The organism is Vibrio sp. 10N.222.55.A1 (assembly GCF_041473835.1).
Taxonomy (GTDB): domain Bacteria; phylum Pseudomonadota; class Gammaproteobacteria; order Enterobacterales; family Vibrionaceae; genus Vibrio; species Vibrio crassostreae_C.
The window spans coordinates 1-49,711 of record NZ_JBFRSX010000021.1 but is presented as its reverse complement, the minus strand read 5'-3'; the positions used below and the strand labels follow the sequence as shown (position 1 = coordinate 49,711).

The 49,711-nt window shown below is 43.6% G+C and carries 41 protein-coding genes and 1 pseudogene; 7 read left to right on the top strand and 35 right to left on the bottom strand.

The genetic code is table 11. From position 1 onward, the window contains the following. Window positions 1–236: 236 nt before the first annotated feature. From AB4493_RS06525 to AB4493_RS06510, 4 genes are all read right to left on the bottom strand, one after another. Window positions 237–845: a sugar O-acetyltransferase gene (locus tag AB4493_RS06525; protein ID WP_032545924.1), complete on the bottom strand. Its 609-nt coding sequence runs from the start codon at window positions 843–845 to the stop codon at window positions 237–239. A gap of 96 nt (window positions 846–941) precedes the next feature. After that, complete coding sequence (locus AB4493_RS06520; RefSeq protein WP_102428718.1) at window positions 942–1,316, bottom strand: VOC family protein; 375 nt, start codon at window positions 1,314–1,316, stop codon at window positions 942–944. 65 nt (window positions 1,317–1,381) lie between these two features. Next, entirely contained in the window at window positions 1,382–2,107 is a 726-nt protein-coding gene (locus tag AB4493_RS06515; protein WP_372154693.1) for a pseudouridine synthase, read from the bottom strand. After that, on the bottom strand, window positions 2,080–2,241 hold the full coding sequence (locus AB4493_RS06510; RefSeq protein ID WP_012604036.1) for a hypothetical protein: 162 nt from the start codon (window positions 2,239–2,241) through the stop codon (window positions 2,080–2,082). The genes AB4493_RS06515 and AB4493_RS06510 overlap by 28 nt, the downstream gene beginning before the upstream one ends. Window positions 2,242–2,449: 208 nt before the next feature. Between AB4493_RS06510 and AB4493_RS06505 the strand changes: the two genes are divergently transcribed. Next, a complete protein-coding gene (locus AB4493_RS06505) occupies window positions 2,450–2,851 on the top strand; it encodes a YkgJ family cysteine cluster protein (RefSeq protein WP_004733901.1) in 402 nt (133 codons plus the stop codon). 53 nt (window positions 2,852–2,904) lie between these two features. Here the strand turns inward: AB4493_RS06505 and AB4493_RS06500 are convergent, their stop codons facing one another. From AB4493_RS06500 to AB4493_RS06455, 10 genes are all read right to left on the bottom strand, one after another. After that, entirely contained in the window at window positions 2,905–3,306 is a 402-nt protein-coding gene (locus AB4493_RS06500) for an NUDIX domain-containing protein (RefSeq protein WP_029406108.1), read from the bottom strand. Between the two features lie 228 nt (window positions 3,307–3,534). Beyond that, the gene (locus tag AB4493_RS06495; protein WP_017057365.1) at window positions 3,535–3,915 is read right to left on the bottom strand and encodes an STAS/SEC14 domain-containing protein; all 381 of its coding nucleotides are present in this window, start codon (window positions 3,913–3,915) and stop codon (window positions 3,535–3,537) included. A 112-nt stretch (window positions 3,916–4,027) separates the two neighbouring features. Continuing rightward, the gene (locus tag AB4493_RS06490; RefSeq protein ID WP_372055888.1) at window positions 4,028–4,531 is read right to left on the bottom strand and encodes an HAD family hydrolase; all 504 of its coding nucleotides are present in this window, start codon (window positions 4,529–4,531) and stop codon (window positions 4,028–4,030) included. A gap of 130 nt (window positions 4,532–4,661) precedes the next feature. Beyond that, a complete protein-coding gene (locus AB4493_RS06485) occupies window positions 4,662–5,126 on the bottom strand; it encodes an ASCH domain-containing protein (RefSeq protein ID WP_017059207.1) in 465 nt (154 codons plus the stop codon). A gap of 262 nt (window positions 5,127–5,388) precedes the next feature. Beyond that, a complete protein-coding gene (gene glpQ / locus AB4493_RS06480; protein WP_136974931.1) occupies window positions 5,389–6,444 on the bottom strand; it encodes a glycerophosphodiester phosphodiesterase in 1,056 nt (351 codons plus the stop codon). Window positions 6,445–6,521: 77 nt separating this feature from the next. Further along, a complete protein-coding gene (gene glpT, locus AB4493_RS06475) occupies window positions 6,522–7,895 on the bottom strand; it encodes a glycerol-3-phosphate transporter (RefSeq protein WP_029235174.1) in 1,374 nt (457 codons plus the stop codon). Between the two features lie 541 nt (window positions 7,896–8,436). Next, window positions 8,437–8,691, bottom strand: a complete 255-nt coding sequence (locus AB4493_RS06470; protein WP_017059204.1) for a DUF3297 family protein — start codon at window positions 8,689–8,691, stop codon at window positions 8,437–8,439. A gap of 241 nt (window positions 8,692–8,932) precedes the next feature. Further along, window positions 8,933–9,367 (bottom strand): GNAT family N-acetyltransferase, encoded by a 435-nt coding sequence (locus tag AB4493_RS06465; protein ID WP_372154692.1) that lies wholly within the window; start codon window positions 9,365–9,367, stop codon window positions 8,933–8,935. A gap of 66 nt (window positions 9,368–9,433) precedes the next feature. After that, window positions 9,434–9,568, bottom strand: coding sequence for a hypothetical protein (locus tag AB4493_RS06460; protein ID WP_017059202.1), 135 nt, complete (start codon window positions 9,566–9,568; stop codon window positions 9,434–9,436). Window positions 9,569–9,591: 23 nt separating this feature from the next. After that, the gene (locus AB4493_RS06455; protein ID WP_372154691.1) at window positions 9,592–10,722 is read right to left on the bottom strand and encodes a PcfJ domain-containing protein; all 1,131 of its coding nucleotides are present in this window, start codon (window positions 10,720–10,722) and stop codon (window positions 9,592–9,594) included. Window positions 10,723–10,957: 235 nt separating this feature from the next. Here AB4493_RS06455 and AB4493_RS06450 point away from each other — a divergent pair, with 235 nt between their 5' ends. The 3 genes from AB4493_RS06450 to AB4493_RS06440 all read left to right on the top strand — a co-directional run bounded on the left by AB4493_RS06450 (window position 10,958) and on the right by AB4493_RS06440 (window position 13,985). After that, window positions 10,958–11,380 carry a universal stress protein gene (locus AB4493_RS06450; RefSeq protein WP_017063967.1) on the top strand — a complete coding sequence of 141 codons (423 nt, stop codon included), beginning with the start codon at window positions 10,958–10,960 and terminating at the stop codon, window positions 11,378–11,380. Window positions 11,381–11,673: 293 nt separating this feature from the next. After that, window positions 11,674–13,245 carry a cryptochrome/photolyase family protein gene (locus AB4493_RS06445; RefSeq protein WP_102321009.1) on the top strand — a complete coding sequence of 524 codons (1,572 nt, stop codon included), beginning with the start codon at window positions 11,674–11,676 and terminating at the stop codon, window positions 13,243–13,245. Then, window positions 13,245–13,985 (top strand): SDR family oxidoreductase, encoded by a 741-nt coding sequence (locus tag AB4493_RS06440; RefSeq protein ID WP_102398434.1) that lies wholly within the window; start codon window positions 13,245–13,247, stop codon window positions 13,983–13,985. The genes AB4493_RS06445 and AB4493_RS06440 overlap by 1 nt, the downstream gene beginning before the upstream one ends. A gap of 147 nt (window positions 13,986–14,132) precedes the next feature. Here the strand turns inward: AB4493_RS06440 and AB4493_RS06435 are convergent, their stop codons facing one another. The 7 genes and pseudogenes from AB4493_RS06435 to AB4493_RS06405 form a co-directional block, all read right to left on the bottom strand. Further along, window positions 14,133–15,017 carry a PA4780 family RIO1-like protein kinase gene (locus tag AB4493_RS06435; RefSeq protein ID WP_029235559.1) on the bottom strand — a complete coding sequence of 295 codons (885 nt, stop codon included), beginning with the start codon at window positions 15,015–15,017 and terminating at the stop codon, window positions 14,133–14,135. Between the two features lie 160 nt (window positions 15,018–15,177). Then, complete coding sequence (locus AB4493_RS06430; RefSeq protein ID WP_081324519.1) at window positions 15,178–15,312, bottom strand: DUF2256 domain-containing protein; 135 nt, start codon at window positions 15,310–15,312, stop codon at window positions 15,178–15,180. Window positions 15,313–15,637: 325 nt separating this feature from the next. After that, on the bottom strand, window positions 15,638–19,354 hold the full coding sequence (locus AB4493_RS06425; RefSeq protein WP_372154690.1) for an AAA family ATPase: 3,717 nt from the start codon (window positions 19,352–19,354) through the stop codon (window positions 15,638–15,640). A gap of 5 nt (window positions 19,355–19,359) precedes the next feature. After that, a complete protein-coding gene (gene sbcD / locus AB4493_RS06420) occupies window positions 19,360–20,613 on the bottom strand; it encodes an exonuclease subunit SbcD (protein ID WP_372122211.1) in 1,254 nt (417 codons plus the stop codon). 213 nt (window positions 20,614–20,826) lie between these two features. Continuing rightward, window positions 20,827–20,984: pseudogene (locus AB4493_RS06415) on the bottom strand (porin family protein); the annotation flags it as partial. A gap of 13 nt (window positions 20,985–20,997) precedes the next feature. Then, window positions 20,998–21,594, bottom strand: a complete 597-nt coding sequence (locus AB4493_RS06410) for a LysE/ArgO family amino acid transporter (protein WP_372154689.1) — start codon at window positions 21,592–21,594, stop codon at window positions 20,998–21,000. 14 nt (window positions 21,595–21,608) lie between these two features. Further along, on the bottom strand, window positions 21,609–22,133 hold the full coding sequence (locus AB4493_RS06405; protein ID WP_372154688.1) for a GNAT family N-acetyltransferase: 525 nt from the start codon (window positions 22,131–22,133) through the stop codon (window positions 21,609–21,611). A 459-nt stretch (window positions 22,134–22,592) separates the two neighbouring features. Between AB4493_RS06405 and AB4493_RS06400 the strand changes: the two genes are divergently transcribed. Continuing rightward, window positions 22,593–23,336, top strand: a complete 744-nt coding sequence (locus AB4493_RS06400; RefSeq protein ID WP_102321012.1) for a class I SAM-dependent methyltransferase — start codon at window positions 22,593–22,595, stop codon at window positions 23,334–23,336. 129 nt (window positions 23,337–23,465) lie between these two features. On the opposite strand, the gene AB4493_RS06395 is transcribed toward AB4493_RS06400, so the two are convergent. The 4 genes from AB4493_RS06395 to AB4493_RS06380 form a co-directional block, all read right to left on the bottom strand. Continuing rightward, window positions 23,466–25,511 carry a TonB-dependent receptor domain-containing protein gene (locus AB4493_RS06395; protein WP_372154687.1) on the bottom strand — a complete coding sequence of 682 codons (2,046 nt, stop codon included), beginning with the start codon at window positions 25,509–25,511 and terminating at the stop codon, window positions 23,466–23,468. A gap of 181 nt (window positions 25,512–25,692) precedes the next feature. Further along, window positions 25,693–26,613 carry a LysR family transcriptional regulator gene (locus AB4493_RS06390; protein WP_372154686.1) on the bottom strand — a complete coding sequence of 307 codons (921 nt, stop codon included), beginning with the start codon at window positions 26,611–26,613 and terminating at the stop codon, window positions 25,693–25,695. Between the two features lie 225 nt (window positions 26,614–26,838). Next, window positions 26,839–29,028: an immunoglobulin-like domain-containing protein gene (locus tag AB4493_RS06385; RefSeq protein ID WP_372154685.1), complete on the bottom strand. Its 2,190-nt coding sequence runs from the start codon at window positions 29,026–29,028 to the stop codon at window positions 26,839–26,841. A 487-nt stretch (window positions 29,029–29,515) separates the two neighbouring features. Continuing rightward, a complete protein-coding gene (locus AB4493_RS06380; RefSeq protein ID WP_372154684.1) occupies window positions 29,516–30,514 on the bottom strand; it encodes a DHH family phosphoesterase in 999 nt (332 codons plus the stop codon). Between the two features lie 239 nt (window positions 30,515–30,753). Between AB4493_RS06380 and AB4493_RS06375 the strand changes: the two genes are divergently transcribed. Further along, on the top strand, window positions 30,754–30,993 hold the full coding sequence (locus AB4493_RS06375; protein ID WP_004733935.1) for a PAS factor family protein: 240 nt from the start codon (window positions 30,754–30,756) through the stop codon (window positions 30,991–30,993). A gap of 145 nt (window positions 30,994–31,138) precedes the next feature. On the opposite strand, the gene AB4493_RS06370 is transcribed toward AB4493_RS06375, so the two are convergent. The 4 genes from AB4493_RS06370 to AB4493_RS06355 all read right to left on the bottom strand — a co-directional run bounded on the left by AB4493_RS06370 (window position 31,139) and on the right by AB4493_RS06355 (window position 36,020). Further along, window positions 31,139–32,863, bottom strand: a complete 1,725-nt coding sequence (locus AB4493_RS06370) for a methyl-accepting chemotaxis protein (protein ID WP_372102310.1) — start codon at window positions 32,861–32,863, stop codon at window positions 31,139–31,141. A 618-nt stretch (window positions 32,864–33,481) separates the two neighbouring features. Then, entirely contained in the window at window positions 33,482–33,898 is a 417-nt protein-coding gene (locus tag AB4493_RS06365; protein WP_017059185.1) for a MarR family winged helix-turn-helix transcriptional regulator, read from the bottom strand. Further along, entirely contained in the window at window positions 33,876–34,871 is a 996-nt protein-coding gene (gene dmeF / locus AB4493_RS06360; protein WP_017059184.1) for a CDF family Co(II)/Ni(II) efflux transporter DmeF, read from the bottom strand. The genes AB4493_RS06365 and dmeF overlap by 23 nt, the downstream gene beginning before the upstream one ends. Before the next feature lie 276 nt (window positions 34,872–35,147). Next, a complete protein-coding gene (locus AB4493_RS06355) occupies window positions 35,148–36,020 on the bottom strand; it encodes a LysR family transcriptional regulator (RefSeq protein ID WP_017068305.1) in 873 nt (290 codons plus the stop codon). Window positions 36,021–36,234: 214 nt separating this feature from the next. On the opposite strand from AB4493_RS06355, the gene AB4493_RS06350 reads away from it, so the two are divergent. After that, window positions 36,235–37,494, top strand: coding sequence for an adenylosuccinate synthase (locus tag AB4493_RS06350; protein ID WP_017059182.1), 1,260 nt, complete (start codon window positions 36,235–36,237; stop codon window positions 37,492–37,494). Window positions 37,495–37,839: 345 nt separating this feature from the next. On the opposite strand, the gene AB4493_RS06345 is transcribed toward AB4493_RS06350, so the two are convergent. From AB4493_RS06345 to AB4493_RS06320, 6 genes are all read right to left on the bottom strand, one after another. Then, complete coding sequence (locus AB4493_RS06345; protein WP_372154683.1) at window positions 37,840–41,286, bottom strand: SNF2-related protein; 3,447 nt, start codon at window positions 41,284–41,286, stop codon at window positions 37,840–37,842. Beyond that, window positions 41,277–42,728: an EH signature domain-containing protein gene (locus tag AB4493_RS06340; protein WP_102393903.1), complete on the bottom strand. Its 1,452-nt coding sequence runs from the start codon at window positions 42,726–42,728 to the stop codon at window positions 41,277–41,279. The genes AB4493_RS06345 and AB4493_RS06340 overlap by 10 nt, the downstream gene beginning before the upstream one ends. After that, entirely contained in the window at window positions 42,728–43,459 is a 732-nt protein-coding gene (locus AB4493_RS06335) for an OmpA family protein (RefSeq protein WP_017083526.1), read from the bottom strand. The genes AB4493_RS06340 and AB4493_RS06335 overlap by 1 nt, the downstream gene beginning before the upstream one ends. Continuing rightward, window positions 43,459–45,573, bottom strand: coding sequence for an anti-phage ZorAB system protein ZorA (gene zorA, locus AB4493_RS06330; protein ID WP_372154682.1), 2,115 nt, complete (start codon window positions 45,571–45,573; stop codon window positions 43,459–43,461). Before zorA ends, AB4493_RS06335 begins: the two co-directional genes overlap by 1 nt. A 324-nt stretch (window positions 45,574–45,897) precedes the next feature. Continuing rightward, window positions 45,898–47,274, bottom strand: coding sequence for an McrC family protein (locus AB4493_RS06325; RefSeq protein WP_372154681.1), 1,377 nt, complete (start codon window positions 47,272–47,274; stop codon window positions 45,898–45,900). Between the two features lie 5 nt (window positions 47,275–47,279). Further along, window positions 47,280–49,364 carry an McrB family protein gene (locus AB4493_RS06320; RefSeq protein ID WP_372154680.1) on the bottom strand — a complete coding sequence of 695 codons (2,085 nt, stop codon included), beginning with the start codon at window positions 49,362–49,364 and terminating at the stop codon, window positions 47,280–47,282. Between the last annotated feature and the right edge of the window lie 347 nt (window positions 49,365–49,711).

The following is a 49,711-nucleotide window of genomic DNA, read 5'->3' as shown; positions in this document are numbered from 1 at the left end:
GTTCATAAAGGGTGTTGTAGCGTTTTAAGTCATCGGGTTTCATGGGGTTACTCCTGTGAACGACCATCAGGGTGATGGTGTTACAAGAGTATGGTTTGCACTCGTTTTACTCTGCCGCGTAGCGGCTTCGTTCAACAATGGCTTATGTCACAGCTAATTTCAGCTATGTGGAAAATGTAGAGTTTTTCTGTATAGCATAACGAGATGGGAAGCCATCACGCTACTACGGGGAATACTTACTTTAACTCATCGGGAATGCGACGATCTTTGTGGTAATACTCTCGGTCACGTTCGTTGATTTCGCGTACCACTTTGCATGGGTTGCCGACTGCGACGACATTAGCTGGGATGTCTTTGGTGACGATGCTGCCTGCGCCTATGACTGAGTTTTCACCAATGGTGACACCGGGAAGTACGACGGTGTGTGCGCCAAGCCATACGTTGTTGCCAATACGAACAGGAACATTGAACTGCGCTGCTTTTAGCCTGAGTTCCGGGCTGATGGGATGTGTGCCAGTGGCGATGGTCACGTTCGGCGCAATCATCACGTTGTCGCCGATGAATACGTCTGTGTCGTCGACCAGAGTTAAATTGAAGTTCACGTATACGTTGTTGCCTAGGTGCGTGTGACGCCCCCAGTTCGCATGTAATGGTGGTTCAATGTAGCAGCCCTCACCGACTTCGGCGAACAACTGCTTCATGATCTGCTGTCGTTTATCACCTTCGCTCGGGCGAGTGTGATTAAAATCGTATAGCACTTCTAAGCATTGAGTTTGCTCTGCAACCAAATCAACGTCGTCACAGTAGTAAACGTCTTGGCTGTGCATTTTAGCCTTTATATCCATGTTTGAACCTATTTGATCATTGCCTTATGTCGGCATAAATAAAGAAACAGATGGATAATTTGAAGTTTTCACTGGCCTTAATGCAAGTTGGATGAATTAACGCGGCCTAATGTTTTCAGCCACACGCCACAGCACACCACTTGGGTCAGTGATACAAAACTCAAGCATTCCCCATGGCTGTTCAACAACCTCGGAAACGGTAACTTCAAATTCCGACACTACATTAGAGTTTTGGATGTGTTGATACCAACTTTTTACGTCTTCAACCAGCAAGTGCATCATGTAATTGTGACAGTGCGCAGGTTCATAAAAGTTTTGCAGAAGGAACGCACAACTGCCGTGTCGTAGATAGGCGATATCGTGAAATTCAGACTTCACTTCAAAGCCGATTGACTGGTAAAAACGCTTGGATAAATCGAAGTCTTTCGCGGGTACAAAAGACTTAGTTTCTGAGACTTTGAGGTTTTCCATCCTACATCCTTATAGTGTTGATATTCTGCTCCTGACCCGCTTAACGCTTTAAGTAGTTACGGCGTTTATTCAGAGTCTTGCTGAAATGAGTCGACTTCGGCTTTAGTTAGATAACGCCACTGGCCTGCTTCAACATCTAAACGAACATCACCAATCTGTTCACGGTGTAGGCCAACAACTCGGTTTCCTACTGCAGCAAACATTCGTTTCACTTGATGAAACTTGCCTTCTGTAATGGTCAACAGCACTTCTTTATTGGTAATCACTTCAAGCTCTGCCGGACGCGTCGGTTTTTGCTCGCCCTGCAATTGAATGCCCGCTTTAAACTTATCAGCGACATCGTCTTTGATATCTCGTGACAATGTCACGCGGTACACCTTCTTACATGACTTGGTTGGCAACGTGATGTTGAATGACCATCGCCCATCATCGGTAATTAAGACTAAACCTGTGGTGTCGGCATCTAAGCGCCCTGCGATGTGCAGTTCTGATGCTTTGTCTATCTCGATGTAGTTGAACAGTGAAGGATAAACTTCATCGACATTAGAACAGATAGTACCCGCAGGCTTGTGCATTAAGAGGTATCGAAATTCACGCAATTTAAGCGGCATGCCATTAAACAAGATGGCGTTGGTTTCATGAACCTGAGTCGATTCATCGGTGACTGTTTCACTGTTTACGTTCACCTCGCCATTATGGATGTGTTCAATCGCTTCAGGCTTGGTTAGGTCAGTACTTTTACATAGGTATTTATCAAGGCGCATTAATCGTCGGCACCACATTTTGCGCATGGCTTATAAGTACGTTCGCCTTGAGCAATCACCACATAGTCTCGAACGCAGTTATCACATAGCGCCAACTTTGGGTATGCGTCTTTCTGTTTCTTTGCGTTGATGTCGCCTTCGGTGGTGTATACGGTTCTCATTTTTATGCCTTGTTTTAATAACTTGCTAGGCGCAAATTGTATCACTGTTTACAGCCTTGTTTGGAGTGGTGGTGCATAGATAAATTGATTTTAAGCGCCGTCATTCCATGTTCTCGCCCCGTAACGGCTTAACCATGAACAACAAAGTCAACGTGCCACGCCTATCAGTGGTAAAATGATAAAAGCTCACCAACCAATGAAGTCACTAATGAAAAATTGTAATCAATGCGGGAAATGCTGTATCAAATACGGAGATGGTGACCTTGCCGCAACGCAAGAAGAGATTGATTTGTGGGAGTTGTTCAACCCAGACATCTTTGAATATGTTCGAGGAAGCGAGATCTGGTTCGACCCTGAATCTGGCGAACGTTTAACTCGCTGCCCTTTTCTGGAGCTGGTTCCGACGAAAGACACCAAAGCTCAAGCCAAGTACACATGTAGCATTTACTTAGACCGACCAGAAGATTGCCGACACTACCCAAGCCTAATTAATGAGATGGTACGAGATGAGTGTGAAATGATTGAGGTGGTGGATTTACAAGACACGAAGAAAGCTCAAAGGAAACTCGACCTGTTGATGAAAGACAGCCGCCCTTCAAGCTATTCGTAAGCGATGATCTTTTGAAGATCAATCTTCAGTATTAGCTAGTAGCCGCTAAAACCTTAAGCCAAATACTGGTTCGCTTCTAACCAATCAAGCGCAACCAGTGCCGCCAATGAGCATACCGCTCTGTCGTTGCCATCAACAAACTTAAGCTCTTCGATTTCGGCATCTGGAGACAGTTCGCCAGTATAATCAGCAAGATAACAAGTCAATTGCACTGATACGCCTTCCGCCTTGCCATCAGCTTGGCCTGTAAACGTCTCGACGTATTTGATGGAATCAGTCACTAAATCAACTGAGATCTCTTCTTTGATTTCACGAACCAGTGCTTGCTCATCGCTTTCGCCAGCTTCACGCTTACCACCCGGTAGATAGAACAGTTCTTTGCCTTTTGATCTGACCATCAACAGCTTGCCGTCTTTGATGAATATCCAAGCCAGCTTATCAATTACCTTATTCATGTCGTTAGACCTTATTTCTGTTTTAGTTCTCGTTCTTACTGAATCTAGCCACACCATTAGTCGCGACCAAACAAAGCCTGCGTATGTTACACGCTGCAATGAATATACTCTATTGAATCGAATAGGAAATACATAGCCAAAACAAAAAATGACAGCCTTTAAGCACAATGCTCGTTAACCGTCATTAGCGTTGTTTACGGATTGCTCTCTAGCTGTCCGTAGATAGAATCAATCAACTAGCCACTTAAGCGCAGAGTCGTGGTCTTCGAATGACTTTATCTCACCAGACACAAACCAACTCCCTACTTTTGAAGCGAATTCTTGCCAGCTTTTATCACCATAAATCGCGATTTTGTCTATCTTCGAATTGAGCTCTAATCCCAGTTTGAAATCATCCCAAGCAGCACGTAACTCCCAACCCGTTAAGGTGGAGATGTCGACCAGCATCTTGAGTTTCGATGAATCGAGTTCTTCTAGCGTGGTATTTAGAATTGGCATCATTGCTTGATAGTCATCGTGTGTGAGTTTGCCTTTCGCTTTGAACACAACGATGGTTTCACCGCTAACACGTTCAATTCCAACCGATATTCCATGACGTTCGATACTCATAACCTAGCCCTCATAGTGGAAACTAAAGTTAGCTTAGAAGATTAAACAGCAAAGAGATGAGAGGCTTGCGTCAAAACAGACAAGCGCTTTATCTGAACTTAATATCAGAGAGTTAATCGCGCTTTTCCAACAGTTCGCTTAGGGATTGAACTTGCATGACATTCGGATGCTGTGACTTAAGCTCAACTCCTTCCGTGTTCAACCACACCGCTTGCAAACCCGCTTCAAGTGCTGGGTAAATGTCTTTTTCTAAGGTGTCGCCAACCATGGTGATGTCTTGTGGTGCAACACCGAGCTTAGAAATAATGGCAGGATAGAACCCCGGCTCGAACTTAGAAAAGCCAATGCTCGCCTTACAAAAGTAACCCAAGATATATTGAGATAGGCCAACGCGTTCAAAGGCACGAATGATGTCGTCTTTACTGGAATCACCAGCATTGGTGGCAACATAAACTTGATGATTTTTGAAGAGTTCAGCCAGTAATGCACGAGCACCGCTCACTTCTTGTACGGTTTCCCAGTCACACATCTTCCCTTGTGCGTCTGGGAAGTCGACCATCAGCGTATTGCCCCAGTCGAATAAGACTATTTCTGTTAATTCGATTAGCTTTGTCATCTTGCCTCCTGCATACGATGAATTATCTAATGTTTAAGCGAGCCTATAAAAACTTCTCGGACGGTTAGGCTCATTATGGACAACCTTGTTACTGTTTATGGAGCACGATCTTCTAAACACAAAATACCCTTTATTGATAAACCACTTTGAAACGCTCCAACATAAGTAACATGTCTTCACTTGGTGAGATCTTGAGCTCTTCACATTCACGAGAGAAGAAGTTCCAGTGAGCTTCTTTCCACCATTCGAGTGTTTTGTCACCCTCGCCTTCGGCAGCAGCAAACTCCGCCGTCACTTCGTTATATTTGCACTGTGAGACTGAAGTGATCTCTACAATGCAAACTGGCTTGCCATCCCAGTCAGTGACGACTTGCAAGTGACCAACTACTGGTCTCGTCTCGCCTTCATGGCTGTACCAATATTCAAGGCTGCAAGACGCTTGTTTTTCACCCTTGAGAATTAACTGGGCGCAGAGGTTGGCGTTGTATTCATCAGCACAGTAATAGTCGGCACTAAAAGAGGTGTATTGCGAAGCAACGTCTGCTGGTAATGTGTTGAGGTAGCTATCAAGATAAGCTTTGCTTCTTTCTTCCATGATCTTTCCAAATTCAATATCAGGTTGAGCCGATAAACACTTATAGATTAAGCATCTGGCTGCATTGGGAGTAACCTATCAAGTCAGGTTATAGCTGTAAACCGAGTGAATATCAAAATGTGGGCTGAGAAAGAAGAATATAGGTAGGATTTCGAGGCCAGTACAAGGAGATCCAAAAAGTGAAAGAAGAGCCAAAAGCACCTTTAGTCGGTGCTTTTGGCTCTTAGTATCTCGTTACTAATAGCTCGTAACTGACGGGGTATTAACGGTTCAAGAAGTCGACCGCTTTGTCTGGGAAGTCGGTAAACACACCATCAACTTTGACTTGGTTGTAGAAGACATCCAACATGCCATCAAAGTTATCAGCATAAGCTGGGATTCTTCCTGGGTCAGCACGGAACGTGTACGGGTGAACATCTAAGCCCGCGTCTTTTGCTGACTTCATTAACGGTTTAATAATGATGTTATCTTTGGTCGATGCATCGTCCACCAACATTGGCTTCCAAGGGCCTATTCCTTCCGCATAAGACGCCACTTTTTCCATGCCACCAGCTTCAAACATCCAGTCGTAACTGTACGGCGTTGCTTTGTCACCTTGGTAGGTCATGGTTTCATTCCAATCTGTATAGGCCATCAACTGAACGAGCTTAAGATCCATTTCCATCACTGGCATGAGCTCATCGTTAATGCGTTGAAGTTCATTGGCGTCAAAACACTGCAAATACACTTTGTCGTCTTTCGATAGGTAACCATATTGATGCAAGGTCGCAAGTACCGCTTTGGAGATGTCTTTGCCTTCGTGACGATGGAACCAAGGTGCTTTAATTTCAGGATAGATGCCCACGTCATAACCTAAGGTCTTATTTAGGCCTTGGATCAGCTCGATCTCTTCTGCAAAGGTAGCGACACGAAAATCAGACTGCCACATTGGGAAGCGCGTTGGGTACCCTGCCACTCTTTTACCTTGGTCATCGAGGTTAAAGCCTTCGGTCACTTTCAGGGATTTAATCTCAGCGAGCGTAAAATCAATCGCGTAGTAGCGGCCATCGTCACGTGCACGATCTGGAAAGCGATCCGCGACATCGGTGACGCGGTCTAGATAATGATCATGCAAAACCACTAATTGGTCGTCTTTGGTCATCACGACATCTTGTTCGATGTAGTCGGGTTTCATTGCGTAAGCGAGCGCTTTAGCGGGTAAAGTGTGTTCAGGTAAATAACCAGAAGCGCCGCGATGCGCAATCACTAAAGGATCGGCGAACGCATTTGTAGATAAACTTAGTGCTAATAAGGTCAGAGACAGTGACGTTGTTTTCATTATTGTTTCCCTTGATAAAACAGAAGCAGGATATACCTGCCTCTGTTGTTATTTATAGATGTGATTCAGTAAATACACTACTGAGCTAGCGCTTCTCTCTCTCGTTCGAGATCTTTTTGTTTATGGTGCGCACGCTCACCTAAGAAGGCGTAAAGCAGACAGATGATTGAAGCCACACAAGCGCCGACCAAAATAATGAAGCCGCCATCCCAGCCGTAATGGTCAACCATAAAGCCGAGTATTGCGTTCGCAGCAACCGCGCCACCTAAGTAACCAAACAAACCCGTTAGACCAGCCGCTGTACCCGCTGCTTTCTTAGGCGCAAGTTCCAGTGCATACAAACCGATCAGCATTACAGGACCATAGATAAGGAAACCAATCGCAACCAGTGCCAGCATATCAACCGTTGGGTTACCTGCTGGATTCAGCCAATATACCAACACAGCGACTGTCACTAGAACCATGAACAAGATACCTGCAGGTGCACGTCGGCCTTTGAATAACTTATCTGAAATCCAACCACACAATAAGGTGCCAGGGATACCTGCCCACTCATACAAGAAGTAAGCCCAAGATGATTTATCTACAGAGAAGTCTTTTGCTTCTTTTAAGTAAACTGGAGCCCAATCGAGTACGCCATAGCGGATAAGGTAAACAAACGCATTGGCAATAGCGATTGACCACAACAGCTTGTTAGAGAAAACGTACTTAAAGAAGATCTCTTTCGCCGTCATTTCTTTCTCATGAGACGTATCGTAGTCGTCTGGGTAATCGTCTTTGTGTTCTTCAATCGGTGGTAAGCCGCAAGATTGAGGTGTATCTCTTACAGTAAACCAAACAAAGACAGCAACGAGAGTGGCAAAAAATGCAGGAACATAAAAAGCGGTTCGCCAATCGTCGTTAAAAGCCCACAGCCCCAACAAGAACATTGGGCCAATCAAACCGCCACCCACGTTGTGAGCAACGTTCCATACTGACACTATCTCACCACGTTCTTTTCGTGACCACCAGTGGACCATGGTTCGTCCACAAGCTGGCCAACCCATACCTTGGAACCAACCATTCAAGAACAGCAGGATAAACATCGCAGTGATGCTGCCTGTTGCCCAAGGCATAAAGCCAAAGCAGAACATCACCAGTGCCGACATTAACAAGCCACCGCTGAGGAAGTAACGAGGGTTAGAACGGTCAGAAACACTGCCCATTAAGAACTTAGATAAGCCGTAAGCGATAGATACCGCCGCTAATGCAACCCCTAGTTCTCCACGGCTAAAACCTTGTTCAATGAGATAAGGCATCGCCAAACTAAAGTTTTTACGGACTAAGTAGTACCCCGCATAGCCAACGAAGATGCCAAGAAACAGCTGCCATCGTAGTCGTGTGTAGGTGCTATCGATCTTATCTGATGACAAGCGATCGATATGCGCCATAGGTTTGAATATTCCAAACATAGGAACCTCATAATTATTGGGAGAAGGAAGAATTTAAATGCTCGAACGAAAAAATTTGGCGCTCATTCGAAATCAAGGGAATTGTATGTGCTTCAGGATTAATTTCTGTGATAGAGGTAGTTATTAACAAAAAATAACTTTAAATACAGCATATTAGTTTCATTTAATTAGACTGCGCTTCATATTTTTGTTTGTATCTGTTTAATTAAACATCAGAACTTTCGAGTACGAATAAATCCAAAAAGAGCGAGCGAACATAAATCAACCAACAACAACTTTGTTATTACTGCGAATGCATAGTGAATAACAACAATTTTGGTTGAATCTGTGGAGTTATGAAGGTGGTTTGGGCTATTGGTTAAAGAAGTTCGCTAAAATCAATGCAAACAAAAAGGGTCTAGATTTCTCTAGACCCTTTTAGGTAATAACGCTTGGTGGCTTGATGTTGGCTAATTAAGCAAACATTAGCTAATTACTCGAAGTATTAGCTAGCCACACGACGTGACTATGCGTCGATGTATTAGCTAGCCACACGACATGATTATGCGTCGATGTAAAAAGCTTCTACAGTGCCTTTTAGAGTAATAAGCATTGGCTGACCAAAACGATCTAGCGCTTTTGGAGAAGGGATCTTAACCCAACCTTCGCTGATGCAGTATTCTTCAACATCAGTACGCTCTTTACCATTTAGACGAATGCCGATTGGGTATTCGAAACACTCAGCAACGTGGTGTGGGCTGCGTGGGTTACCTGCAAGATGATCTGGTAAAGCTGGTCTTGAATTAGTATCGCTCATGTTCATTACCTGTATGTACGTAAATAAAAAAAGTGCGTCATTCTAGTCAATATAGGCTTTGTGCTCAACAACTGCTGCAATAAATCGTCGTGATCGTTTTAATCGACAGCGAGTTGTTTGATTTAAAGGCGATATATGCATAATTTCAAACGAAAATTTAACAGAGTTATGAGGTGTGGATACAGCGAGCACTTCATTACTTGAAAAGCAGATACCACAAAAGTAGGTTTTCATTGTGAGCCTATCGTTTGACCTCAATACTCATCACTTTATGGTTTGGCTCTGATTCGATGTCGACAACTGACCAACCTAGCCCTTGGTAGAGACCCATGATATTGGTGTACGCGTAGAGTTGAGTTTGCACTGCAGAAGAAACCTGTCTGACACCACGATTAATCAGTTCACTGGCAATGCCTTGACCGCGCCATTGAGGGTCGACAAACACAGCGTTGATCCACACTACATCACGAACTTGGTGAGGTTCTTGAAAATAGGAATACGCCAAGCCACCAATGACCACATTATCGCGAAGTACTGTTATTACTGGAGGGAGTTGTACGTTTTCTTTATATGTATCTTTAAACTTGAAATCAGACCATTCACTTTGAAATAAGCCCTCTAACTCATGCCAATAAGGTGAGTTTTCATCGCAATTTCTAAAGATTACTTTCTGCATTTTTCCGTCCTTTTAAAGAGAGTAATTCGGCTATCCTAGCCTTGTTTAATCTAAGTGTAGGTAAAGCTACTCTTCTTCGTCGTAATCGTCTGCTGGGTCTTGATTAATTTCTTCGCCGCATCCTAGGCATTCACCTTGCAGATCCGTAGGCATCACAATAATCAAACCACAATGAGGGCAAAGATCGCCTTGTTGAAACATCCTGTATTCCTTCTACTTAATGGCTATTGCTTAGGATATTTTTGCTTACTCGCTTCTAGCCAGTCGTGAATCACTTGGCGAGCGGATTCCGACGGAGGTGCATTTCGTTTTCCGCAGATTTGGTCTATTTCAAAAGGAAATGCTTTGCTCGGGACGCGGCGTAAACCTATGGTTAAACGCTGAGGCTTGAGCATGCGGAACACCACATAACGATCGCTCATGATTCGGTTGTGATACACGCCAATACAGTGCTTCTGCTCGATGCCTTCGTGTTCAAGGTCGTAATAATCCGTGAGCGGATGAATGTTGTCATTGCCAAGTAAAGGAACGGGATAAGGGATGTCTTTATCCATTGGGCAGTTACCCTCCAAACGACGTAATTGGCGTTGCTCCGTCCAGCGGTCATGGAGTTGTTCAAACATCGCAAAAGAGTTCTGACTGGTAATCGCGCGCAGTGGATCATCCATCTCCAAATCTTGCCCTAGCAATATCGCATCTTGGAACATCGCCATCTTCGACGGTGCGTTAAGTCTGCCCTCTTCCACCATTGCAATCCCTAGCCTGCTACCAGTTAGAAATGGATGAACTTGGTCCAAACGCAGGGCTGTGTATCCAACTTTTGAGTAATGCTTAAACTTAAGGACTCGTCTTTGCAGTGGTTCGAGAATGCGAACAATGTGGTCGAGTTCATCACCAACATTGTAATGAAGCTCTAGCTTGTCGATGAATTTGAGTGTCGCCTTGCTGCCGTCTAAGCCCAACTTGGTAAGGATCTTCTTCTGCCCTAAGCGACTTAGTGCCAGTGCTTTCTTGTTGTCGACACTGTATCTCATGCAGATCAAAGCCAAAATAACAGGCCTTAATTCAAGCAATTGCGCGGCTTCATAAGTATTCGCAGCAAGCCACAACATCTGGTATTGGTATTCTGGAAAGTCGTCGGTGATTTCACGATAACGCGCAGGTAATGAATTTAGCCAACGACCATTCACGTCAAACTGTTCAACAAGGTTGAGGCTCAGCCCAATGCCTCCATCAAGCGGTCGTCTACCATCTTCAAACACATGAAAGCCGACGAGCTTTTGAGACCAGTCTCGGATCTCAATATCGTAGTCGAAACCTAATGTTCGAGTGGGAATGGTTAGTAGTGCTGTCATTGATGCCTCTTCGTTATTGGCGCATTGAACTATCAAGCCTATCTAACAGCATAAGCTAGCGCTTCAACCACTATATCAACCTTTTGTAAATTTCTTACCAATCAAAGCGATATAAATACGATAGTGCTTAGAAGAACATTGAATGATGATTTTACGGAATATGAGATCTCTTCGATATCATTTGCGTCAACAGAAACTATGCTTGTTACATAACTCACAACAAGAGGCTTTAATTATGGATTACCGACATATTCTGGTCGCACTTGAACTGTCTGACGACACCAAGATTCTCATTGATAGAGCGACCTTCTTCGCTGATAAACTGGAGGCTGGCATTTCATTTGTTTATATCGATGGTACGCATGGAGAAATTTATCCAGAGCTCGTTGATATTCAGGGAAATGACGGTGATTTACCCATCAATGAAGATGCCGTTAAGCATTTGAAAGAGTTTGAAGCCTACGCCAAACACCCAATCAAGCACATTTTCGTGGGAACGGGTGATTTGAACGATAAGCTCAAAAATGCCATCGAAGCAAACGGCGTTGACCTATTGCTGTGCGGCCATCACCATGATTTTTGGCATAAGCTCATCTCCCATTCTAAACAGATCATCGATACTTCCCCTATCGATATTCTCGTTGTTCCTATGGAATAGAAGCTCCAGTTCGACACTCAAAAATAACCGGCTTTGCCAACCTCTATCGGTATTATTGGTTGGCTTGATATCCTCTTCAACACACTCATCCTGACCGAAATCTCCTATTTCCCGCTTAGAGTAGAAATTTGTGATCTTGTCAGCTTATCAACTCGTAAGCGTCTAATAATTAACAAATCACGTCATTTCGATTTGAATCAACGTACTGAAATGTACGACCCAGACCATGCCTTCATCAATCAATGGACAGGCGGTAACGCAGTCACAACAAGCCTCACAAACCAGGACGCATTATGAAATTTAAAACGGTACGACTTGTATTAGGTGACCAACTCAACATTGAGCATTCATGGTTTAGACAGGTTAACGATGACGTTATTTACATCATTGCTGAGCTAAAACAAGAAACAGATTATGTTGCCTCTCACGTTCAAAAAGTGGCCGCGTTTTTCTGTGCGATGGGTTACTTCGCTAACGAACTCAAAGAACAAGGTCATCAAGTACTACACCTTACTCTTGACGACACAACGCAATTTGAAAACCTAGACACACTTTTAAAGCACTATGTACACGAATTCGGCGCAGAGAAATTCGAATATCAAAGGCCAGATGAATATCGCCTCTTAGAGCAGATGAACAAGCTCAAGCTGACCAATGCGACCAAAGGTTGTTGTGATACAGAACACTTCCTCTTTCCATTCGAGGAGATAGAACAACAGTTTCCAAAAGACAAACACATCATGATGGAACACTTCTATCGCCGTATGAGAAAACGTTTCGACATTTTGCTAGAAGACGGAAAGCCCGTTGGCGGAAAATGGAATTACGACGCGAACAATCGAAATAAGCTCAAGAAACAAGACATCGAAAACCTACCTCAGCCGCTGATGTTTACCAATGATATAACCGACATTTTGCAACGTATCGAACGTCACCAAGTACAAACCATTGGTCAAGTCGGTAACCAGTTACTATGGCCGGTGAACCGCGCACAAAGCTTGTCTCTACTCGCTCATTTCTGCCAAGTCTGCTTGCCGTTATTTGGGCAGTTTCAAGATGCGATGACGACAGAGCACGACTCTAAATGGAGCTTGTATCATAGCCGTATATCGTTCTCGCTGAACAGTAAACTGCTGAGCCCTAAAGAAGTGATTGATGCAGCACTGTCGGCCTACCAAGCATCCTGTCTTCGAGACAGCTCACCAGATAAGCCAAGCATCGATATTGCACAGGTCGAAGGATTTGTACGCCAAATACTGGGGTGGCGAGAGTACATACGCGCCGTCTATTGGGCAAACATGCCTGCTTACGCCAACAAAAACCATTACTCAGCACATAATAACCTGCCCCATTACTTTTGGGACGGACAAACCAAGATGAACTGCATGAAGCATGCGATTGACCAGTCTCTTGAGTTTGCTTACGCGCACCACATCCAAAGGTTAATGATCACTGGCAACTTCTGTTTAATCACGGGTATAGACCCTGACCAAGTCGATAGTTGGTACCTCGGTATTTACGTCGACGCGATTGAGTGGGTTGAAATGCCAAATACGCGAGGTATGGCACTGTTTGCGGATGGCGGGATCGTAGGAACCAAACCATACTCTGCCAGCGGTTCCTATATCAACCGCATGAGTGACTACTGCAAAGGCTGTCACTACAAGATAAAAGAACGCAGCGGCGAGCAATCTTGCCCTTTCAATAGCTTGTATTGGCGCTTTATGGACCAGCACCGCGATGCGTTAAACCGCAACCCACGTATGGGCATGTTATATCGCTCTTGGGACAACATGGATGAGCAATCACAACAAGCGATTCTCGATACTGCTGAACAACGAATCACAAACTTGGAGAACTTATAATGGTGGAGCAACTCAGATTACACATATTGGTGGTCGGTGGGAGCGGCGGTATTGGTTTCGCTGTGGTTAAACACCTATTATCTGAGCTCTCTCGGTTTGATTTTCTTGATGTGCATGTAGACGCGACTTACCACTCTCAACAGCCGGAACTAGAAAACAATCGCTTGACCTGGCACAAAGTCGACGCGACCAATGAAGCTGATATCAAGCGTTTGAGTTCTGAGTTTGAACAACTTGATTGGTTGATCAACTGCGTGGGTATGCTCCACACTCCAGATCTTGGACCGGAGAAAAACTTGTCGTCCATCGACCCTGAGTTTTTCCTCAAAAACATCTCTGTGAATACCCTGCCCAGCTTGTTATTAGCAAAACACTTCACGCCGATACTTAAAGCGAGCGACAATCCAAAGTTTGCTGTGGTATCCGCAAAGGTTGGCAGTATTTCAGACAACAGATTAGGCGGTTGGTATAGCTACCGCTCATCGAAAGCAGCCCTAAATATGTTCATCAAAACCATGTCGATCGAATGGCAACGCACCATTAAGAAAGGCACCGTGTTGGCTCTGCACCCGGGCACGACAGACACAGCTCTGTCGAAGCCTTTTCAGACCAATGTCCCTGAAGGTAAGTTGTTTGAGTCAAGCTATGTCGCCCATCAGTTGGTCGATATTATTCGCACTGCCACACCGGATAACAGTGGGCACTTCTACGCTTACGATGGTGAACAGTTAAATTGGTAGTTGATACGAGTGTCCGTCTTTCATTAGTGCTAAAAAAGAAAACCCAACAGAGTTGAAGCTCCATTGGGTTTTTATTTAGAAAGAACGCCTCTGTTTTAAAAGGCGTTTGGTTGATATCTAGCTAAAGATCAAAACTGATCATCACGATTATTCAGCCCAATTGAACTTAGTATCGTCAACACCTTCTTTCTCTTCTTTAGCTCGCTCGCGTCGATGTTGTTCTTCAATTCGCGCAGCGTCTATCTCTTGCATGATGGCTTCGATATCAGCCAAGTCGTCGGTTTCCGTAAACTCACCCGTCAGTTTGCTGTCTGGCTTCAAGTCGCCTTTCTCGTACAGCGCCCACATTTCCTTGGCATACTCGGTTTTTGCCAGTTCAGGAGCAAACTGAGCGTAATAGTCACGGATGTTATTGATGTCACGAGCCAGCATCCACTCAGCGTTGTTGTTAGCCGAAGCGTCAACCGCTTGTGGTAGGTCGATAATTACTGGACCGTACTCATCCACCAATACGTTGAACTCAGACAAGTCACCATGGATCAAACCAACACACAGCATTTTAACTACGTAAGTCATCATCACGGCGTGGTCTTCGATCGCTTGCTCTGCTGACATCACCACATCGTTCAAACGTGGTGCAACGTAACCCTCATCGTCAGTGACCAGCTCCATAAGCAGTACGCCATCAAAGCAACCATAAGGGACAGGCACACGAACACCCGCTTCTGCCAGTTTATATAAGGCATCCACTTCAGCACTTTGCCAAACCTTTTCTTGTTGTTCACGACCAAAGCCAGAGCCTTTTTCCATCGCTCGAGCGCGGCGGCTATTTCGGACTTTTCGGCCTTCACGATACGCGGTCGCTTTTTTGAAGCTGCGTTGGCTTATTTCCTTATATACCTTGGCACAACGGATCGTATCGCCGCAGCGCACAATGTACACCGATGCTTCTTTGCCACTCATGAGTTGGCTTGTCACCTCGTCGACTAAACCGTCGTCAACTAAAGGCTGTATTCTTTTAGGTATCTTCATGCCGCCTTTATACATCACTTATCTTACAGATAGAAATATTAACTTGAGAAATGAATGACGAAACGATTAAAGGATCATCAAAATGATGACAAAGGAAGGAAATATTGGAGTTAACGGGTTTAGATCATGAGGATTGACCTGATCTATTCAGATTATGGGACTAAGACTTATTACGACGACAACGTTCAGAACAGTAGATCACGTCATCCCAACAGCGCTGCCATTTTTTACGCCATGCGAAAGGCTTTTGGCAAACAGGACATATCTTAGTCGGTAAATGGGGTTTCTTGTGCATGGCCGTTCCCTTCTTGAAGCATCCACTTCCTGCGTTTACTAGAGATTCCCTATTACGCTCGTACCTCGCTTTAGGGAATGACGAAGGTAATGCGAACAAATCTAGATTCCCTATTACGTTCGTACCTCGCTTTAGAGAATGACGAAGGCAATACGAACAAAGCCTAGTTCTCTATGACGTTCGTTCCTGACTTTAAGGAGTGACTGCGTAGTGATTTGTGACTACTCCCGACTCCGTCATCCTCGAGAAGGAGGAACGACTGAGTCGGGGATCTGCTTCATCTAGCTCTGCTTCTATTTCTACACTGATGGAATAGAGCTATACGCTAAGCGACAACCTTGTACTGCTTCTCCATCTCACTCACACCTAAACCAGAGTGTTTTGTCACTTTAAGCTGTACGGGTACTCGCTCTTTCAGTGCTTCAACGTGGCTAATCACGCCAATCATCTTGCCTGATGCATTCAAGTTATCCAGTGCGTTAAGTGCAATGTCCAATGTGTCGCTATCCAGTGTGCCAAAACCTTCATCTAGGAACAGAGAATCAATACTGGTTTTGTAGCTCACAAGATCAGAAAGCGCTAATGCCAACGCCAAGCTCACCAAGAAGCTTTCGCCACCTGATAACGTCTTGGTGTCACGCATAACATCGCCCTGCCAAGTGTCGAGCACTTGCAGTTCTAAACCATCATCGGCTTTACGTTTTAGCTCGTAACGACCATGCAAACGCTGTAGCTGCTTGTTCGCCAAGTACACCAAGTTTTCCAGTGTTAGACCTTGAGCAAACTTACGGAACTTGTCGCCGCTCTTAGAGCCGATAAGTGAGTTCAGACGTGAAATATCATCAAAGTCGACCTGTTGCTCGTCGATTTGCTTGAACAGATCTTGTTGATTACTACGGTTCTGGTTATCCGTTTCAAGATTGGCAGAAATTGCGCCGATCTTTGTCGCATGGCTTTGCTGTGCGTTTTGACACTCAGTAGTCGCTTCTTCAACTTGCTGCTGGTTTTGCTCTTGCCATGCTTTCGCATTTTCATGGCTTTGTAGCTCCACTTGCGCCGCTTTAGCGGTGTTCAACCTAGCTTGCGCACTGACAATCGCTTCGTCTAAAGACTTCTTCAGGCTTTGAAGTTGAGCTCTAACCTCTTCGTCTAACAACGCTGCTTCAAAATTAGCCTCACCTTCGAATGGGCTCGTTTTCAGCGCTTCTAGCCAAGCATTTGTCGCCTGTGTGTGGCTTGACTGCTTGCTGACCAACTCGTCCGAGAAACCAGTGTGTTTGGTTTGCTCAGTTCGATGTTCAAGTTCACAACGGTTAAGAACCAACTGCGCTGCATCAAATGCATTTACCGCGTCAGTGACTTTTTGCTTCATCGCATTGCTGGTGGCTTGAATGTCTTTGTCACCAAACAACTCTGTTCTTTCAACCGTTACACGAGTCAGTTCTGACACTAAAGACTCACTCTGTTGCGTCAGTGTCGCGAGCTCTTTCTCAACACTGCTTAGCTTGTCGTCTAAGGTTTTCAATTCGGCATTTTGAGTGATCAGTTGCTTCTCAATATCGGCCTGTTGCTGTTTGGTTTGCTGCCATGTGCTTGATGCTTGTGATTTAGCAGTAAACCAATCATCAATATGTTCAAGTTCAGGCGCTTCGATAGCCGTTTGAACAATGCTCTCTTTCAGAGCGTTCCATTGCTGTTCTTTTGCTAGAGCTATCTGAGCCACTTGTTCGTTCGTGCTGTGATTTTGCTTATTCAGATCCGCTAAGCGTTGCTCGGCCAACTCGAGATTAGATTGCGCCTTGTCAGCCATAACACTTATAGACAGGCGTTGTTTCTCAGCTTCGGCATAATGCGCTTTAGCATCACTCAACGCTTTGAGTTGCTGTGCGCTGTGACTTAGTTGAAGTTCACACTGCTGAGCAAAGGTCTCGACTGTAGCTTCATTGCCTAAATCGTTAATCGTTAACAGCGCCAGTTCAGGAGCCGTGCCAACGAAATCCGATAAACTCTGTTGAAGCTTGCCGACAACGCTTTGCCAATTCAGTTGAGCCTGATGAATATCCGCTTGCGCTCGCTGAATGTCATCGTTAAGCGCAGCAATCATAGGGGCAAGAGAATCTAACTGCTGACGATGCTCTTGGCCTTCTTTTTTGATAGCTGTTAGCTCTAGGTTTTCTCTATCTTTTTGAGCAACCAAATTTGCAATATCTTGCGACTGCTCAATCGAATGGTCTGTTGAACCACACAGTGGGCACTCAGAGCCTGATTCTAGACCTGCACGGTATTTTGCCAACTCGCCTTCTTGATCAATCAAACGCGTTAATCGTTCAAGAGACGTCTCTTTCTCTTTATATCGCTCCACCAGCACTTCACGTTCTTTCGAAAGCTTGTCGACCAACTGGGTGTTGGTTTGATGTGCCTGTGTTTTTGCGTGCAGCTGTTGTTGGGCATTTAGGAAACCACGATTGATCTCAAGTAATGAGTGCGTATTGCGATTCCAAAACTCCAACAGATCTTTTTGCGAATTCAACACTTGCTCGCTAGTGTTGCCTTGCAAGGCTTCCCACTGTTGCTTTGCACTACTTTCTAGCACAACCAATTCAGCTAAAGTTTTATCTTGCGTTGCTTTAGCGTCTTGAGCAGATTTGATAATCGTTTGCTGTGCATCAACCGCAGACAACGCTTGCTTCGCTGAATTCAACTGCTCTGAATGCTGGCGCTCTAGAGTACGAACTTGCTCGACCTTTGCTTGCCACTGACCTAGGTATTTTTCCAAATGCTGGTCAGCTTGATGCGTATTTAAGTACTCAGTACTGCGTTGATCTTGTTGCTTTAGTGCATCTATTTTTTGAACCAAAACGACCTGTTGATTAAGCTGCTGCGTATGTTGCTCGTTTAGCGTGTTCGCTGCATTAACGGTCGCAGTTTGCTTATCTTTGAGTACGGCAATTTGGTTGTCTAGCGGACGCACGAGATCGATGATCTTATCTTGATCTTGTTGCTCACTTTTTACCTGTTCGACAATCGCACTGCTTTGAGTCAGTTTAGTTTGCGCGTCTTGCATTTCTGCATCACGAACGGCAAGTAACTTGGTGCTGTTATCTAGGTGAGCTTGAGTAGTGTTCACCTCTTGTTCGCAACGCTTTAAATCTTTGTGTACTGGACGCAGCTTTTCAGCCGGCTCACTGTTTGCCAAGCGCTCTAGTGACGGTTGGTTACGGTCTAACTCATCTTGCGCGGTTTTAAGATCCTGCTCACTGGTAACAAGCGTGTGCTCAGCTTTGGTTACGTCTTTCCACCAGCTGAGATGGGCTTGCCACTCTTTTAACTGTTCGGCTAGGCGGTTTTGTTCAGCTTCTAGCGTTTCACGCTCAGTGATTAGCGCTTGAATTTGTTCTTCCGAGAGCAGGCTCACGCCTTCTGCTTTCGCTTTGAGCTGATTAAGCGATGTTTCACTCGACTTAAAGTGATCGTAGATGCGCTCTGAGATCAGGCTATACACTTCGGTACCCGTCAGCTCTTCTAGTAGCTCTGCACGATCGTTGGCATTGGCATTTAAGAACGCCGCAAACTCACCCTGAGACAGCATGATCGATTTAGTAAAGCGTGAGAAATCGAGGCCCGTGACCTGCTCCACCAACTTGATCTTCTTAGTGAGCATGGTCTCTAACACTTTATCTGTGTCGGCATCTGCAAATTCACAGGTCGGCGTTTGCAGTGCGCCATCATGTTTGCCACGTGCGCGCTTTTGGTGGAAGTTAGAGCGGTACGTTTTACCCTGCACTTCAAATTCAAGCTCAGCAAAGCACTCGCCCGTACCACGAGTCATTAATTCATTATTACCTTTAGCAATGCTTTTCAAACGCGGTGTGCGATGGAAAAGTGCCAAGCAAATCGCATCAAGAATGGTGGTTTTACCCGCCCCAGTTGGACCAGTAATTGCGAACAGACCGTTTTCTGCAAACGGCGATTGGGTAAAATCGAGCTTCCAACGCCCTTTCAAAGAGTTCAGGTTTTCAAATTCTAGGCTTAAAATCTTCATACTGGTTACTCTTCTACTTTATTTGGTGTTTGAGCGCTTTCAGACACTTCAACCATCACTTGTTTAAACTTCACCGTCATTCGCTCTAAACGTGCTTTTTCAGAATCGGTTTCAAACTCTTCTAAGGCAATACGCTTCGTAAACACGTCCATCGGGCTCAGTTCAGATAAGGTCTCTGCCGACTCTTGCTCTAATGCTTGATTACGACGCTCTCTTGCTCGGCGCAGTTGAAGTACTTCCACATTCAATCCTTCGGTCAGTGCGCGCATACGTTCTTGTAGATCCGACAAGTAATCTTGCGCTTGCACTTCTATCGATAACCATACGCTTTGGTCGCTATCTAAACCTATGTATTGGTTAAGCTGAGATTCGATCTCGCTCAAGTCGCCTTTGATTTCAGCTAGAGGTTGGAATGTGGGAACAGGCAGTTGAGAAATGGTGCGCTCACCTTCAACAAACTCAACCACACACACTTGTTTTTGAGACTTAAGTTCATCAAAACTTAGTGGGATTGGAGAGCCTGAATAACGAATGTATTCACGCTTTGCCACCACTTGTGGGCGGTGGATATGACCAAGTGCAATATAGTCTGCGTCTGGGAAGCCATCAGCGGCAAAACCATCAAGGTTGCCGACATAGATATCACGTACCGAATCCGATTGTTGAACACCCATCGCAGTTAAGTGGCCGGTAGCGATGATCGGCATGTGCTCGCTGTTTGCAAACGTCGCGCGCTTAGCAACCGCCGCATCATAAACACTTTGATAATGCTGTTTGATTGCATCGCCGAGTTGCTTCTGACGCTCAACGCCAGTGACACCCGCCTGGCTCATCAACACATCGCGAGGGCGAATAAAAGGAATGGCACAAACCAGCGCTTCTACATCGCCGTTCTTACCTTTTAGTTCGACAACCTGAGTCGCATGATCTTCATTGGTGTTCGGAATTACGTCTGCGCCCATGTACTTCAGTAATTGCTGTGTCTCCTTCAACACAGACACCGAGTCATGGTTACCACCTAATAACACCAATTGGCAACCGATCTTGTTCGAATCGACCACAAACTTGTTATACATCTCACGAGCGTAACTCGGCGGTGTACTGGTATCGAAAATATCGCCAGCAACAATGATCGCGTCGATGTCGTGCTCTGTAACTTGCTCAAGTAACCATTGTAAAAACCGTTCATGTTCATTCTTGCGGCTTTTATTGTAGAAGTTTTGGCCAAGGTGCCAATCGGACGTGTGAAGAATCTTCATTGCTGCTCACTGGAAGTCTGTAATACCTTTAATCTACCAAAATAGTCGAGATAATTCCCTTTTATAAGCTTGTGAAAACCAACTAATTTCAGGCTTTGGACCAACTCCGCCCATAGCGTGACCAATCGTTATTTTTGACATAAAAAAACCGCTCAACGTTAGAGCGGTTTTAGGTGTCCATAGCTTTAGCTTTAAGCTATTTCACAGAGGTCGTCAAAAATTGTACGAAGCGCCCAGAGTTACTGTTCTAAACGCTACATCACGGCTTTCGGGCCGAAGAATTCGATATTTACTGCATCTGCTTGTGAGATTAAACGTAAGGTTAGGCTTTCTACTGGCGTGTATTCAACACCTATACCAAAATGGAAGCCTAATTACGCGCAGCTAGACAATCAAAGATATTGCAATAGATGCCATGATCACGCCAACGACAAATTCCAACACCTTCCACGCTCTCGGGTTCTTAAACATTGGAGCCAAGAAGCGAGCGCCATATCCAAGTGAAAAGAAGAACACGAATGACGCCGATACCGCCCCAGCGCCAAACAACATTTGATCCGGTTGATATTGAGTTGAGATAGACCCCAGCAATACCACAGTATCCAAATACACATGCGGGTTAAGCCAAGTGAACGCCAAACACATCGCAATCGCTTGGGTTAATGAGTCTTTAGTTTCTGCCGTGGCTTCTAAGGCGTGGTTTTCGGTAAATGCTGATCGGAAGCTTAAGAATGAATAGACACCCAAAAAGATAGCGCCACCATAACGGGCGAACTGCTCAATTTGTGGGAACTGCTTAACGATTGCGCCAAAGCCCGTCACGCCAAAGCTAATCAGTAAGGCGTCAGAAATGGCACATACAGCACAAACTGCCAATACGTGTTGGTTCTTAAGCCCTTGCTTTAAAACAAACGCATTTTGAGAGCCAATCGCAAGAATCAGCGAAAGGCCAAGGGAGAAACCTGCAAAGTAAGTCGACATCTAAGGCTAGTCTCTTAACGCAACTCAATACTCATAAACTGGCTGTGCGGGTCTAACACATAATCAGCAAAGGGTTCACAGTATCCGAAGCCAAACTTTTCATACAGGTTACGCGCAGCCTTAAAGTAGTCTTCTGAGCCGGTCTCTAAACTGATTGTTTGATACTGGCGGGCGGTTGCTGTATCCAATACGTGCTGTAAAAGTTGGCTGGCAACACCTGACTTTCGTGCAAACTGTGAGGTTCTCATCGATTTGAGTTCAGCGTGTTGGGTATTTAGCTCTTTAATGGCAACACACCCAAGTAGTTGGCTGTCTTTCCAAGCACTGAAAAAAGTAATCTCTGGTGACTTGAGCCCATCTAGATCCAGTGCATGAACGCTTTCGGCTGGCGAAGTGGCGTACATATCAGCGAGGTGCTCTTCAAGTAATTCAATGACTTCCCCACCAGACAAGTCATCCACCTTAATTTCTATTGAAGCACTGCTTTCCAATCCTGTTCTATTTTCCATTGAACCCTGTGCATTTATTGCTGATGTCATTGTTTCAACTCTCCTTGTTTAGTTCGCTTATTTAGCTTGAGTGATTTGGTTTTTATCAACAGCCCACTTTCCTGAATTGTTTCCTTTTCAAGAACTCGGTTTGAATCAGTAAAATTACTGATTAATCATAAAATTATAAATGTCACACTGGGTTTACCTAGATACCATATTTTTCCTATCTCGTCTCGTGATAAAAGCGTTCCGCAAAGCCCGTATGGTCGCTGCATTGAGGGAGCAACACCTGTTTTAGTTAACGAATAAGTAGTCAGGGCAAAGTGAATAGCGATGACACGCGTACTGATGTTGTTGGCAGCTTAAACATCCCTTTAAACGGTCTCATTTAAAACGACCATAAGTTAGAAAATAAAACGCTTTCATTGATCGAATATTTGATTGCGATTTTCCAATTTCGGTATATGATGCGCCACCCTAATTTTTCAGCTTATGCTGCAGGCAAATATGTCCGCCAACGCACTCTATACCGACCTATCCGGTTACTATGATTTAATGTGTGTAGATATTGACTACCAAGCGCAAAGTAACTGCGTACGTAGACTCCATCAAATCTTTGGAAATGAAGGAAAAACACACCTCGACTTAGCTTGTGGCACTGGCCCACACGTTCGTCATTTTATTGATTTCGGTTACCAAAGCGGTGGCCTAGATCTTAACAAGCCGATGTTAGATATCGCAGAAGTTCGCTGCCCGGAAGCCAAGTTCTCAGTACAAAACATGAGTAACTTTGAGGTCACGGAACCACTCGATCTTATCACTTGCTTCCTGTATTCCATCCATTACAACGATGGCCTTGAGAAGCTTAAAGAGTGTATTGAAAGTGTGCATCGTGCGTTAAAGCCAGAAGGTATTTTCTGTTTTAACGTGGTTGATAAAGACAAGATCAGCAACGACCTGTTTGTTAGACACACAAAAAACCAAGACAAAGACGATTTCACGTTCCGTTCTGGTTGGTATTACTCTGGTCAGGGTGATAAGCAAGCGCTAAAGCTTAGCATCGAAAAGACGACTGCTGGTGAAACTCAAGTGTGGAATGATGAACACCCAATGGTGGCATTCTCGTTTAAAGAGTTAATCGAGATATTGAAGCCCTACTTCGAGGTTAATATCTTCGAGCACGATTACGACAAGCTGATTCCTTGGGATACTCAGTCCGGTAATGCGCTGATCACATGTGTCAAAATCTAGATTAATAGATAAACGGCAAATTAAACCAAATCTATAGATCAAAAAAGAACCCACACTCGCCATTCTCCTTTTAGAGCATCAGCCAGTGTGGGTTCTTTTGTATCAAGCTATCAGTTACTGAACTCTAAATTAGAAGTCCGCTGTCATACCTACGTAGTAAGTACGTGGCTCTTCAACATAGCCCATGCTCTCTAGCTCTTGTGATACAGCTTCGTCAGTTAAGTTCGTGATACCTGCACGTAGTCGTACTGAAGCATTCACGTTGTAGACAGCACCTAGGTTCAGCGTTGTGTAAGCGTCTTGAGTTAGATCGCTTTCGATCTGACGTTCACCACGGTAACGCGCACTCACGAAAGTACTTAGATCGTAAGTTGGGCTCCAGTTCAGTTTAACTAAACCCGAATGCTTGTAACGCTCAAGTAATTCGTCACCAGTAGACTTATCTTCAGTGTCTAAGAATGTGTAATTACCAGACACACCCCATTCATCAGTAATTTGGAATTGGCCTGTAAGCTCAGCACCTTGAACTACAGCCTCTGATACGTTTGTATAAGTACGCTTACCATTCACATAGCCAGTTGAGCTTGAACTATCAGCGCAACCTTTACCCGATTCAAACACTCCGCCGTTCTCACAATAGGTTTCATCACGATCAATTAGGTCGTTGATTTCATTTCGGAATAAGGCACCTTCAACACTCCAACGAGGTTGGCTATAAATCGCAGCGATCTCATAGTTCAAGCTGGTTTCGGGCTTAAGATCTTCATTACCATGTAAATCACATACGCCTTTACAGCTATTAACTGTGTAGTCTGTCTGATTTTGAGTCAATGTTGGTGCTTTAAATGCTTTACCCACACCACCCTTGATGATCAGGTCATTCGTTGTTTGATGAACCAAGTACACACGTGGGCTGAACTCTTCACCGTACAGTTCATGCTTATCTAAACGACCACCAATGGTTGCCGTTAGTTGATCCGTCATTAACCATTGGTCTTGAACAAATAACGCACCTTGATAAGCTTCAGATGTACCATTGACTAAGTTTTCTTTGTTGGTTAATTCACTCAACTGGTAGTTCATACCAAACGTTACGGTGTGACTATCACCAAGATAAGTGGTCGCCGAAGCTTCAACAATTTGAGTCAGCTCTTCGATGTCACTGCTATAGTTAGTATCTGAGTCCGCAGCATCATTATCTGTCACATTTTCACGTGAATAACGTACTTGCGTGTCACCCCAGCTCCAAAAACCACTATGTGTGATCGCTTGGCTCTGACGTACAACACGTGTGTCAGACTCAATCACAGATGATACGTTTTCCGCAGATGACTCACGTTCATCATCACTGTAGCCAAAATCGAAATCGATGGTTTGGTTATCTGTCGCATTCCATGTCAGGCTTGCAAGTAAGCTTAACGTGTCACGTTCTTCTAGAGCTGTTACATCTGAACGATCGTAACCAAAGCTGTGTGTACCAGAATATGGTTGCCAAGCGTTACGGCTTGTCTGGTTAACAGAAAGGCGAGCAAACAACTCGTCTTCAATCAACGCACCAGATGTCGTGAAGCCCATCGAATACTCTTCCCCTCCATCACCATCAAGTGGAGATGAAGTGTCCATGCTCAGTGTAGAGCTCCAATCGTTTTCTGGAGCCTTAGTGATGATGTTGATTGTACCGCCCATACCATCTGAACCGTAAAGTGCAGACATTGGGCCACGGATTATTTCAACACGTTCGATCGAATCAGCAGGAATCGTTGATAGGTCAAAGTCGTTACCACGGATGATGGCACTTGCAGAGCTTAAACGACGACCGTTCACCATGATAAGAGTGTAATCTGAATCCATACCACGAATAGAGATCATCTGACGGCCAGCACGTGTGCTATCAAAATCAGACTCAACACTCGTTGATTCGGCAACGATGTCTGCCAAGGTAATACCAGGGCTGTCTTCAATGTCTTGCGCGGTGATAACCGACATTGAAGCTGGCGCTTGTTTTAGTGCCATCTCGGTACGAGTTGCCGTAACAACCATTTGCTCATCTGTTGCTTGCGCTTCTTCTTGCGCCAACACGTTAGCTGAAAGTGAGGTACAAATAACAGCGACTGCGATCGAAAGGGGTTTACGAACCAAAAGAGGTTTGCGAATCAAAAGAGATCTCTCAGACATGATATTCATTCTTATATGTGATTGGTAATGATAATGGTTTGCATTAAACAACCAACTACCACTCTTATCAACGAAAGTTTCATACCAAAAATCGATTCTCGTTATTCACCATTCAAATAATGAAAGAGATCTATATCCAACTCGATAGGTATTCGTAATTTTCATTCACCCTGCAGATGGATTATGTATAAAGCTCTTTGAATATATTGCGAACCCAGCGACACATCGGGTCGTTATGAAAGCGCTTATGCCAGTATAAGTAGACGTCTTCTGATGGGTGGCGCAACGCTTTAGGCACGCGTTTACAAACAAGATCTCTTTGCGTAGCGGCTTGTTGAGCAAAAGGTGTCGGTAAATGAAAGATGATGTCGGTTGCTTCTGCCATATCCGGCGCGACGTTAAAATTGGAAAGCTGAATTGGAATGGACAGCTGGCGCTGCTTATCAATCAAGCCAAGATCTTTAAATCGACTTTCGATCGAGAGCTTCTTATCCCCTTGCAGTGAGATTTGACCAAGTTGGCTATTCAACAAGTCATCAACGGTGATCTCTTTGTCCGCCAAAGGATGGTTTTTACTCATCAACAAACGGTAATCGCGGCTAATCACGAACATTCGATACAAATTTTGCTCTGAACTTAATGGCTCATGAGTCGACAACACAAAATGCGCATCACCGGATAACAGAGGCTCAAAGTGTCGTTTAGGGATAGAATCGATATCAACAGTCATGTTCGGCGCTTGCTGGCGTATCTCCGCAACTACTTTCGGCAGCAAGTGCGCGACATTAGGTACTAAACCAAAGAAACGAACCGTACTGTCACTGCTTTGTGGTTCGAATACATCGCCATGTACCAGCTTTTCTAAACGTGTCAGAACCGAATTGAGATCTTGCTTAATGGCTTCTGCTTTTGGCGTTAACTCATAGCCATAAGCCGCTCGCACCAGTAGATCATCATTGAAAACGGTACGCAGCTTTTGCAGAGATCGGCTCACCGTTGGCTGGCTCATATCCAGCGCCAATGCCGTGTTGGAAACGTGCTTCTCTTCAAGAAGGTGTTTAAGAATAACGAGTAGATTGAGGTCGACTTGAGCAAGATTCATTATGCAAATATTAACAATATAGAAAATTCAATGAGCGCATAGTGCTATTTCTTAACAAGCAATACAATTGATAATCACTCCTATTTTGATCTAGAGCAATATGCAGAGCAGAGTTTAAGGTTAAGTGGGTTTTAAAGCTCTAACTCAGAAATGTTTGAACATAAAAAAGAGAGGCACAATGGCCTCTCTTTGATCGTCTACTTTATATAACTAGCGTTGAGCTGACTACAGCTTTGTCCAAGCATCTTGCCAGTATTGGCTATCTGCTGGAGCGTAAGACGCACTTGCACACCATGCCGTGTATGGCCAAGGCTTACATTCGTACAAGCCATTATCGCTGCCGACCACAATGTCACCCGCTGCGTAGTTTGTGCCCGCTTCATATGGAGGGTAATCACCTGGAGGAGGTGTTGTTCCGCCACCGTCTTTAACAGCGAACGAATCGTTTACCATCACCATTTCACCGTCAGATGCTTTACCGACTACTTCAAGTGCATATTGCCCTTCCGCTACATCGTATAAGTCGATGGTAATAGCACGGCTGTCCGTTACGTTAACCTTAGTTTGCTCAACCACAGTACCTGCACTGTTGATCACCATAGCGGTAACATCTAATGCTTCATTTGATGTCAGTGTCAGATCTAAACGCACGTTGCCGTTATCTGGCGCATATTGTGATTGAAGTCCTGAAACCGAAAGCTCTAAGTCATCGCCCGGATCTGGGTTACCACCACATGAAGAGTCTGAAACTTTTCTCCAAACGCCCCACTCACCTGTTGTTCCTGGCTCTTCGCCGCGAGTGTACCAACCTGCTCCCCACGTTGAACCGTCATGAGATACTTGGTCACCTTCAACATAAACGGTGTCGGCATCCCATGCAGCAGCACAGTTAGAACCATCAGTTACAGATACCTTACGGTCAGCGGTTACAGTTTGGTTCGCGCTGTCTGTTACGCTATACACAAGTGTGTAGTTGCCGATTTCATTTACATCGACACTGCCAGTGTGTGTAATGGTGCTTGTCAGGTCGCCATCTTCTGCATCATTCGCCGTCACGCCTGCCATTGCATCAAACGCAGTTCCCAACACAACAGTCGTGTCAGACACACCATTAAATACTGGCTTCTGGCTGTAAACCTCTACCGTTCTCGCTTTAGTGGTTTCGTTATTATCGCTGTCTTTCACTCGGTAGGTCAAAACGTAAGTGCCAATAACACTAGTTTCAACGTAACCTTCAACATCGATTGATGAAGTTAGATCGCCGTCTTCTTTGTCTGTTGCCGTTGCGCCATCCATAGGATCAAATGTTGTTCCGTGAAGAACACGCGTATTTTCGATACCTTTAAGAACTGGCTCACCCTCGACTGGTGGTGGCGTTACTTGACCGTGTACAAACGGGCCGTAGTCTTTAATGAACTGCTCGTTGTATTGTTGGCCGTTTTTGTTGGTGCCCATGTCCCAATTGATAGACCAAGTCATCACACCACGTAGCGGTTGACCTTGCGCCGTTAGGCTATCAAATGCGTCGTATAAATCTTGTGGCTCTTGTACAAAACCGGTTGCTGCAGCATCGATGCTTGAAGGAATACCAAACACGAGCTTGTCATGTGGGATCTTGTGGAAGCCACGCGTTCCGTTGATAAGAGAATCAGAAATGTAGTAGATGAATTCTTCTTTTAACGCATCGTTGTTTTGAGCAATCCAACCCACGCCTTCAACCCAGATACCATCGCCACCTTGGTTGTAAAATTGTGGGTTAATCCAGTCGTAGTAGCCTTCTAGATTATCGATATAAGGAACGTACTTACCGCCAGTCGTTAGATACGGGAACTCAGGCGCCATTGTAATAAGGAAGTTTTTACCTTCTGCGCGGTAGTGGTCTTTCACCAGCTTAAGTGCATCTGGAATCACGGTTTGGTTGTTTGCTGCGGTTACGGCTGCTTGTTCAAGGTCGATATCTAAACCATCGAAACCGTAACGCTCAGTTAGACGGATAATCTCATCAGCAAAGGCTCTTTCATCACCGGTTTCTAGCTCTACGTGTGCATCAGCACCACCCAAAGCCAACAGTACAGAGCGACCTTGCTTGTTGAGCTCAGAGATTTGGTCAATAAATTGTTCTTCTGAAAGCCCAATGGTTGGGTCCAGTTTAAAAGTTGGGATTCGACCATCAGCCACATCGTAAACCTTCATGAATGACACATTCACGATGTTGTACATTGGGTTCACTTCATCCAACGTCACACATGGCGCATTACCACCTTGGTAGCCGCCACCGTCACACCAGTTATGCCAATAGCCAACCACGACGCCAGAGTCTGGATTCGTCATATCTGAACCATTCGCATAAACAGCGCCAGACATAGCCGCCATGCCGACCGATACTGCTAATTGTAGAGCTTTACGTTTCAACATTAGTCCCACTTCCTTACTTAACAGCTGTGCCAATCACAACCGAACCAATTCATTGTAATCATGAATATTTATAGAGAAGTAATGGAATTTATAGGAAAAGATGACCTTTGATTTAACTTGTGATTTTAAGTCACAGATTGAATATCAGAATCAATATGACTTTGACTTTTCATTCAAATTGAAATGCTAAAAACTGTTATTTTCGGTCGAATACATTGACCATGAAAATATTTAACCAACCTTAATTCACTAAGATAATTAACCAAAAATATAAAAAATCACCGATAGGAAAAAATGAACTTTAAATCGACAAAAATCACCCCAAATACGCCGTAATTACTGACCTCAGACCAGACACCATTGCGAGTGACATCACTAAAATAGCTTGGATATAGCCACCATACATGTGCTAACAATACGCACGTATAACGGAATATAGGAGCAAGAATTTGTAGGATTTTGAATGTATACGTCGGGAGTTTTTCAGTTAACCGTCAGTGCCAGATGAATAATATGCATCCAATAGTGAAATAAAATTCACCTTATCAAGTTCATTAAGTTGATTAATTCCAGCCGCTGCTTTTCTTCCTCCGCCAGTCGCAAAACTTGAGCAAATTTCGTCTGCACCCGTTCTATTTGATAATGGCGCACGTAAGCTCACCGTGTAAGACTCGCCGTCTTGGTTTTTCGTTAATACTGCTTGCGCTCGGTTTGGATCTTGATTAACGATTTCATTACCAAATACGCCACTGATGCGCCTTGCCCAAGTCTCACCCGGTAGTTCAAACACACGTGCGACTTCACTTTCATAAACAGGAGCAAGGTTTGATAACTGCTGGCGATCATTTTGATAAGCAGCTCGTAGTCGATAAAACACAGAGTCTTTATCATCCAAAAGATCAAACGGATTCGGGTATTGATAAAGGGTTTTGTAGAGCTCAGCTGGCGTGAAATGCAAATCACTGAGTGACGAACCGTAACCGTTGTAGTTAACCAAGGTACCTAGCTCTTCTAAAAACTCGGTTTGAGGTTCGTCGAATCCATTTTCATCCGCTAGCCGCGCCGCCACCGTTTTTAGATTGTCGCCAAAGGCAGCTGCGATTGCCCAAGCCACATGCGCACCATTCAGCTTCTGGTTAATCAGCAAGCTCGTGCAGCTCTCTGGCGCGGTATCAATCAGAGTATCTAAATGACTAGAAGTTGGGACATCCCCTGTTCGGTGGTGATCGCAATAAAATACATTGATGTTTGCGTCTAGCAGTGAGTGCAGTGCAGGCAGGTTTTTCTCCATCGATACATCTAAAACGGTAACGGAAGAAACATCACCTTGCTTACCCGGCTCCATAGTTTGAGTAACAACTTGAGAGACCAACTTAATATCACGCTTAACACCAGTAATGAGCACGCTCTCTCTTGGCTCACTTAATCGCAGCTGTAACAACGCGATTATGCCATCTGCGTCTCCGTTGAATACGTCGTAGTGCATGTTGTTCCTCTTCCTATAGATTTAACCGTTTGCCAGAAACGCGCCAATTCGTTTGTGTGTTCGATAGTCTGTCATTATTTTAGTTATATTTCACAGATACTTAAGTCTATTTTGGAATGCCTTATTCTCATTAGATTGAAAAGATAAACACATTAATAATATTGTATGACTTATATCACAGTAAAAGAATACGAAAAGATTATAAAATAAGCGCCTCCCACTCAAAGATAAAGAGACGAATGAACACTACCACCACTCTTGTTTATGACACTTTGAAAAGCCTTGCTGCTCACGCTCCTGAGCAACATGCCGAGATTCGCCAGCGTTTATATGAGCAGTTGAGCCTGCCATTTAACAAGCAGCTCTCGTTATACGCTAATGTGCTTGGTCCTATCAGCTCAGGTAAGTTAGCGGGATGCGACAATATTGATAAAGCGGTTGAACTGGCACTGGATGTGCTGGAAGGCCGAAATAAGTAGTCCCCCCTTTAATACGTAATATAACGGCCCAGATCTTCCCCCAGATCGGGCCGTTTTTTTATTCTCGTCATTTATCTATTTGAATTTCAGGCACAAAAAAGGCGTAGATGATCCACGCCTTTTGTTTTAGTAAGTTCTATGTTGTTTATGAAGTCTTGAACTGCGCGACCGCTTGGTCCATATCGTTCGCTTGCTCTGCTACCTTGTCCACTTCAACTAAGCAATGCTGCGCCGAAGCGTTATTGTCGTTCGAGATAGTGTTCAGCTCAGTAATTGAGTCACTCACTTGCGCCATTACTGCGCCCTGCTCTTCAATCGCTGAAGCAATACGTTCTGAATTACCTTGGATGCTTTCCATGTCGCTCAAGATAAGTTGCAAGCTCGCATCCAGCTCTTCCGAATCTTTCAGCGTTAGTTGACCTTGTTGATTACACTCGCCAATCTCTGCCATCGACGCCTGCATCTGGCTTTGAATTGCACTCACCACTGAAGTTATCTCTGTGGTCGATTGATGCGTTCTGCTTGCTAGTGCGCGTACTTCATCGGCAACTACCGCAAAGCCACGACCTTGTTCACCCGCACGTGCTGCTTCAATTGCTGCGTTCAATGCCAATAGGTTAGTTTGTTCTGCAATGCCTTGGATGATGTTTACTGCATCGCCGATCTGGTCAACATGATGGTTCAGTGAACTGATCGAATCTTGGCTGCTTGAAAGACGTTCAGACAACTGGGTGATGTTGCTGATGGTTTCAACCACCACTTCACGGCCTTTATCGGCATTCACTTTCGCTTGATGTACACCTTCAGCGGCAACCGATGTGCTTTCAGAGATCTCGCCAATGGTGAGTACCATCTCTTGAACTGACGTTGTCATTGTAGATGTGTGATTTGCTTGAACTTCAAACTGTTTGATTACTGACTCTAGCTCATCATGCATGTTCGATGTGCTTTGTGTCAGTTGCAGTGACTTAGATTGAGAGGCAGCGATAAGCCCTTCCAGTTGATCCAACAGTTGGTTGAAGTATTGGCCTAAAGTGCTGAGTTCGTCTTTGCCATCAAGGTGCGAACGAATAGACACGTCGTTAGAATCAACGATGTTACGAATCACCGAAAGCAGTGACTCAATTTTACCAATGATAGAACGGACGATTAACCAGCTGAACAGAATGATCGACACGAGTAGCGTGACGCAAAGGATGTTGTTGATCAGCGATAGCTTGTCCATCTCTTGCTGCGTTTGTTGGTCTAGCACCGCGGAGAACTCTTTAAATTGAGTTTCGATAGCATGAGAACCCGAGCGAGCTTGCCCAAGCAGACCTTCGTTGTGCTTCAAGCCAATCACTCGCTTTTGCTCAACCACTTGGCGAGCAGCGTCAATCAAAGCAGCTGAGCTACTCATATTTGAAGTTATAGAAAGAACACTCGGGTCAAACTCCCCCTTCTCAATTAAGTCATTGAACAGGTAAAGCTCGATTTTTTGTTCCGCACTGGCTGTCGCGCTGATGTTATCGAGCAAAACATGAAACTCGCCTAGCATACCTTTGTCACGTGATAGCCCATAGACTTCGCTCGCTTTAACTAAGTTAACAAAGCTGGTGTGGTAGGTTTCGATGTCTTCACGTAGGTGTGTGCTGTTGGCTAAACCTAAATCACTGAGCACTGTATCTAGCTCAGATTCAGACGCTAAGAATTTTTTGTAGTTTACGTCGAACTTGTCGAGGTATTTCATATCGCTACGCAGTAAAAAATCTTTCTCGTTACGGCGAAGGTTGAGCAAACGCACTTCAAGCTCTTTGGTAATTTGTTTGGCTTCGCTCATTTGAGCGGTGGTGTCTGCAAATTGTGATGTGGTAAACAGCAGTGAAATCATGCCGAAGATGGAGAACACCCCTAACGAATAGAGCTTTTTCTTTATGTTCATATACGTGGCTCGTCTTTACTAAATTAACTATGAGTATCCAAATAAATCGCATCAAAGAATGGATATCCAACTTGCGCGACCTGATTATTGTTATATTTTTTGTATCAGTAATGAGCACTAAATCTAGCGACTGTTCAGCCCACCAGCAGTGACATTCTCAATGGTATTCAAACAGAGAATGAATCTTTTCACTAAAGATAAAAGCATCAATAACACAAATTGAATACATGTACATTAGTTGAATGATAAAAGTGAGAGACAGCTATTTGACGGAACATAAATGGCTTGAATGTCATGGTATACAAGGCATTGAATTAAAAGACTTTGACGCACATTTGGATGCATTATTTATGATGACATTTTTTTGGCTCTCCAGAAGAGCACGAGCGAAGCGCAATATTGGAGGTTTTGACTTGGTTTTTAAACAGTGAATCCGTCTATTGATGATTGTACAGTAGAGCGTAAACGGCGAAAAAAATGGACCTACTCAATTCGAGTCAGGTCCATCTTTTGATTTTCTAGTCAATCGCTTTGCAGCTAAAGAGTTAGGTGCGAATTCAAGGCTGGCTAAAACGCTTTTACCATCTTGGTTAGGCACTTCAATAACACCGCTTTCTCGTCTTCTTCGATATCTTGCGTCAGCTCATTAACCAAATTCAAGTGAAGCTGATTGTGGTGAACGTGTATCTTCTGCCCTTCATCCGTCAAGGCAACCACAATCGCACGACGATCTGTTGGGTGTTCATGGCGCTCAATCAATTCAGCTTTAACCAACTTTTCTATTTGAACAGTAAGTGTACCCGTGGTAATACCCAACTTTTCAGCGAGCTCTTTCATTCTTAACGCACCATGCATACCAAGTACTTCAATGGTGTGTACTTGAGCCAGGGAATAACCCGTCTCTTTGACAACAGACTGCTCCCACGAAGACATTTTATCGTAGAACTCAGTCAGTATTTGGTTAAGCTGTTCTATATTTCGCATGGTCGTTTGAATGCACTTCAAGAGTAAGATGATTAATCTTATCAAACTTGGCGAGCATTTGTTTATATTCAGAGACGGTTTTATCACTGTTTGATTCAAGAGTAATCGCTGCTGAATAGTGATGCCCACTCACCTTCCACATATGGAAATCGGTGACCGACGCATAAGGCGTTAAGGTTTTGGTCACTGAGTCACGATAATCTTGGTCGATATTCTCATCCAGCAGGATTGGGCTGGTTTGTTTCATAAGGTTCATCGTCCACTTAGCAATCACGAATGCGCCAACCATTCCCATTGCTGCATCTAACCAGTTCCAACCGTAAAACTTACCAAATAGCAGCGCAACAATCGCAAGCAGCGAAGTTAGAGTATCCGCCAACACATGCATGTAGGCTGCGCGTAGGTTGTGATCATGATGGTGTCCGTGATGCTCGCCATGTTTATGACCATGGTCGCTGTCGTGCTCATGGCTATGTGAATGACCGTGATTCTTACTATGATTGTGGCCATGCTCGTGTCCGTGATCATGATGGTGATCGCCAAGTAAAAACATACTCACCACATTCACAGTTAAACCAATACAAGCAACGATGATCGCTTCATTGAACTGAATCGCTTGTGGGTTAAACAAACGATGTACTGATTCCACCAGCATCAACAATGCCACAATCCCCAATGCAATCGCGCTGGTGTAGCCCCCTAACACGCTGACTTTGCCAGTACCGAAAGAGAAACGTTCGCTCTCGGCATGTTTCTTCGCATAACGGTATGCAAATAAGGTGATACCAAACGCTGCGGCGTGCGTCCCCATGTGCCAACCATCGGCAAGCAATGCCATCGAGCCGTAAATAGTACCTGCAACAATTTCGACAACCATGGTAACGACGGTCAATAACAGGACATAGAACGTGCGTTTCTCACCTTGACTGTTATGTGAAGAAAAGTTGTGTTGGTGACGTGTTGGAAAACTCAAAATGGCGTCCTTAGCTTGTGTTTGTGGTTAGATGATCGTTGCAAATAAAAGCCCTTTGATCGACAAGTAATTTGACAATCAAAGTAATAATTTGAAATTTAGTTTGATTATCAAACTTTGTCAACGATGAATTTTGAAACTCTGATTTTCGGGACGAATAGTTGATGGTGAGCGCTAGTTTGTTCCAAAGATTATTGATTCAGTAAAAACGAGGCTTTCCAGGGACAAAAAAGCCCACTCGAGGTGGGCTGATTGAGTCAAACTCAATGATTGTATTTATTTGTTTTGCAATGAAATAATCTCATCATTCACCCAACCTAACAGCTGCTTGGTTGCTTTCGACAAGACTTGGTTCTGCCGAACAATATAACCAAGACTGGTGCTCGAGAAGTTGGTCAATGGTGTCACTTTCGAATGCAGGTGCTGCTTGGTTGATACCGCAAACTCCGGGACAATAGCCACACCAAATCCCGCTTCTGCCCAGTCGATTTGAGCATCGACACTCCCTACTTCCATCACCCTATAATTAGGTAGATTAAGGCTTGGTAAACCTTCATCAATAAAGTCACGCGTTCTCGTATCATGACCTAGTAGAATCAAAGTGAGCTCTGCATCAGAGTCTCGGATATCAACCCCATCGCCAAGCGCACACCAAGAAAGCTCTTGCAGCTTAGTGAAATACAAAGACTCGTTGTGCTGCTCTTTGGCGATAACAAAACCAATATCCGCTTGAGCATTTTTAACTAAATTCGATGCCTGAGATGACGTGGTATTCAAGAGCGTAAGGTCAATACCGGGATACTGCGCTTTGAACTTCTGGAACGGACGAATTAGCAAAAATCGAGAAATGATGTCACTTACGGCAATGGTTAACGTCCCTATTTTAAGGTCGTTAATGGCATTGAGATCGGCCTGACAAATCTGCAGTTCGAGTAGCGTTCTTTGGCTTGTTTCCAATAGCCGTTCACCCGCTTGAGTCAATTGAAAAGGGCTTCTCTCTATCAACTTTATGCGTGTTTGTTGTTCCAGTTGTTTTAGGTGCAAACTCACATTGGGTTGTGTCATGTGCAGTGCATTGGCCGCTTTCCCAAAATGCTTGTACTCCGCAAGCGTCACAAACGTCTTCAACAAATTAATATCGAGCATCATGTCCTCTCTCTCGTGTCACTAATATCATTCCCTAAAAGTAAAGAATGCCCCATCGTCATTCCCTACAGTGAGGGACGAACGTGATAGGGAATCTCGTTTGTAGCTTAAGACTTTAAGGATATATGAAATCCTTATCAAGATAATAAAGATAATTAATTTCTCTTATCCACCTTGTAGGCCTAACATGATTCCTCAATCAGTTAGGAGAAAAATTATGCCATCTATCGTTGTTGTGGGCGCAAACTGGGGTGATGAAGGCAAAGGCCGCATCGTCGATTTTTTAGCAGACCAAGCTTCTGCTAGCATTCGTTTCCAAGGCGGAAACAATGCAGGTCATACTGTGGTAAATGACTTCGGTACATTCAAACTGCACCAACTACCTAGTGGTATTTTTAATCCTAATTGTACGGCGGTTCTTGGCCCTGGCATGGTGATCAGCCCTGCTGCGCTAACTGAAGAGATTGCAGAAGTTCAAGAGGCTGGCATCAAAGTGAAAATGGCGATCTCAGATCGTGCGACACTGTGTCTTCCTTTACATGCTCTTGAAGATACGCTTGAAGAAGAGCGTTTGGGCGATGGCGCTTACGGCTCTACACGTCAAGGCATTGCACCAGCGTACGGCGATCGTGTAATGAAGAAAGGCATTCTTGTCGGTTGGCTGAATCAACCTGAAATTTTAGAGCAGCGTATTCAATTCCTACTTGATTGGAAGATGCCTCAGCTTAAAGCGCTCTACCCTCAATGTGACTTCTCCCAGACTGCTTCTGAAATGACAGAATGGCTACTTGAAGTAACTAAAGCGTGGCGCCCGTTCATCTGCAACGTAACTGAGCCGCTTAAAGCGCTGCAATCACAAGACGCAAACCTACTGTTTGAAGCTCAGTTAGGCGCAGGTCGCGACCTTGTCTACGGTGAATACCCTTGGACAACATCTTCGAATGTAACCGCAGCTTATGCTGGCATTGGTAGCGGTTTACCCGCACTTCGTCCTGAACGTGTTATCGCTGTTGCTAAATCATTCAGCTCGTCTGTTGGTACTGGCACGCTAGTAACTGCAATGGAAGAACAAGACAGCTTCCGCGAAAGCTCTAACGAATACGGCGCAACAACAGGCCGCCCACGTGACATGGGTTACTTTGATGCAGTGGCAACTCGCAACGGTGTTGACCTACAAGCTGCAACGGAAATAGCACTGACTAAGATCGATTGCCTGTCTGGTTTGTCTGAACTTAAAATCTGTACCGCTTACTCAGGTGAACATACTGAGAACCCGATTTGGCCACAAACGGCTGAGCTAAAGCCCGTATATGAAGATATGGCTGGCTGGGATGAAGACATCACGGGTTGCCGCACATTTGAGAGCCTTCCTCAAGCAGCGCAAGATTACGTTACTCGTATCGAAGAGCTGATGGGTGTGCCAATCGTGATGGTATCGGTAGGTCCAGAGCGCGAGCAAATGATCATTCGCGCTTAGTTTAGAAGACGACAAGATCTACATCAAAGCCCACATTCAGTGGACTTTTTTGATTGTTCATAAAGAACGAGATAACACAAGGAATTACAGACAAAAAAAAGCCCACACTAGGTGGGCTTTCTTTTGAATTTGGTGCCGCTACTGGACTCTACCATCCAACCTATCTAATTGATTAAAATGAACAATATAAAAGTAGAGTTTTAAGATGTTACCTCAGGTGTTACTTCGGAAAGAACTCAACTTCTGAGACAAGATCAGCACTAAATTTATCTGAAGAGCAGATTACTTTCACAAAACAAACATGCTGGTCGGCCATAAACGGTACCAGCACGCATTATAAAATTTTCACACCTTAAGCCTACGCTTCTCAAGACGAGTTAGAACATCTTTGTAAGTCACTTCATTCTCATCTAGATATGTTAGCAGCTTAGCTCTATCGATAACCTCAACCCCGCATGTTTTAGCTATATCATCAGTTCGCTTAGCTAACGATGGTGAGTTAGTTATAAATACTAAACGGCCGAAAGTTTTCTGCATCTCAGATTCATAAATCGGCTTAGCAGAGTGAATCTCTTGTATACCTTTATATCCATCGTATCTTCGTTGCGTATATTTAGATTGCATTAGAATATTGCCCGACTGAGTCAGGATTACACCATCGGCACCATGGTCAGCACCAGCATTCGTTAACCACGCGCTTTCACTATCATAATGCTTGGACAGGAGCGTCAAACACAGAGCCTCAAATTGCTGCCAACTCAATTTGTCCAACTCGTCAGGTGTTATACGTTTATTAATGAGATCCCCAGTAATGCTCCCTCCGACACCAGATGGCTGCGGTACAACATCCTCTGGAGTGACTACAGCGTCTTTCAATAAAGTTTTCTGCGTTAGTAACCTATGAAGGTTGACATCAAACGACTCAAACTCAGGATGATGTAACAAAGGGATGTAAATATGAACATCTTTTGTTTGCCCAATTCGATAAACTCGGTCAGTTGCTTGAGCTTCTTTAGCTGGGTTCCAGTGCCTCTCCAGATGGACGACATGATTAGCGCCAACGACAGTTAAACCAACACCCGCCGCCACTGGTGACATAACAATCAAATTAAAGCCTTCTTTAGCTTCGAAGTCCGCTATCATGGATTTACGAGTTGGAACTGACTTTCTTTTAGCTACAGCTTTGGCATCACCATTTATTACCGACAGTGGCCCTAAACTATAGATTTGACCTAGGGTGATGCTTAAAAAGCTCTGTAGACGCTTATTGACGGCAAAAATGATGCATTTTTCTTGTTGGCTCTTAACTCTATCAAGAGTGTCAAGCAATGAACTTAATTTCCCCGACTCTAGATATAATTCACGAGCCACTTTACTGCTTCTAGGAAGTTCTAGTCGTCCACCGTCACTTAATCTCGGATGTAATGAACTGTCTCGTAATCTCATTAATGTAGTTAAGGCATGGCTATCTTCATTTTCAATTTGATTACTTATCGTTCCTTCATAGACATCGCGCTGATACCCGACCATCGTAGATTCTAATTCTTTCAGGTACTCCCACCCATCAAAGTGTCCACCAGCATACATATTCTTAGCAGGTAGGCCCTTCAGGTTATCTTCTTTAACTCGTCTAAGCATCAAAGCACCCACCGCGATACGCAACTCTCTCCCTAGTCTAGCTCTGACCTCTTCAACTTCATCTCCGGCAGATTTGAGAATAGGTGAAATGTAGTGAGAACGGAACTCCTGATAAGTCCCTAAATACCCGGGAGAGGCAGTGTCCATTAAGCACCAAAAATCTGCCAAGCTATTCTCCACCGGCGTACCGGTAGCGACCAATTTAAAATCCGCTTTCAGTCCTTTAGCTGCCCTGGTTTGCAGGGCATTAGGATTTTTAGTGTTCTGAGCTTCATCGAAAACAACAACACCCCAATCAATTAAGCACAATGAAAACTGATAATCCCGCAACGTTTGATAAGTAGTAATAACAAGTCGTTGTGGTTGGTCTAGACGCTCGGAACCAAAGTGCTTTCCTACTTTTAAAGAGTATTTAGGTTCAAGCTCTTCATCTGAATTTTTTTGGTTTCGGATTTCAACGCCACCCATCTTGTATCTGTTTAGATCGGCAGCCGATTGCAAAATGACTATGTCTTTAAAAGGAGACGCTTCAAATGTTTTATCTACTTCATCTTTCCAGTTTTCAAGCAGACTTAACGGAGCAACGATTAATGTCGGTTTCTTAGTCTTAGCCTCAATCGTCATACGTTGGTACATATGCTCTATAGCCGAGAGAGCCATGTAGGTTTTACCTAAACCCATATCGTCAGCTAGTAATGCTCCGCTGATACTTGGTTCAGTAAGAATCTTCTGTTCTACCCCCAGAATCCACCTAACGCCCACCTCTTGATGCGGAAATGGTTTTCGTTTGTGATTGTCCCAATTTAACTCACCTTCCCACGCCATATCTGCGATCAATTTATCAACCTGCGGGGAGTTTTCTGACAACTCCTCATCATTTAGATCGATATCAACAACATGGACCTCTTTTTCACTTGAGTCCTTCTCCGATACACCAGGTTCATCTTCAGAACTATCACCAGCTGGTTTAGAAATTTTATCTTCGATTGCTACAAGTGTTTTACTCACAGCCTCACGATCACCAATGTCATACGATTTCCCTTCGTAATCAAAAACTGTAGCTCCGGTATGTTGAGCGTCATCGAGTTTTTTGCTTACTTCTAATAAAGCGGGCCTGTCATCAATTGCATCAATGAGCTTTGATATTGGATAAATGGCCTCTGTTGTTAATGAAGTACCAAACCAATCAATACCGGATTCATCCGTCTCTCCAAAATAGGCATGCTTAAATGTCGTTGCACCACGAACCCTTAGAGAAAAACCCAAATCCAGGTCAACTAAGCTCGCGTCAATAAATGCGGTCGGATTTTCCAAAAATGCTTTAACCTGGCTTTTTGGTACAACCCTATTGCTGATAACTTCTTTGACAGCTTTCAGTTTTTCCTCAGAAAAAAGTACTATCTCATCTCCTACTTTAAGAGAAACCGAACTATCACTTTGTAATTGACCTAGCACCCTCTGGATAGCTTCATGGCTAGCATGTTGCCCCATATTAGGCGTTAATATAAGGTCCCCATTAGCGTTAAGCTCCACATCTACAGTCACTGAGCTAGGCGTTAAAATTCTTAATTTATCAAAATGTTTTAACTTTAACCGACAGCCTTGGTATTGCGCTTCTTGAAGAGCATGAAGAAAAAGCAAATTATCGTACTCAGACTTTTCGGAGTTTTGATGAAGATTTTTTGCCTCAAACACCATCAACTGTGATGGTGTTAACAAATACTCTGCCTCTTTTCCAAACCTAATAAAAGGACCACTAATTGAATAATTAAGCGTTGAACGACCTTGTTGCGTAGTCACTGCCAAGTCAATTTTAAAGTCGGGATTGCTTGCCTTTCCTTTTATGTCAGCATCAATTACTCCTCCCCAAAGTTCAGGAAGGCCTAAAAGAGTCATCAACTCTGAATCTAAGCGAACAGCAGTCGATGCAGGCATCATAAACCCATCGGGAAACGATGTTACTTCTCCTTGTTCTTCAAGCATTTTAAGAGCAACAAATTGAGCGGTGAACCACTCATTTGCTCGACCGCTTCGTATTTTTTCTAAGTTAGACTTCGAAGCAGTGAAATCAAGGCTACCATCACATACCAAATCAAATTTGGATGTTTTATCTAAACCAGAAAAAAATCTACTGATTAAAGAAGTTAGCTCCATTCTCTTACTCCGAAACGTTGTTTAAAGTCGACATAATCATCACTAGAAAGAATATCTTTAGCTGTCAATTGAACCCCTAAGTCTCTGAGTTCAGTCAATGCGCGTCGCTGCCAAGAATAACTTGAAGGAGAATGCGTAATCTTTGCTGTCGCCCCACCGGATAAATTAGTCATTTGGTAATTTAATCCACTGGTCAACTGCGAATAAGTTGGACTAGTAATATTATAATTGAACACACAAGCTGAAGGTTCTAAGTGTCTGTAAAGCCATAAGTAACAACTATGGCTTCCCTCAATCATGTGTGCGCCTTCCATCTGAACATAGATGATAGACTTATCCCCATCTTTCACTGTCGAAAAGTTTGGCAAGTGTTTAGCGTCATAATTTCGTTTCAAATATTGAGCGGCATCTCGACTCAGATACAGTCGTGTATTAGTAATAACACCTGCATCAAACATTCCTTCTAAAAAATGCTTCCTAGATGGGTACATTCTTTGTAGTTCATAGTTGGATGAGGAATACGAATAATCCTCCAAAGCCTCTAAGAACAACTTAAGGTCTAATTTAGACAACCATCCCCGAACCGCTTGAGTCAACTGAGCATCAATATTTCTCCACCACTTTATGTACCGTGGATTGGAGCTTGGCACTCGAGGATCTCCTGCCACAGCAAGCACTACATTCATCCATGATTCACTCATATGAGAACCAATAGAACGACCAATTAAAATTCGCAGAATCTTGTGTCCTAACAAGTCCTCTGAATCATATTGAGCTTCAAAAACTGCCTTTTTCTGAACCTCAGATAACAATGGATGATCGATACCGATCGGAATCGTTTCAAGCTGTTCTACGTAATAGATCCCTTTAGCTGTCGTCAAATAGCGACCATTAGCGTAATGTTGTAAATCAAGCTCATTAATCCAATGGTCAAAATCAATATTTCTTTCGATTGCTTGCTTAGCGAGCCACTGAGGTCCATTGCTTGACAGGAGTTTCTCATCAAACTCTCCCTCGTAGCCTCTCTTTTGCTTCGCTTCTAATAACCATTCAGCGGTCGCATCACAATCCGTTAGCTGGTCATACTCTGATAGGAAATGCTGATAAAATGATTCAATAACAAGTGCACTAGGCTTCCCCACGATTTCTGTGATCTTATTGAGAAGACGACGAGTAAAGCTGACTTTATTTTTTATGTCAGTTTGCAAAGAGATTGCCAACGCTCGCACATGAACAGAAGTATCTACTACATCTTCTACAGCCTTGTTAGCTATCAGTGCTTTGTAGACATCACCGTATGCTGACTTAAATTTAGTATTTTCAATACCAGCGTTCTTGGACAGTACTCCAAGTTTCTGGGTGAGCTGAGACAGCTCCTCTATTGACTTACCCAAAGGATCATGACGTAAAGTTACCGGTAGCTTTTTAATACGAAGGCGCACTAATTAACAATCCTTTCTAAGTCAGCAATAGATGGTTTCTTGACCGTAAAGCGAATATCGATTCTTCGGTTCTGGCTTTTATCTTGTTGGTTAGCTTCTTGTAGATTCGCTCTGCGCGTTTCTGCATAACCGCTTACAGAAAAAAGGCGCTGTCCAAATGCATTTTCTAATTCACCCAATTTAGGTGTAAGTTCTACTTCAGCTTGCCAAACATTCCAGACTGATATAGCTCTATCTACAGATAAACCCCAGTTCCCCTTCCCTCGATAATGGATCCCATCACTATCAGTGTGTCCTTCTACAAACACTGTATCTAGGTACTTGAATCTTTCGTTCTTTCGAACAGCCATATGAAGCACAGCACCAATATCTTTTACCGCCTGTTGGACTTCAGGGCTCTTTGGGATGGAATCCTTACCTGAAGCAAACGTTAGAGTGCTCTCAGGTATACGTATTACAGTGTCATTATCGGCGATCTCAACGATAACATTTCGTTTAGCTAATTCATCTCTAACGTCATAGATTATATCTTTTCTCGCCTGTTCAGCTTTTTTTAGCTCTTCTATTCCTGCTTCAACATCATTTGTCTTTTGAGTAAGTTCAATAATTAACGCTACAGCGGCCAGTATGAAGATAACAAGAAGCGCTGACATAAGGTCAGAAAAGGAAACCCAATACGGGTTTTCTTCGTCAACTGAACCGTTTGATTGGTATCGCGAACCTCTACGCATTAGTGACTCACTTTGTCTTGGATTTCATCTACGACACTTGAAATTGCATTGACGGCATTAACCATCTGCGTTGCGTATTGAGTACTAGTCGTTGACCAAATTTTTAGGTGTTCATTGGTTTGGCTATTTGCCTCATCAGCATACTCTTCCAGTAGGGTCGACATTTGCTCGCTCAGTTCCTTCACGTTATTTTTCATTTCTGAAGTTAGTTCGGTCAGGTTACTCTTTTGCTCTGTCAAAAACTCATTTTGAGTAGAACGTAATTGATTGAACGACGATTCTGCGCTATCTAACATGCCATTAATCTTATCAGCAAGTTCACCAAATTTACTCGTATCCTCAACAAGTTGCTCTCTCAAGGAGTGGATTTTCTCTACGCTTAACTGATTCAATTCAGCCAAATCTTTAGTACTGCTTACAGCTTCAGTTACTGCTCCTGAAAGCTTATTACCCGCATCTTTAATATTCGAGCCAAAGACGCTCATACTGTCAGCTGCATTTCTCAACTCTACCGCTGATAGCTGCATACTCTCTGTCGCTCTCGCAGATGCAGATACAGAAGTTTCAATACTATTTTGAAGATGCTTACCTTGTTCTAAAACCTGATGAGACGCAGATTGCTGCATATCAACACTTGATTTAACTTGTGCTAGTAGCTCATCAGTTCCCGATTTCATTGCATTTGTTTGAGAAACAAACATGTCATTGCGCTCTTTTTCCATCAGGCTTGACTGCTCATCACGCTTAGAGAACGTTTGTGTAAGTTCACCTACTTGGTTATTAACAAATTCTGTTAAAACTCGGCTTTGCCCCGACACATTATCGACAAGTTCTTTAATTGTCGTTTCCATAGAAGAAGCCAGCTTTTGTTCTCTTTCCGAAGCTGCACTCTCTCTCTGGCTAAGTTGCTCACCCATTTCTGAGACCTGTTTCTCCACAAACTCGGTCATCATTCTCTTTTGCTCATTGCCTTGTGTTACTAACTCAGATACCTGTACAGAAATCGAAGAAATCAGCTCTTTCTCTCTCTCCGTTGATGCGCTCTGCTGAGCTTCAAGCTTATTAACAAATGCTGCCAAAGATGTGCTCATAGATTCTAAAGTTTCATTCACTCCCTTAGAGGCACTATCCATAGCAACACGCTGCTGTTCACCCTGCTGCCCGAAACCATCCATGAATGATTGAAGAACACTCTCTAGTGCTTTCTGATTACCGTCAGAAGTTTCGTCAACGAGCTTATTAATAGCAGGAGCCATAATTTTTTCTAAGCTGCTCTCCAGGCCTTGTTGAATGCCCTGAGTTGCCTGTACTAAAGACTCTTGCATTTTCTCGCCAATTTTCTCAGCTAGCCCTTGTAGACTTTCACGTGACTGCTGGCTATTATTCGCAATAGATTGCAATTGGTTTTCAGCGCTCAATCGAGGGAATAATCTGTCAATTCTATTTTGCAGAACCTTAATCTTTTTCCTAATAATCTGTTCAAGTATTTTTTCAATGAAATTGAAAGCTACGCTCAATAGGACACCCCAGACTGATGTCATAAAAGCAATTTTTGCTCCATTGATAACTCCCGCCACCCCATCTTTCATTTCATTTACATCAACATTACCTGCAATGTTTAAGTCAGAAAGACCGAGTTGCAAACCCACAAAGGTACCAATTACCCCTAAGGCCGTTAAGAAACCAGGTACTGCAGCTATCATTCTATTCTCAGTACTACCACCAGCCAGAGTGGAACTATTGAAGAAATAGTCAGCATCAAATGTATTATGTAACCGTAACACCTCGTCAGATCCTCTGACTTCCAACAGCGTTTCATCAAATTCTAGCCACAAATGCCCTACTGAATTTTTCTTTAGTTCTGCTTTGGCAATTAAGTCATGTCTACTATCAGCAGGGTTTGCCTTCTCAGCATCATTAAGCAAGTGATTTAACCACTTCACACGACGAGTAGCTCGAATGAAAGCAGATATAGACCACAGTAAGAAAAATGCCGCTACAAACCACAAAATCACCACAAACAAGGCACTCAACTGATCTGCTGTTTGTGGTGGAATTACGTTTAGACTGTTCAAGTCGGGCCATAAACTAGAGAGGTTAAGGCTATCTTTCATTTAAATCACTTCCAAAATTAATACGTCAACAAACTTGATTGTTGAAATTCTATGAACCTACAACTCAACCATGCGCTGAGTGCTTTGTGTTAACGAAGCAGCGAATACTTCATCTATTGCTGAAAGTTTTCAAAACTCCATATATTTTTTATGCCTGTGGCTCGTGATCTCTTTTAAGGTATTTTGATAATCTAACTCGTAGTTTTTTCTAAATACCCACCAGGCCTTAGAGCAAAATTCATGGCGCAATAATAGATAGATCCATCACATGCATATTGATCTAGTTCATTACAATCAATTCTTAGAGTCTTTCCTGCACTCGCATTAGTTTGATTGCTGTTGAAGAGCTTCAATACTAGAGGGCAAGTTGAAACCTGATGGCCATCTGATACCCGTATATTCCTTCTCTGATATATCGAATGGTACGACCCAAAGCTGATGCCCACCTCCCAACTCAAAGGGGAAATGCAGTGCTTCATCAAAGTTGTCTTGGCTAGGGTAAATCAGCACCACATCCTGACCACTTTCATCATCCGCAAGGTATTTTTTTGCATAAGCAAACAGTTGGTAAATATCCGATTGGGAGATATTTGAATTACTTAACTTGGTATTGAGAAGCTTCCACTTCGTATCGAGCACGACTTGATTGGAGCTCCCTTCCTTAATAATCAAATCTGGGCGTAAACTGAATTTGTTTCTACCGTCATAACGGGCAAGGTACTCACCAGTAACTTGTGTACTAACACTGAGCTTAGGATGACTGACCGCTAGTTGTTCTTTTAAAACTTTAGCAACGTAGTCTTCAAATACCTTCTCCATAGGGAATAAAAGAGAAGCTGCGTTAGCACCACCTTTCATCGTTTGTGGAGAAAAGCCTTCTAAGATTAGTCGACACCAGTCTAAAGGTATTTGGTAGTAACTCATCCCTCTATCAAGCCTGACTTTCGAAAAATCAACGCTGTAGTCCATACTCTCTGGTATTTCATTGAATACAAAGTCTAGCTCTTGTAACAACTTCTGATTTTCTGCACTCCGCGTATAGCCTTTCACTCGTTTTAGAGCACTATGCATTAACCGGTTTACGGGACGATCGAGTAAGAACTCATCGTACTCACAGTAAAATTTATGCTTACTAATGGAGTTATGCCTAACTTGTTTTCCTACATTCAGCTTCCCCTTTAAGAAACCTAAATTGTCTTCCCTACGTACATAGTCGCTTCTTAAGCCACGTTTTACGAGCGTGTTCACCGACTGTAAGAACTGGCCTATAAATACCTCTAACAACGGCATTCTTTGGCGAGTAATATTAGCATTCGAGGTTTGAATATGTGAGAAACCTTTCAACGCACGTAACATTACTAGTAGTGTGTGCCGAGCTTTCACATAAGCGTCATCATAGTTGTTGTCACTACCTTCATCTGTGAAGCCTTTTCCGATTTTAGGCAAGATTTCAATTTGCGTTTTATCTGGCGTAAACATAACTCCTGCATAGTTTTGAACTTGCAGAACTTCCATACCATTTCGACGACGTAATTGAAGAAGATTTCTTTCATTCTCATTACTTAAGCAAAGCTGCTTGAGATATTGATAAGCTGATATAGAGATAGCTTGAACGTGTGAAGATGCAGTCTGATCTTTCAGCACATCTTCACTCACTAAACAGTCATACTCAAAGAGAGTAATTTCTTGTTTGGCTTTCACTAGCCTTACTCACTATCTTTTGCGTAGATAGCTTTGAACGCTGCCGGGTTTTGCCAAACAGTCCCTGCCCCAAAAGGCTTGAATGAGTATGTCACTTTACAATCCTCATACAGCTCCAATCCATGTTCAGGGCCAAATAACTCACTGTAGGAGTCTTCAGTTCTTTTTAAAAATTGTAGTCTCTCATCTTGCTTCAAACTGTCACCAAGGACTAAACGAATCTTGCTCCAATCTTCATAAAAATACTCTTCCAATAGTGGGATTATCTTGTTCTTAAATGCTGACTGTAGCTCGATAAACGCATTGCCTTCATCAACCTCATTGAAAACAGGGAACAAGAAAGCATGACCGAGCGTATGCTCACGATCATAGAGAACTTCAATTCGCTTATTTAGTGTTTCTAGCAATTTAGATAAATTGATGCCCTTAACTTCTTTATCAGCAAAAAGCTTGGGGTTTGGCATCATCTCTTTAAAATCAAAACGACGACGTAATGCAGTGTCCATCATTGCCAATGAACGGTCTGCCGTGTTCATAGTGCCAATGATATATAAGTTATCTGGTACTGAGAAAGTATCACCAGAATAAGGTAGGGTGACTTCTAGCGGCTCCTGCGCACCTTTGCGCTTAGAAGGTTCAATCAAGGTAATCAGTTCACCAAAAATTTTTGAGATATTACCTCGATTGATCTCATCGATAACTAATACATAGTTTTGGCGTTCTGTTTTGACTTCGCGCTGACTATGCGCAAGCTTTTCTAAATGCTTGATCAAAGCAGAATAGTAAGGGTTCAATCCTCCATTAATCACTCGAGCACCATGAAAGATGTCTTTTAAGGTTTTTACACTCAAAGAATGAGTTGATTCGCCTTTGTCTTTTTCGAAGCGAATTGTGTTGTTATCGACATCAGTCACTATGAAAAACGTACGAACTGTGTCGACTCGAACGCCCTCTTCCAGTTCAGATAAACTATTTAAAAAACGCCCCCACAATGTATCAAAATCATCTTTCTCATCCGTGGTTTTGGTTTCTTGGTAGTCCTTAGCTTTTTCACAGAGCGCCTTAAATACACCCTCTTTTTCATAGTAAGAAATTTGACCGCCTTCTGTTTTAGCACTGAGTCCTTCCACAAACTCTTCATACCCATAGCTTTGATGAAATGTGACAAAACGAATTCGACCAGCGGCAGTCAGTGCTTTGTATTTTTTCGTTAGTGAGCCTCTTTGCTCTTCTGATACACCGGTTTCAGGATCAATGTTTATGCTGGCGTAAAAGTCAGGATCAGCGGCTTGAACTGCGGCTTCAATAGTATGATAGGTTTTACCAGTGCCTGGCGGCCCATACAAAATTTGGTTAAGCGGAGAGATGATACTGTGACTACTATATTCATGGTTCATTTGGCTTTCCTTCTCACTATCATGCTTAACTCTCAGTTCATCTAAACTCATCGAGTAGTATGGTTGCAGAATGCTCTCTTCAAATAGCTTTAGGTCTTGTTTTTGCTGGTATACCTTTGCAAGAGTACTGTTATAGCTTGGGGCCCAACCTTTACTTGGGCCTGCGTACTTTTGTAACTCTGACAAAGAACGGACTAACTCATACTTTCGAAACCTCCAACCATGATCTAAAGGAGATTCATCATCGAACATAGCCTCTCCAGTGACTCGTACCAAGGCCTTTAAATAACCGCTGCGAGAAAGGCTTACGATATCACTAACTTTGACTTCCTTGATAAAACGACTGCCCTGACTTTTTGCTGTTTCGCTATGTACAGCTAGATAGTTATTTTCGTCTAGCCATTGGGATACGCTTTCAGATATTTCGTTGAAACCATGGGAAACTTTCCAAATATTAGGGATAGTTTGTAGTGGGTCTTTGTTGACTAATTTATACCCTTGCTTTTCAAAAAACCTCTCAGCTTCAGACGTATGACACTGACTGTGGTGGACATCAAAAATCACACTGTAGAGTCTTTTTGCTGGATACAAATTGCCGTCAATTTCAACAAAGTGATGAAAGTCCTTTTCGTAATAACCATCTTGCTTCAACTGAGTTACGGCATCCTCAACTGACCGCTTTGAAACGTCCATACCTAGCCTCTTTCCTTACTATTATTCTTGCTTTGTCCTGTTCTAACAGGATTTTGATAAACACAACTATAGTTTTGATTGAATGATTGCTGCCTTTATAGGCATTGTGCACCTGCACTTAAGAAATATTCGTAAGTTTGGTCGAACAGTGCCTCTTGAGGGAAATAAAACACTACGCCATCTCTACCTCTTGTCATCAGTACTCGGTAACGGCGTTGTTGATCAAATCAGCTTGAAGATCAACGACACCATATGTAGCTAGCCGTTAGCTTCTAACGGGCATACCTAGTCCTATGACTTTGTTAATCGCTTTGACATTCGCCATGATTTCGCCCACTTGAGCGTTG

What these genes read in the sequence shown, in the direction of transcription:
- AB4493_RS06525 (WP_032545924.1), bottom strand. Translation starts at nt 845, where the DNA reads ATGGATATAAAGGCTAAAATGCACAGCCAAGACGTTTACTACTGTGAC.
- AB4493_RS06520 (WP_102428718.1), bottom strand. Translation starts at nt 1,316, where the DNA reads ATGGAAAACCTCAAAGTCTCAGAAACTAAGTCTTTTGTACCCGCGAAA.
- AB4493_RS06515 (WP_372154693.1), bottom strand. Translation starts at nt 2,107, where the DNA reads ATGCGCAAAATGTGGTGCCGACGATTAATGCGCCTTGATAAATACCTA.
- AB4493_RS06510 (WP_012604036.1), bottom strand. Translation starts at nt 2,241, where the DNA reads ATGAGAACCGTATACACCACCGAAGGCGACATCAACGCAAAGAAACAG.
- AB4493_RS06505 (WP_004733901.1), top strand. Translation starts at nt 2,450, where the DNA reads ATGAAAAATTGTAATCAATGCGGGAAATGCTGTATCAAATACGGAGAT.
- AB4493_RS06500 (WP_029406108.1), bottom strand. Translation starts at nt 3,306, where the DNA reads ATGAATAAGGTAATTGATAAGCTGGCTTGGATATTCATCAAAGACGGC.
- AB4493_RS06495 (WP_017057365.1), bottom strand. Translation starts at nt 3,915, where the DNA reads ATGAGTATCGAACGTCATGGAATATCGGTTGGAATTGAACGTGTTAGC.
- AB4493_RS06490 (WP_372055888.1), bottom strand. Translation starts at nt 4,531, where the DNA reads ATGACAAAGCTAATCGAATTAACAGAAATAGTCTTATTCGACTGGGGC.
- AB4493_RS06485 (WP_017059207.1), bottom strand. Translation starts at nt 5,126, where the DNA reads ATGGAAGAAAGAAGCAAAGCTTATCTTGATAGCTACCTCAACACATTA.
- glpQ (WP_136974931.1), bottom strand. Translation starts at nt 6,444, where the DNA reads ATGAAAACAACGTCACTGTCTCTGACCTTATTAGCACTAAGTTTATCT.
- glpT (WP_029235174.1), bottom strand. Translation starts at nt 7,895, where the DNA reads ATGTTTGGAATATTCAAACCTATGGCGCATATCGATCGCTTGTCATCA.
- AB4493_RS06470 (WP_017059204.1), bottom strand. Translation starts at nt 8,691, where the DNA reads ATGAGCGATACTAATTCAAGACCAGCTTTACCAGATCATCTTGCAGGT.
- AB4493_RS06465 (WP_372154692.1), bottom strand. Translation starts at nt 9,367, where the DNA reads ATGCAGAAAGTAATCTTTAGAAATTGCGATGAAAACTCACCTTATTGG.
- AB4493_RS06460 (WP_017059202.1), bottom strand. Translation starts at nt 9,568, where the DNA reads ATGTTTCAACAAGGCGATCTTTGCCCTCATTGTGGTTTGATTATTGTG.
- AB4493_RS06455 (WP_372154691.1), bottom strand. Translation starts at nt 10,722, where the DNA reads ATGACAGCACTACTAACCATTCCCACTCGAACATTAGGTTTCGACTAC.
- AB4493_RS06450 (WP_017063967.1), top strand. Translation starts at nt 10,958, where the DNA reads ATGGATTACCGACATATTCTGGTCGCACTTGAACTGTCTGACGACACC.
- AB4493_RS06445 (WP_102321009.1), top strand. Translation starts at nt 11,674, where the DNA reads ATGAAATTTAAAACGGTACGACTTGTATTAGGTGACCAACTCAACATT.
- AB4493_RS06440 (WP_102398434.1), top strand. Translation starts at nt 13,245, where the DNA reads ATGGTGGAGCAACTCAGATTACACATATTGGTGGTCGGTGGGAGCGGC.
- AB4493_RS06435 (WP_029235559.1), bottom strand. Translation starts at nt 15,017, where the DNA reads ATGAAGATACCTAAAAGAATACAGCCTTTAGTTGACGACGGTTTAGTC.
- AB4493_RS06430 (WP_081324519.1), bottom strand. Translation starts at nt 15,312, where the DNA reads ATGCACAAGAAACCCCATTTACCGACTAAGATATGTCCTGTTTGCCAA.
- AB4493_RS06425 (WP_372154690.1), bottom strand. Translation starts at nt 19,354, where the DNA reads ATGAAGATTTTAAGCCTAGAATTTGAAAACCTGAACTCTTTGAAAGGG.
- sbcD (WP_372122211.1), bottom strand. Translation starts at nt 20,613, where the DNA reads ATGAAGATTCTTCACACGTCCGATTGGCACCTTGGCCAAAACTTCTAC.
- AB4493_RS06410 (WP_372154689.1), bottom strand. Translation starts at nt 21,594, where the DNA reads ATGTCGACTTACTTTGCAGGTTTCTCCCTTGGCCTTTCGCTGATTCTT.
- AB4493_RS06405 (WP_372154688.1), bottom strand. Translation starts at nt 22,133, where the DNA reads ATGACATCAGCAATAAATGCACAGGGTTCAATGGAAAATAGAACAGGA.
- AB4493_RS06400 (WP_102321012.1), top strand. Translation starts at nt 22,593, where the DNA reads ATGTCCGCCAACGCACTCTATACCGACCTATCCGGTTACTATGATTTA.
- AB4493_RS06395 (WP_372154687.1), bottom strand. Translation starts at nt 25,511, where the DNA reads ATGTCTGAGAGATCTCTTTTGATTCGCAAACCTCTTTTGGTTCGTAAA.
- AB4493_RS06390 (WP_372154686.1), bottom strand. Translation starts at nt 26,613, where the DNA reads ATGAATCTTGCTCAAGTCGACCTCAATCTACTCGTTATTCTTAAACAC.
- AB4493_RS06385 (WP_372154685.1), bottom strand. Translation starts at nt 29,028, where the DNA reads ATGTTGAAACGTAAAGCTCTACAATTAGCAGTATCGGTCGGCATGGCG.
- AB4493_RS06380 (WP_372154684.1), bottom strand. Translation starts at nt 30,514, where the DNA reads ATGCACTACGACGTATTCAACGGAGACGCAGATGGCATAATCGCGTTG.
- AB4493_RS06375 (WP_004733935.1), top strand. Translation starts at nt 30,754, where the DNA reads ATGAACACTACCACCACTCTTGTTTATGACACTTTGAAAAGCCTTGCT.
- AB4493_RS06370 (WP_372102310.1), bottom strand. Translation starts at nt 32,863, where the DNA reads ATGATTTCACTGCTGTTTACCACATCACAATTTGCAGACACCACCGCT.
- AB4493_RS06365 (WP_017059185.1), bottom strand. Translation starts at nt 33,898, where the DNA reads ATGCGAAATATAGAACAGCTTAACCAAATACTGACTGAGTTCTACGAT.
- AB4493_RS06355 (WP_017068305.1), bottom strand. Translation starts at nt 36,020, where the DNA reads ATGATGCTCGATATTAATTTGTTGAAGACGTTTGTGACGCTTGCGGAG.
- AB4493_RS06350 (WP_017059182.1), top strand. Translation starts at nt 36,235, where the DNA reads ATGCCATCTATCGTTGTTGTGGGCGCAAACTGGGGTGATGAAGGCAAA.
- AB4493_RS06345 (WP_372154683.1), bottom strand. Translation starts at nt 41,286, where the DNA reads ATGGAGCTAACTTCTTTAATCAGTAGATTTTTTTCTGGTTTAGATAAA.
- AB4493_RS06335 (WP_017083526.1), bottom strand. Translation starts at nt 43,459, where the DNA reads ATGCGTAGAGGTTCGCGATACCAATCAAACGGTTCAGTTGACGAAGAA.
- zorA (WP_372154682.1), bottom strand. Translation starts at nt 45,573, where the DNA reads ATGAAAGATAGCCTTAACCTCTCTAGTTTATGGCCCGACTTGAACAGT.
- AB4493_RS06320 (WP_372154680.1), bottom strand. Translation starts at nt 49,364, where the DNA reads ATGGACGTTTCAAAGCGGTCAGTTGAGGATGCCGTAACTCAGTTGAAG.